51 protein-coding genes, 1 pseudogene and 1 CRISPR repeat array (1 of these 53 only partly in view) are annotated in these 56466 nt (G+C 64.4%); of the genes and pseudogenes, 19 read left to right on the top strand and 33 right to left on the bottom strand.

Annotated features, from left to right (window positions below):
- Nucleotides 1-251: the end of a DMT family transporter gene (locus CK498_RS08100; RefSeq protein WP_095620375.1), read on the top strand. It extends 625 nt beyond the left edge of the window; the window shows 251 of its 876 coding nt (coding positions 626-876); its start codon lies beyond the left edge, outside the window; its stop codon occupies nt 249-251.
- A gap of 61 nt (nt 252-312) precedes the next feature.
- On the opposite strand, the gene CK498_RS08095 is transcribed toward CK498_RS08100, so the two are convergent.
- From CK498_RS08095 to CK498_RS08050, 10 genes are all read right to left on the bottom strand, one after another.
- Nucleotides 313-2022, bottom strand: coding sequence for an ABC transporter permease (locus CK498_RS08095; RefSeq protein ID WP_217987730.1), 1710 nt, complete (start codon nt 2020-2022; stop codon nt 313-315).
- Nucleotides 2022-2987 (bottom strand): ABC transporter substrate-binding protein, encoded by a 966-nt coding sequence (locus CK498_RS08090; RefSeq protein ID WP_095620374.1) that lies wholly within the window; start codon nt 2985-2987, stop codon nt 2022-2024. Before CK498_RS08090 ends, CK498_RS08095 begins: the two co-directional genes overlap by 1 nt.
- Nucleotides 2988-3025: 38 nt before the next feature.
- A complete protein-coding gene (locus tag CK498_RS08085) occupies nt 3026-4126 on the bottom strand; it encodes an ABC transporter ATP-binding protein (protein WP_095620373.1) in 1101 nt (366 codons plus the stop codon).
- Between the two features lie 127 nt (nt 4127-4253).
- Nucleotides 4254-5720: an OprO/OprP family phosphate-selective porin gene (locus CK498_RS08080; protein WP_217987729.1), complete on the bottom strand. Its 1467-nt coding sequence runs from the start codon at nt 5718-5720 to the stop codon at nt 4254-4256.
- A 338-nt stretch (nt 5721-6058) separates the two neighbouring features.
- Complete coding sequence (gene phnE, locus CK498_RS08075) at nt 6059-6859, bottom strand: phosphonate ABC transporter, permease protein PhnE (RefSeq protein WP_095620372.1); 801 nt, start codon at nt 6857-6859, stop codon at nt 6059-6061.
- On the bottom strand, nt 6816-7619 hold the full coding sequence (gene phnC / locus CK498_RS08070) for a phosphonate ABC transporter ATP-binding protein (protein WP_095620371.1): 804 nt from the start codon (nt 7617-7619) through the stop codon (nt 6816-6818). Before phnC ends, phnE begins: the two co-directional genes overlap by 44 nt.
- Nucleotides 7620-7629: 10 nt before the next feature.
- Nucleotides 7630-8490 (bottom strand): phosphate/phosphite/phosphonate ABC transporter substrate-binding protein, encoded by an 861-nt coding sequence (gene phnD / locus CK498_RS08065; protein ID WP_095620370.1) that lies wholly within the window; start codon nt 8488-8490, stop codon nt 7630-7632.
- Between the two features lie 137 nt (nt 8491-8627).
- The gene (locus tag CK498_RS08060; protein ID WP_095620796.1) at nt 8628-9497 is read right to left on the bottom strand and encodes a metal ABC transporter permease; all 870 of its coding nucleotides are present in this window, start codon (nt 9495-9497) and stop codon (nt 8628-8630) included.
- 43 nt (nt 9498-9540) lie between these two features.
- On the bottom strand, nt 9541-10320 hold the full coding sequence (locus CK498_RS08055) for a metal ABC transporter ATP-binding protein (RefSeq protein ID WP_095620369.1): 780 nt from the start codon (nt 10318-10320) through the stop codon (nt 9541-9543).
- A complete protein-coding gene (locus CK498_RS08050; RefSeq protein WP_095620368.1) occupies nt 10313-11218 on the bottom strand; it encodes a metal ABC transporter solute-binding protein, Zn/Mn family in 906 nt (301 codons plus the stop codon). Before CK498_RS08050 ends, CK498_RS08055 begins: the two co-directional genes overlap by 8 nt.
- A 145-nt stretch (nt 11219-11363) precedes the next feature.
- Between CK498_RS08050 and mntR the strand changes: the two genes are divergently transcribed.
- The gene (gene mntR / locus CK498_RS08045) at nt 11364-11840 is read left to right on the top strand and encodes a manganese-binding transcriptional regulator MntR (protein ID WP_095620367.1); all 477 of its coding nucleotides are present in this window, start codon (nt 11364-11366) and stop codon (nt 11838-11840) included.
- Nucleotides 11841-11855: 15 nt separating this feature from the next.
- Here mntR and CK498_RS08040 read toward each other — a convergent pair whose 3' ends face one another.
- Together CK498_RS08040 and CK498_RS08035 are read right to left on the bottom strand one after the other, a co-directional pair.
- Nucleotides 11856-12284 (bottom strand): C40 family peptidase, encoded by a 429-nt coding sequence (locus CK498_RS08040; protein WP_229359032.1) that lies wholly within the window; start codon nt 12282-12284, stop codon nt 11856-11858.
- Nucleotides 12285-12364: 80 nt separating this feature from the next.
- Entirely contained in the window at nt 12365-12664 is a 300-nt protein-coding gene (locus CK498_RS08035) for a ribbon-helix-helix domain-containing protein (protein ID WP_095620365.1), read from the bottom strand.
- Between the two features lie 257 nt (nt 12665-12921).
- Between CK498_RS08035 and CK498_RS08030 the strand changes: the two genes are divergently transcribed.
- The 3 genes from CK498_RS08030 (at nt 12922) to gloA (ending at nt 15723) form a co-directional block, all read left to right on the top strand.
- Nucleotides 12922-13485 (top strand): tat (twin-arginine translocation) pathway signal sequence, encoded by a 564-nt coding sequence (locus CK498_RS08030; RefSeq protein ID WP_095620364.1) that lies wholly within the window; start codon nt 12922-12924, stop codon nt 13483-13485.
- A 36-nt stretch (nt 13486-13521) separates the two neighbouring features.
- Nucleotides 13522-15105 carry a GMC family oxidoreductase gene (locus CK498_RS08025; RefSeq protein WP_095620363.1) on the top strand — a complete coding sequence of 528 codons (1584 nt, stop codon included), beginning with the start codon at nt 13522-13524 and terminating at the stop codon, nt 15103-15105.
- A gap of 84 nt (nt 15106-15189) precedes the next feature.
- Nucleotides 15190-15723: a lactoylglutathione lyase gene (gene gloA / locus CK498_RS08020; RefSeq protein ID WP_095620362.1), complete on the top strand. Its 534-nt coding sequence runs from the start codon at nt 15190-15192 to the stop codon at nt 15721-15723.
- Nucleotides 15724-15731: 8 nt separating this feature from the next.
- Here the strand turns inward: gloA and CK498_RS26150 are convergent, their stop codons facing one another.
- Nucleotides 15732-15896 (bottom strand): hypothetical protein, encoded by a 165-nt coding sequence (locus CK498_RS26150; protein WP_176475749.1) that lies wholly within the window; start codon nt 15894-15896, stop codon nt 15732-15734.
- A 109-nt stretch (nt 15897-16005) separates the two neighbouring features.
- Here CK498_RS26150 and CK498_RS08015 point away from each other — a divergent pair, with 109 nt between their 5' ends.
- The 4 genes and pseudogenes from CK498_RS08015 to CK498_RS26965 all read left to right on the top strand — a co-directional run.
- The gene (locus CK498_RS08015; protein WP_217987728.1) at nt 16006-16962 is read left to right on the top strand and encodes a helix-turn-helix domain-containing protein; all 957 of its coding nucleotides are present in this window, start codon (nt 16006-16008) and stop codon (nt 16960-16962) included.
- A 386-nt stretch (nt 16963-17348) separates the two neighbouring features.
- Nucleotides 17349-17798: a cupin domain-containing protein gene (locus CK498_RS08010; RefSeq protein WP_095620360.1), complete on the top strand. Its 450-nt coding sequence runs from the start codon at nt 17349-17351 to the stop codon at nt 17796-17798.
- Nucleotides 17799-17906: 108 nt separating this feature from the next.
- On the top strand, nt 17907-18266 hold the full coding sequence (locus CK498_RS08005) for a nuclear transport factor 2 family protein (RefSeq protein ID WP_095620359.1): 360 nt from the start codon (nt 17907-17909) through the stop codon (nt 18264-18266).
- 118 nt (nt 18267-18384) lie between these two features.
- Nucleotides 18385-18540, top strand: a pseudogene (locus CK498_RS26965) (IS30 family transposase); the annotation flags it as partial.
- Here the strand turns inward: CK498_RS26965 and CK498_RS07995 are convergent.
- From CK498_RS07995 to CK498_RS07965, 7 genes are all read right to left on the bottom strand, one after another.
- Complete coding sequence (locus CK498_RS07995) at nt 18527-18871, bottom strand: hypothetical protein (RefSeq protein ID WP_095620358.1); 345 nt, start codon at nt 18869-18871, stop codon at nt 18527-18529. The pseudogene CK498_RS26965 and the gene CK498_RS07995 overlap by 14 nt on opposite strands.
- A 154-nt stretch (nt 18872-19025) precedes the next feature.
- A complete protein-coding gene (locus CK498_RS07990; protein ID WP_095620357.1) occupies nt 19026-20048 on the bottom strand; it encodes an asparaginase domain-containing protein in 1023 nt (340 codons plus the stop codon).
- Nucleotides 20033-21451, bottom strand: a complete 1419-nt coding sequence (locus CK498_RS07985) for an aspartate ammonia-lyase (protein ID WP_095620356.1) — start codon at nt 21449-21451, stop codon at nt 20033-20035. Before CK498_RS07985 ends, CK498_RS07990 begins: the two co-directional genes overlap by 16 nt.
- Before the next feature lie 66 nt (nt 21452-21517).
- Nucleotides 21518-22993, bottom strand: a complete 1476-nt coding sequence (locus tag CK498_RS07980) for an alanine/glycine:cation symporter family protein (RefSeq protein WP_095620355.1) — start codon at nt 22991-22993, stop codon at nt 21518-21520.
- Nucleotides 22994-23228: 235 nt separating this feature from the next.
- Entirely contained in the window at nt 23229-24200 is a 972-nt protein-coding gene (locus tag CK498_RS07975) for a Bug family tripartite tricarboxylate transporter substrate binding protein (protein WP_095620354.1), read from the bottom strand.
- An 89-nt stretch (nt 24201-24289) separates the two neighbouring features.
- The gene (locus tag CK498_RS07970) at nt 24290-25810 is read right to left on the bottom strand and encodes a tripartite tricarboxylate transporter permease (RefSeq protein WP_095620353.1); all 1521 of its coding nucleotides are present in this window, start codon (nt 25808-25810) and stop codon (nt 24290-24292) included.
- A 1-nt stretch (nt 25811) separates the two neighbouring features.
- Nucleotides 25812-26261: a hypothetical protein gene (locus tag CK498_RS07965; protein WP_095620352.1), complete on the bottom strand. Its 450-nt coding sequence runs from the start codon at nt 26259-26261 to the stop codon at nt 25812-25814.
- Between the two features lie 337 nt (nt 26262-26598).
- Here CK498_RS07965 and CK498_RS07960 point away from each other — a divergent pair, with 337 nt between their 5' ends.
- The gene (locus CK498_RS07960; protein WP_095620351.1) at nt 26599-27405 is read left to right on the top strand and encodes a helix-turn-helix domain-containing protein; all 807 of its coding nucleotides are present in this window, start codon (nt 26599-26601) and stop codon (nt 27403-27405) included.
- Between the two features lie 53 nt (nt 27406-27458).
- Here the strand turns inward: CK498_RS07960 and CK498_RS07955 are convergent, their stop codons facing one another.
- The 9 genes from CK498_RS07955 to CK498_RS07920 all read right to left on the bottom strand — a co-directional run bounded on the left by CK498_RS07955 (nt 27459) and on the right by CK498_RS07920 (nt 36721).
- Nucleotides 27459-28613 carry a lipocalin-like domain-containing protein gene (locus CK498_RS07955; protein ID WP_095620350.1) on the bottom strand — a complete coding sequence of 385 codons (1155 nt, stop codon included), beginning with the start codon at nt 28611-28613 and terminating at the stop codon, nt 27459-27461.
- Complete coding sequence (locus CK498_RS07950; RefSeq protein ID WP_095620349.1) at nt 28610-31090, bottom strand: ABC transporter permease; 2481 nt, start codon at nt 31088-31090, stop codon at nt 28610-28612. Before CK498_RS07950 ends, CK498_RS07955 begins: the two co-directional genes overlap by 4 nt.
- Complete coding sequence (locus CK498_RS07945; protein WP_095620348.1) at nt 31087-31761, bottom strand: ABC transporter ATP-binding protein; 675 nt, start codon at nt 31759-31761, stop codon at nt 31087-31089. The genes CK498_RS07950 and CK498_RS07945 overlap by 4 nt, the downstream gene beginning before the upstream one ends.
- 87 nt (nt 31762-31848) lie before the next feature.
- The gene (locus CK498_RS07940; protein WP_229359009.1) at nt 31849-32907 is read right to left on the bottom strand and encodes a metal ABC transporter solute-binding protein, Zn/Mn family; all 1059 of its coding nucleotides are present in this window, start codon (nt 32905-32907) and stop codon (nt 31849-31851) included.
- 35 nt (nt 32908-32942) lie between these two features.
- A complete protein-coding gene (locus CK498_RS07935; protein WP_095620346.1) occupies nt 32943-33833 on the bottom strand; it encodes a metal ABC transporter permease in 891 nt (296 codons plus the stop codon).
- Nucleotides 33830-34561 carry a metal ABC transporter ATP-binding protein gene (locus CK498_RS07930; RefSeq protein ID WP_095620345.1) on the bottom strand — a complete coding sequence of 244 codons (732 nt, stop codon included), beginning with the start codon at nt 34559-34561 and terminating at the stop codon, nt 33830-33832. Before CK498_RS07930 ends, CK498_RS07935 begins: the two co-directional genes overlap by 4 nt.
- The gene (locus CK498_RS26145; protein ID WP_176475748.1) at nt 34561-34707 is read right to left on the bottom strand and encodes a hypothetical protein; all 147 of its coding nucleotides are present in this window, start codon (nt 34705-34707) and stop codon (nt 34561-34563) included. Before CK498_RS26145 ends, CK498_RS07930 begins: the two co-directional genes overlap by 1 nt.
- 120 nt (nt 34708-34827) lie before the next feature.
- Nucleotides 34828-35496 (bottom strand): hypothetical protein, encoded by a 669-nt coding sequence (locus tag CK498_RS07925; protein WP_095620344.1) that lies wholly within the window; start codon nt 35494-35496, stop codon nt 34828-34830.
- 49 nt (nt 35497-35545) lie between these two features.
- Nucleotides 35546-36721: a UbiH/UbiF/VisC/COQ6 family ubiquinone biosynthesis hydroxylase gene (locus tag CK498_RS07920; RefSeq protein ID WP_095620343.1), complete on the bottom strand. Its 1176-nt coding sequence runs from the start codon at nt 36719-36721 to the stop codon at nt 35546-35548.
- 113 nt (nt 36722-36834) lie between these two features.
- On the opposite strand from CK498_RS07920, the gene CK498_RS07915 reads away from it, so the two are divergent.
- Nucleotides 36835-38037 carry a Na/Pi cotransporter family protein gene (locus tag CK498_RS07915; RefSeq protein ID WP_229359008.1) on the top strand — a complete coding sequence of 401 codons (1203 nt, stop codon included), beginning with the start codon at nt 36835-36837 and terminating at the stop codon, nt 38035-38037.
- Between the two features lie 25 nt (nt 38038-38062).
- On the top strand, nt 38063-38746 hold the full coding sequence (locus CK498_RS07910; RefSeq protein WP_095620342.1) for a phosphate signaling complex PhoU family protein: 684 nt from the start codon (nt 38063-38065) through the stop codon (nt 38744-38746).
- 65 nt (nt 38747-38811) lie between these two features.
- On the opposite strand, the gene CK498_RS07905 is transcribed toward CK498_RS07910, so the two are convergent.
- Nucleotides 38812-39762 (bottom strand): glycerophosphodiester phosphodiesterase, encoded by a 951-nt coding sequence (locus CK498_RS07905; RefSeq protein ID WP_095620341.1) that lies wholly within the window; start codon nt 39760-39762, stop codon nt 38812-38814.
- Between the two features lie 215 nt (nt 39763-39977).
- Between CK498_RS07905 and CK498_RS07900 the strand changes: the two genes are divergently transcribed.
- From CK498_RS07900 to cas2, 7 genes are all read left to right on the top strand, one after another.
- A complete protein-coding gene (locus tag CK498_RS07900) occupies nt 39978-42209 on the top strand; it encodes a CRISPR-associated endonuclease Cas3'' (protein ID WP_095620340.1) in 2232 nt (743 codons plus the stop codon).
- A gap of 349 nt (nt 42210-42558) precedes the next feature.
- Nucleotides 42559-43227, top strand: a complete 669-nt coding sequence (gene cas5c, locus CK498_RS07895) for a type I-C CRISPR-associated protein Cas5c (protein ID WP_095620339.1) — start codon at nt 42559-42561, stop codon at nt 43225-43227.
- Nucleotides 43224-45023, top strand: a complete 1800-nt coding sequence (gene cas8c, locus CK498_RS07890) for a type I-C CRISPR-associated protein Cas8c/Csd1 (protein ID WP_095620338.1) — start codon at nt 43224-43226, stop codon at nt 45021-45023. The genes cas5c and cas8c overlap by 4 nt, the downstream gene beginning before the upstream one ends.
- Nucleotides 45020-45889 carry a type I-C CRISPR-associated protein Cas7/Csd2 gene (cas7c, locus tag CK498_RS07885; RefSeq protein WP_095620337.1) on the top strand — a complete coding sequence of 290 codons (870 nt, stop codon included), beginning with the start codon at nt 45020-45022 and terminating at the stop codon, nt 45887-45889. Before cas8c ends, cas7c begins: the two co-directional genes overlap by 4 nt.
- 9 nt (nt 45890-45898) lie before the next feature.
- Complete coding sequence (cas4, locus tag CK498_RS07880) at nt 45899-46537, top strand: CRISPR-associated protein Cas4 (RefSeq protein WP_095620336.1); 639 nt, start codon at nt 45899-45901, stop codon at nt 46535-46537.
- A gap of 5 nt (nt 46538-46542) precedes the next feature.
- Nucleotides 46543-47583, top strand: a complete 1041-nt coding sequence (cas1c, locus tag CK498_RS07875) for a type I-C CRISPR-associated endonuclease Cas1c (protein ID WP_095620335.1) — start codon at nt 46543-46545, stop codon at nt 47581-47583.
- Between the two features lie 21 nt (nt 47584-47604).
- On the top strand, nt 47605-47895 hold the full coding sequence (cas2, locus tag CK498_RS07870; protein ID WP_095620334.1) for a CRISPR-associated endonuclease Cas2: 291 nt from the start codon (nt 47605-47607) through the stop codon (nt 47893-47895).
- A gap of 187 nt (nt 47896-48082) precedes the next feature.
- Nucleotides 48083-54862: direct repeats of the CRISPR family, unit length 33 nt; unit sequence GTCGCGTCCCGCACGGGGCGCGCGGATAGAAAC.
- Between the two features lie 150 nt (nt 54863-55012).
- Here the strand turns inward: cas2 and CK498_RS25710 are convergent.
- From CK498_RS25710 to CK498_RS07855, 3 genes are all read right to left on the bottom strand, one after another.
- Nucleotides 55013-55216, bottom strand: coding sequence for a hypothetical protein (locus CK498_RS25710; protein ID WP_141246929.1), 204 nt, complete (start codon nt 55214-55216; stop codon nt 55013-55015).
- Nucleotides 55217-55449: 233 nt separating this feature from the next.
- Entirely contained in the window at nt 55450-55881 is a 432-nt protein-coding gene (locus CK498_RS07860; protein ID WP_089660608.1) for a DUF29 domain-containing protein, read from the bottom strand.
- Between the two features lie 125 nt (nt 55882-56006).
- The gene (locus CK498_RS07855) at nt 56007-56330 is read right to left on the bottom strand and encodes an antibiotic biosynthesis monooxygenase family protein (RefSeq protein WP_095620332.1); all 324 of its coding nucleotides are present in this window, start codon (nt 56328-56330) and stop codon (nt 56007-56009) included.
- Between the last annotated feature and the right edge of the window lie 136 nt (nt 56331-56466).

The following is a 56466-nucleotide window of genomic DNA, read 5'->3' as shown; positions in this document are numbered from 1 at the left end:
TCATCGGTGCCGGGATCTTCGGCATCGGCGCCATGGCCTGCCTGACACTGGCCTTTCGCCACGCCCCGGCGGCGTTGGCCGCGCCCTTCGACTACACCGGGATGCTGTGGGCGGTGCTGCTGGGCTGGTGGTTCTGGGGCGAAATGCCCGACCTGTGGGTGTATGTGGGCACCGCGATCATCATCGGCAGCGGCCTGGCCATCGCCTATCACGAGCGCCGCACCACCATTAAGCGCCGCCCCACGGCGTAAGCTCTGTACGAAAACTGCCTGCGCTCGCCGACTTTTCGGACAAAGCTCAGGGCGCCTGATATTAGCCGGCGATGGGCAGCTTCTTGCGGCTGAATAGCGTCAGCGCCACCAGCAGCGCCGTGGTGGTGAGGATCGCCACGGCGCTCATGGCCATGCCGACCCCGGGGGAGCCCTGCTCGAACTGGCCGAAGACGAAGGTCGAGACCGTGCGCATGCCAGCCGGCGCCACCATCAGCGAGGCCACCAGCTCGCGCGAGGCGATGGCGAACACCAGCAGCATCGAGACGATCAGGCTCGGCGCCAGGGCCGGCAGCAGGATGCGCCGGAAGGCGGTGAAGAAACCGGCGCCGCAGACCCGGGCGGCGGCCTCCAGGCTCTCGCCCATCTGGCGGAAGGCCGCCGAGGCGTAGCGCACCGGGTAGGGCAGCAGCAGGCAGGCATAGGCGAGCAGCAGCATGGCGCCGGTGTTGTAGATCTGGATTGGCCACCAGCTCTGGTTCCAGGCCAGGATCAAGCCCACCGCGACGACGATGCCGGGCATGGTATTGGGCAGCAGCGACAGCAGGTCCAGCAGCCCCTTGCCGCGCAGCTGGGCACGCACCACCAGGTAACCCACCAGGGCACCCAGCACGCCGGTCAGCAGGGCCGTGCCGATGGCCAGCCCGAGGCTGGTGGAGAGCGCCTGCATCGCGCCGCCACGATTGGCGAACAGCGCCTCGAAGTGGCGCAGCGAGAGGTTGTCCCAGGCAATGCCGCCGGACAGCGTGCCGGTGAAGGCGGTGGCCAGCACGGCAAGGATAGGCACCGCCACGGCAATCATCGCCACCAAGCTGAACAGGCCCACGACCGGCCAGCGCCAGGGGCCCAGCTCGATGCGCTCCGGCGCCGTCGGCTTGCCGGTCTGGCTGACGAAGGAGCGCCGGGTCACCAGCCAGTGCTGCAGGTAGAAGGCCGCCATGGCCAGCATCACCAGCAGCAGCGATAGCACGGAGGCGCCGGGGATATCGATGGGCCAGTCGGCGAAGCGCTCGTGAATCCCGGTCACCAGTACCTTGTAGCCGGCCTGGGCGCCGAGGGTGGCCGGGGTGCCGAACTCCTCGATGGTCAGCGCAAACACCAGCAGTAGGCTGGCGGCAATGCCCGGCGTGGAGAGCGGCAGGGTGATGCGCCAAAAGGCGCGCCAGCCGCCGGCACCGCTGACCCGGGCGGCGGCGGCGTAGCGGCCGCCAACGCTCATCATGGTGCGCGATACTGCGAAATAGACCACCGGAAAGACGTTGAGCACCATCACGAAGACGATGCCCGAGAAGGAGAACAGGAAAGCGCTGGCCGAGAGCCCGCTCAGCTGTTCGGCGTAGCCCCGCGGCTGCAGGGTCAGCATCCACGACAGCGCCGCGATATAGGGCGGAATCATGAACGGGATCAGGAAGATCAGGTCCCAGGCGGCGCCGCCGGGCACCCGGGTCAGGGCGCGCAGCGCCCCCAGCGGGATGGCCAGCAGGGCACACACCACTACCACGGCGATGCCCAGGCGCAGCGTATTGCCCAGCAGTCCGAGCAGCGCCGGGTCGGAGAGCAGCGGCACGAACAGGCCGAAGGCGCCGCTCAGTTCGCCTCGCGACCAGCCGGGAAAGATCGCCTGCAGCAGCACGTAGAGCAGTGGCAGCCCGACCAGCAGCAGCAGGGCCGCCGCTGTCAGCAGCATGACCACACCCGCCCCGCTGATCCGGGGCAGGCGCAGGGAAAGGCCTAGGCTGAGACGCGCCGCCATCAGCTACCCGTGGCTTCGCGGAAGCGGTCGAGAATCGCCTCGCGCTGGGCGTTCATTGCGTCGCTGTCGACCTCGATCAGGGTCAGCTCCTCGATGGTCGGGCGCAGCGCCTCGATGTCGCTGCGTGACGGCATCAGGTAGCGCTCGGCGACCCGCGCCTGGCCCTGTTCGGAGAGCACGAAGTCGACGAACTGCTCGGCCTCGTCGGGCATGGCGGTGGAGGCCAGGATCATCATCGGCCGCGGCGCGATCACCGTGCCGCTCTCGGGAAAGATCACCTCGATGGCTTCGCCCTCGGCCTGCTGGCCCAGCGAGATATAGTCCACCGCGCCGAACACCACCGACTTGGCCCCCTGCAGCACCGGGTTCAGGGCCCGGGCGTTGGGCCCCGGCACCAGCATGCCGTTGTCGGCGAGGTCTGCCATCAGCTGCCAGGTGGCCTCCTCGCCCATGGCGGTGAGCAGGCCGCTGATCAGCTCGAAGGCGGCGCCGGACTGCGCCGGGTCGGGCATGGTCACCTGGTCGCGATAGGCCGCATCGGTCAGATCGCTCCAATCGTTGGGTTGGGGGACATCGCTGTTGCGGTTCCATACCAGGGCCAGGGCCGAGACCCCCTGGGCGGCGTAGTGGTCGGTCTTGAGGAAGTCGGGCACCGTCTCGGCGTTGGGTGAGCGGTACTCATGCAGCAGGCCCTCCTCGTGCAGCGACTCGGCGCTGTCCCAGGAGGCGGAGATCACCACGTCGGCCAGCGGATTGGCCTGCTCGGACTCCAGGCGGGCCATCACCTGGCCGGTGGTGCTCTGAAAGACATTGACCTCGATGCCGGTCTCCTCAGAGAAGTCGGCGGCGAGATGCTCGATCAGCGCGCCGGGGCCCGCCGAGTAGACGGTCAAGGCGCTGGCCGAGGCCAGGCCTGGCAGGGCCAAGAGGCAGGCGCTGAGGGCAAAGGGTTTCAAGGCGTGCATTGAAGGCTCCCGAGAAGGAAAAAGTGGGCCAGGCCGCATCAGGCGCTGGCGCTGGCGGCCACGTCGGCGCGTGGCATCAGGTCGATCAGGCGCGCCTCGGCATCCCAGGCGCGCAGGGCGCTGACGTCGATGTCGATCCCCACCTGGCAGCCGCGCTCCGGTGCATGGGGTGCATGCAGCTTGAGCGTGCGGCCATCGGCCAGGGTGAGCTGAAGCGACAGGTGCTCGCCCTGGAACAGGCGGCCGGTGATGCGCCCGCACAGCAGGCCCTCCTCGGGCGCACACAGCCGCAGGGCGCGGCGCGGCAGCAGCAGGCTTACCTCGCCGCGGTGACCGCAGGCGGCGCCGAGCGGCAGATAGACATCGGCAAGCGCCAGGCCCTCGGCGTCGAGCCGGCCGTCGAGCAGGGTGCCGGCGTCGACGAAGTCGGCGATCTCCGGCGTGGCCGGGGTATGGAAGAGCGCCTCCGGCGCGTCGACCTGCTGCAGCCGACCGTGCTGCAGCACGGCCACCCGGTCGGCCAGGGCGAAGGCTTCGTGCTGGTCGTGGGTGACGAACACCGCCGTCAGGTTGAGCTCTTCGATCAGGTTGCGAATCTCCAGGGCCAGGTTCTCGCGCAGGCCCTTGTCGAGGTTGGAGAGTGGCTCGTCCATCAGCAGCAGGCGCGGCTTGGCGACGATGGCCCGGGCCAGGGCGACCCGCTGCTGCTGGCCGCCGGAGAGCGCGCCGGGTGAGCGCTCGGCGAAATCGCCTAACCCGACCAGGGAGAGCGCCCACTCCACCTGGGGGCGTCTTGCGTTGGCCTTGACGCCCTGCATCTCCAGCGGGAAGGCGACGTTCTGGTAGACGCTCATGTGCGGCCACAGGGCGTAGTCCTGGAAGACCATGCCCAGATGACGATCATCGGGGCTCAGGTGGCGGCCCGGGGCGGCGACGCACTGGCCGTCGAGGTGTACCTCGCCGCCGTCGACCTCGGCCAGGCCGGCGATACAGCGCAGCAGGGTGGTCTTGCCACAGCCGGAAGGGCCCAGCAGTGCCAGCACCTGGCCCCGGCGCAGCGCGAGGTCGATACCGTCCAGGGCCACGGTGTCGCCGAAGCGCTTGTGCAGGCGCTTGATGTTGAGTGCATGAGTGGACATGTCGGGGTGCCTCTCTTGCATGGAAGTCCCAACCTAGAGGGGAAAGATGTCAGTGGTGTGACACGAGGATGACGTTTGTAACCGGGCACCTCCCTGTGCTCCAACCGTCGTGTATGCAGCTAAAGGGTTAGAATTCGTACTGCAGACGGGCGCCCAGCACCCAGCTATCCCACTCCTTGACGCCATCCTCCAGGCTCTCGTCGCCGGCCTCGGCATCGATATACATGACGTTGAACTTGGCAATAATCTCAGGCTGGAGATACCAGTTGAGGCCCAGCGTCCAGTGATCGACCTGCTGTTTGCCGCGCGGCGCGTGATGGTCGGTATGATCCGCGGTGGCATAGCGGCCGAGCAGTTCAAAGGCCCCCCAGTGTCCCTGTGACGGGTTGAAGGGACGGTGGGGTGTGACGCGTCCGAAATCGCCGCTGAACGCCCGGTAGTTCCGCGATTCGCCGGTCAGGAAGACGCCGGCCTGGGCGTACCAGCCGTCCATGGTCATGCTGTCGACTTCGCCCGTACTGAAGTTGGGGTCGTTGACGTCACGGCTCAGGTCCTGGCGAATATATTCCGCTTGAACGGAGAAGGGGCCATGGCCGGCGGCGAACTCCAGATTGGTGGTGGTGTAGTCGCTTACCGCTTCCATGTCGCGGCGGCCGATAATGCGGCCGTCGATGGCTCGAGTACCTAAACGACTACGCATGCGAACATCAGAATATTCTTCATCGTCCTCGTTGCGGGCATTCTTGCGGTAGTTACCGGAGACGCCGAGATGCACAAAGGCATTGTCTTCGTTGACGGGAGCGATGCTGGCGCGGCCGGAGAGGGCATAACCCTCGGAGACCTCACGGTCGCGTCCCACGCCGTCGCCGCCGAAGACACCGATGGCCCCGTACCAGTCTGGCTGCAATGTCTCGTACATCACACCGAGATTACGGCTGGGCCGATAAGCATCAATCGGCGTGGCACGTTCGAGGAAGGAAATACGCCGCGAACTGGTGGAGCTTTCGAGGCTGAAAGGCTCCTTGAAATGGCCGAAAGCCAAGCGGCCATTATCCATTAAATAGGCGATATAGGCGTTGGCGAAGCGCACCTCTTCGTCGCGGAAGTCCACCTCGAGCTGCCACTCCCAGTTGTCGTGGAACAGGCCAAGGGCGCCCAGCCTGGCTCGTCGAATGATGGTTCCTGTGTTGCCAAGGTTACCTTCGCCGACTCGATGATCGTCGGTAGTGTCGAGGTTATCATCGAGGTGAGCGGCATCTAGCATCAAGCGGCCACGAATCCGGAAACGGTCGCTGCCATCGGCCGTTTCTACCCCAAAGCGCCGCACTTGTACGTTGGCATCATCCTGCTGCAAACCCTCCTGGGGCTCGTACTGCAGGCCATCGCTGCGGGTCGGCTGCTGAGTAGCGGCCTGATCGGCTTGGGACTCGGCACGCAGTTCATCCACATCCTGCTGGGTGAGGACACCTCTTTCCATCAGGCGTTCGAGCAGGGCATCTTGGCTGGCCATGGCCATCTGGGAGGCGGAAGCGCCTGCCAGGATTGCCATCAGGGCCACGGTACGGGCCAGGGGCATTTTCTTGAACACATACATGAGTATTGCCTGTCATCATGGAGTTAGGTTCACCGGTCCGTGGCGAAGGAGTTAATCTCGGTGTCAAGTCGGCCGATTCGACGAATTTAAGGCTATAGTCTGAGTATGACGTGCATATTTCCCGTTTATTAAGTGTCGATATTTTGTCTGTTTGATAAAAATGGATGTCAGGCGTTTGAGGTTATTCACCTGTTTAATGGCAAGCCGTTCAGGAAAATTGCATGACGTGATAGGGCAGTCGAGGCCTGTTATTAATAAGGAGGTTTCATGGCGTGGTGCGTAGGGAAATGTAGAAGGCCGCCAGAAGGCGACCTTGAGCAGGGAAGGTGTCTAGCTGTTCAAATCACCCGCTTGCGAATCCAGGCGCTGACCTGCTCGACGCCGATTACCACCACCAGGATGGCCAGGATGACGGTGAGGGCCTGGTCGTAGCGAAACAGGTTCATGGCAGCGGAGAGTTCCACGCCGATGCCGCCGGCACCCACCAGGCCTAGCACCACAGCGCTACGTATGGCCTTCTCTACCGAGAACAGGCTGGTGGCCACGAAGGAGGGCGTGCATTCGGGGATGATCGCGCCGCACACCACGCCACTGCGCGAGGCGCCGGTGGCGGCCAGGGCCTGCCCCGGGCCGGGGTCGACCTCTTCGATGCGCTCCGAGAAGAAGCGGGCGCAGAAGCCGATGGTGTCCATGATGATGGCCAGGATCCCGGCCAGCGGGCCGAGGCCGACGGCGACCACGAAGATCAGCGCCCATACCAGGTCGGGCACGGTGCGCAGGGTGGCCACCAGGTTGCGGGCGACCACCCGGATCGCCGGATGGGGGCTGGTATTGCGGTCGCACAGCAGGGCCATGGGCAGGCTCAGGATCACCCCGAATACCACGCCGACGATGGCCATCTGAAAGGTCTCCAGCATGGCCACGGCGATCACGTCCCAGCGGGAAAAATTCGGCGGCAGCGCCTCGCCGAAGAAGGTGCCCAGGTTCACGACGCCGCTCAGCAGCCGGTCGAGATGGATATCGGCGCTGGAAAAACCGCTGATGAAGAAGGCAGCGAATGCCAGCAACAGGATAAAGGCGACGGGGGAGGGGCGTTCAAGCCTGGGCGGCGCGGTGTGGCGCGGTGATGACTCGCTCATCGGTGTCGGCCTCCTGGGGGGTGTCGGTCTGGTAGAGCGCCGTGATGTCGGCGTCACTGATGTCGGCGGTCGGGCGATCGAAGGCGAGGGTGCCGGCCTTGAGACCGATCAGCCGCTTGCCGAACTCGCGGGCCAGCTCGATCTGGTGCAGCACGCAGAGCACGGTCATGCCGCGCTCGCGTACCACCGACCAGAGCAGTTCCATTACCTCGCGTCCTGCCTTGGGGTCGAGGCTAGCCACCGGCTCGTCAGCAAGCACGATTTCGACGTCCTGCATCAACATGCGAGCAATGGCCACGCGCTGTTGTTGGCCGCCGGAAAGGGTGTCGGTACGGCGTGCCGCCAGGTGCGCCAGGCCGCCCCGCTCGAGTGCCTGCATGGCCGCCAGGCGTGATTCGCGGCTGGCGGTCAGCGCATGGCTGGCCAGGATGCCGTGGCGGCCCATCAGGCCGAACAGCACGTTCTGCAGCACCGAGAGGTTGCCGACCATGTTGAATTTCTGGAAGACGCAGCCAATGCGCTGGCGCAGCGGCCTCAGTTCACGGCGGCTGGCACTGGCCAGGTTGATGCCATCCAGCACGAGGCGCCCCGACGTGGGGCGCTCGAGACCGCTCAGGCACTTCATCAACGTCGATTTGCCGCAGCCGTTGTGGCCGAGGATGACCACGCCTTCTCCAGGGCTGACGTCGATCGACAGCCCGCTCAAGGCGCGGGTGCCGTCCGGGTAGACCTTGGTCAGATCGCTTACGGTCACTTGCATGGGGCACCGCTCAGTCGTTGAGGCCCAGCAGGGCGTAGGAGTCGCGGACCACGTCATACTCGGCATCGACCACGCGCACCATCTCGGCGCCGATGTACTTGTCGCGCTCGCCCGGGGCGAGAATCGCCTGCAGCAGGCCGTCAGGATCGGCCATGAAGGCCTCCTGAATCTCGGCCACGCAGTCGGCAGCGATGTGTGGGCCGGCCACCATGGGGTCGCCCGGCATGTCCTGGCCGCGGGCGATGATGCGGTAGTTCTCCTCGCCGTGCTGTTCTGCGAAGGGGGCGAAATCGCGTACGCCGGTGCCCACCGCGTCGACTTCGCCCGAGGCCAGCGCCTGCATGCGGGCACCATCGAGCAGCGTGATCTGCAGGTCACGGTCGATGTCCAGACCGGCCTGGTGCAGCATATAGCTGGGCATGATGTGGCCGGTGGTAGAGCCATGGTCCTTCATGGCGACGTGCTTGCCGCGCAGGTCTTCCAGCGTCTCGATGTCGCTGTCGGTGGGGGCGATGAACACCGAGTAGTACTCGGGGCGCACGATGGCGGTGATCGGCTTGATGTCCTCGACACGCTCAGCCATCAGCACGTATTCGGAGGGACCGGCCAGCACGATGTCGACCTGCTCGAAGCGCAGGGCGTTGATGGCGGTGGTGCGGTTGCCTACCGGGAAGAACTCCACCTCGACGCCGAGGCGCGATTCAACTTCGTCGACGAACTCCTGGAAGGCGCGCTGCAGCTCTTCAGTGCCTTCGATGCCGGTATCGGCGAAGCGCAGGGTGGTGGGGCAGGAGTCGGCCGCCTGGGCCTGCGTCTGTCCGGCGGCGGCCAGGGCGATGGCGGCGACAAGGGAGAGTAGTGACGTTTTCACGGAATCACCTCGGGATGGATCGGAATGATGCGTCCATACCCTGTCAGTGCCAGGTGACAGCCGTGTGTCTCTCAGGTGTCGTTGGGGTTACAGCGCGGTGAGCGAATACCCTCGTCTCAGCGGCCTCTCCGTCATGGTCATCTGCTCAGCCGGGCGCGCTGCCAGAGACGCACCACCAGGCCGTGCCTGGGGGCGGCAAACAGCGTAAGGCAGAACAGCGCGGTGGCGACCAGCACGATGGCGCCGCCGGAGGCGACGTCGAAATGGAACGACAGCAGCAGCCCGGCCACCGCCGAGGCGATGCCGACTAGCACCGAGATCGCCAGCATCGGCTTGAAGCGGTCGGTGAGCAGGTGGGCGGTGGCGCCGGGGGTGATCAGCATCGCCACCACCAGGATGATGCCGACGGTTTCCAGGCTGGCGACGATGGTCAGGGTCAGCAGCATGATCAGCCCGTAGTGGATCAGCCCGACGTTGAAGCCCAGCGCCTGGGCCTGCTGCGGGTCGAAGGTGTAGAGCAGCAGCGGCCGATAGGCCAGCCACACCGCCAGCAGCGTGACCAGGCCGGCCATCAGGGTGAGCAGCAGCGCCGAGGTCTGCACGCCCAGCACGTTGCCGAACAGGATGTGCATCAGGTGGGTGCTCGAGGCGATCTTGCTGATGATCACGATGCCCAGCGCGAACGCCGCGGTGAACATCAGGCCCATGGCGGCGTCCGGCTTGATGCGGGTGTGGCGCTCGATGGCGCCGATGCCCAGCGAGGTCAGTGCGCCGGTGATGAAGGCGCCGATGAAGAACGGCCAGCCGAGCAGGTAGGCGATGGCGACGCCGGGCAGCACGGCGTGGGAGATGGCGTCGCCCAGCAGCGACCAGCGCTTGAGCACCACGAAGCTGGAGAGCAAGCCGCAGATGGCGCCGACCAGCACCGCGGTCAGCAGTGCGCGCTGCATGAAACGATACTCGAACGCGGCCGAGAAGCTCTCGGGCAGCAGGTTGACGCCGAGCATCAGCAGCGCGATCAAGGCCTCGATCAGGCCGTTGCCCAGGCCCTCAAGCAGCGACACACAGACCTCCCTTGGGCGAGCCACCTACGGCCAGCTGCGCCAGCATGGCGTCGCTGAGCATCTCGTCGGGCGCGCCGATGCCGACCAGCACGTGATTGATCAGCGCCACCTGGTCGGCATGCTGGCGGGCACTGGGCAAATCGTGGGTGACCATGACGATGCTACGGCCGGCCCGGCGCTCGCGCTCGAGCATGCGCAGGATCAGCCGCTCGCTGGGTGGGTCGACACCGGCCAGCGGTTCGTCGAGCAGCAGGATCTCGGCCTGCTGGGCGAGTGCCCGGGCCAGCATCACGCGCTTCTTCTGGCCCCCGGAAAGCTCGCCGATGGGGCGCGCGGCGTGCTCGCGCATGTCGACGGCGTCCAGCGCCTCATCGACAGCGTCGCGGTGCAGCGAATTGGCCCAGCGCTGGGGCACCACGCGCTGCCACCAGGGGTCGCGGCGCATCAGCCCGTAGCGGCCGGTCATCACCGTCTCGCGCACCGAGACTGGAAAATCCCACTCCACCTGCTCGTGCTGGGGCATGTAGGCGATCTTGCCCGCGCGGCGCTGCTGGCTGGCGCTGGCGCCGAGGACTCTCAGCTCGCCGCGCAGCGGCCGCAGGGTGCCGAGCACCACCTTCAGCAGACTCGACTTGCCGGCTCCGTTGGGGCCGACGATGGCGGTCCACTGGCCGGCGGCAAGCGTCAGGCTGATGTCGCTGAGCACCGGCTCACGGTGGTAGGCGGCGAATAGCCGGCGCGCCTCGAGGGCCGGCGCATCAGTCACGCTGGGCCCCCAGCGCTTCGCTCAGCAGGGCGGCGTTGTGGCGCAGCATGGCGGCGTAGTCCGGTGCCTCGCCCTGGGCGTCGCTAGTCGAGTCGACGTACAGCGGCCCGGCGATGGCGATCTCGGTCTCTTCGGCGACGCTGCGCACGTGGCGGTCGGAGATGGTGCTCTCCCAGAAGATCGCCGCCGGCTGGCGCGCCTCGATGAGATCGACGATGCGCATCAGCTGGCGCGGGGTGCCCTCCTCCTCGGCGTTGGTGCCCCAGATGCCGTCATGCTCGAAGCCGAAGGCGTCGGCGAAGTAGAGGAAGGCCGCCTCGCTGGTGATCAGCAGGCGCTGCTGCGCGGGGATCTCGGCCAGCGCCGCCTCGATCTCGGCGTGCAGCGCCTCGAGCGACTCGGCGAGTGCCGTGCCGCGGGCCTGGAAACCCTCGGTGGCCTCGGGCCTGGCCTCGCTCAGGGCGTCGGCGATCACCCGGGCGTATTCGGCGCTGGCGCGTGGGTCCATCCACAGGTGCGGGTCCGGCTCGCCGGCAAGCTCACCGGTGACGATCGGCCGGGTGGGATAGCCGGAGGCTTCGGCCACCGCCACCACGGCAACATTGTCGCCGACGCTCGACTCGACCTGGGGCAGCCACTGCTCGAGCCCGTAGCCGTTGTAGAACACCAGGTCGGCGTCCTCGAGGTCGACGAAGTTGCTGGGGATCAGCTCCCACTCATGCACCTCGGCCCCCACCGGGGTCAGGGTGCTGACCGCGGCATCCTCGCCGGCGACCCGCTCGACCAGGTCACCGAGTACCGAAAAGGTCACCGCCACGTTGAGTGGCTGCGCCTGAGCGGTGCTCGCCAGCCCCATGGCCAGGGCGCTGAGCAAGGCGCCGCGCATATGTGCTTGCATGCTGATCTCCGCTGGTAAGGGCCAAAGAGCGGCCACTTGGCTTTCTTGAGTATAGTCAAAATAACTTAGCAAAGGCTAACTGTATTGCGCAAGACTGCAATGAAGAGAGGTTGCTGCATCAGGGGAGGTTGGCTATATTCGTCGCATGATCGAGCCCCCAGATGAAAGCCCCTCCCCGTGTCTCTGCGAAGCGGATGCGCTGCCGCCGAGCGACCAGCACGCTCAGCAGTACGCTGCCGTGCGTAACGCCCATGAAACCGAGTTGCTGGAAGACTATGTCGAGCTGATTGGCGATCTGATCGAGCACCAGGGAGAAGCCCGCTCGGCGGACATTGCACAGCGCATGGGGGTCAGCCAGGCGACGGTGTCGAAGATGGTGGCGCGGCTCAAGGGGCTCGGCCTGGTGGCCAGCAAGCCCTATCGCTCGCTGTTCCTGACCGAACGTGGGGAAGAGATGGCCGCCATGTCACGCCAGCGGCACGCCATCGTGCTGCGGTTTCTGCGTGCCCTGGGCATCAGCGACGACACCGCGCGCATCGACGCCGAGGGCATGGAGCATCACGTCAGCGAGGAGACCCTGGCGGCGATGCAGCGCTTCAGCCAGCAGCGCGAGTCGTCCTGACGCGCTGTCCGGCGCTCATGGGGCCGGCCCGGCGGCTCCCAGGAAGCGATTCTGCCAGTAGTCGATATCCAGCGGCACGCTGACCACCTCGCGGCCGCGCCCCGGGGCATGAATCATCTGGCGGTCGCCCTGATAGATCCCCACGTGGGTTGCCTTGCGCCCGCTGCCGAAGAACAGCAGGTCGCCGGGGCGTGCCTCGTCCACCTGCGGCAGCTGGCGGAACTGGTCATGGGCAGTGCGCGGCACGCGGATCCCGGCGGCACGATAGGCCATCTCCACCAGCCCCGAGCAGTCGAGTCCATCCGCAGAGTTGCCCCCGAAGCGATACGGCGTGCCCAGCGCCTGCTGGGCGTTGGCCAGTATCATGGCGCGCTCGATGGAGAGCCCGTCAGCGTCGATCGGCGCATCGCGGGTGGCGATGTCGCGGCTGGCGCAGCCGCTCATTAGCAGAGCGAGTAGCAGTGGCCATACGTGCCAAAGGCGTGTTTTTGAAAAGACCTGAAGCTGTGCACAAGCGGCTCGCATCATGCCAGTTGGCGTCCTTGATCGGTGGCGGCGGTGGCATTGCGGATATGTAGATGCACGGCGCAGGCGACACGTAGCATCGAGGCTAGATTGGGCACATCGCCCTTGTCGGCAATCACTTCACCATAAAGCTTGCTGATGAACTGGCCGGCCGACATGCCTTGACCGGCGGCCAGGCCGTCGAGGATTTCCCAGAACTCGTTTTCCAGGCGTACGCTCGTCACGCAGCCTTGCAGGCGCACCGAGCGTGTGGTGCTGTCATAGCGCTGCGGATCGGTTGAAGCATAGACGTGGCACATGCCGAGGCCCTCTTTCGTCGCCGTTACCTATCTTACATTAGCGCCATCCTTGCGGCGCGGCCATCCCCCTTGAACACGAGACGTTGCCTTGGCCCGTTTGCCCAGACCTTGGTCTACGTAGTAGCCCATTGTTACCCCTTGCAGGAGCGCTCGGCCTAGCCTGCAATGAGATGCCAATGGATGCGTCTACCCGATAATCACAACAATCGCGGGAGACGATGGAAATCGCCCCCGCCTGCTCCCTTGGGAGGCTCGCCATGTTGACCACGTCGCTTACCCGTCGTGTTTTCCTCAAGTCCAGCGGTGGGGTGCTGGCAGGCACCCTGGCTCTGGCCAGCGGCCCCATCGCCCTGCTGGCACCGTCGCGCAGCTGGGCGATGTCGCTCGACCACTTAAGCTCCCATGAAGGCGAGGTGCTACTCGCCATGACGCGGCAGATATTTCCCCATTCTGAATTGGAAGATGCCGTCTATGCGTTGACGGTCAAGGACCAGGATCGGCGTGCCGCCGATAGCGAGACGCTCGACCTTCTGCAACAGGGGGTGGCCGAGCTAGATGCAGCAGCCGGGGGCGACTGGCTGTCTCTAGCGGAGACCGAGCGCCTGGTGCAGCTCGAGGCCATGGCTGGCTCGGCGTTTTTTGAGCAAGTTCGCGGGCCCGCCATCGTGACGCTCTATGACAATCCGCTGGCTTACGCCCACTTCGGCTATCAAGGCAGCGAAGGCAATGCCGGCTATCTACAGCGTGGCTTCAACGACCTGACCTGGCTACCCGACCCCCCTAAGCCGGCGGGCGGCTATCTGCCCAATGAAAGCGTCTGAGTCGCTCCAACAACAACGATATGAGGAGTCGCCATCATGGCCATGACCGATAAACAGCATACCTATTCCCACGATGACGACAGCGTCGTGGTGATCATCGGCTCGGGGGCCGGCGGCGGTACCCTGGCGAATGAACTCGCCCAGCAGGGCATTGATGTCGTGGTGCTCGAAGCCGGGAAGCTGCACACTCGCAGTGACTTTCTCGCCGATGAGTGGGCGTCCTTCGCTCAGTTGGCCTGGCTGGACAAGCGTACGACCTCGGGGAGCTTTCGCCTCGCCCAGGACTTCCCCAACTTGCCGGCGTGGATCGTCAAGTCGGTGGGCGGCACCACGGTCCACTGGGCCGGCGCCAGCCTGCGCTTTCAGCCCCACGAGTTCCAGGCGTTGACGGCCTACGGCGCGGTGGCGGATGCCAATCTGCTCGATTGGCCGCTGAGCTACGCTGACCTGGCGCCCTATTACGACAACGCCGAGCGGCGCATGGGGGTGACCCGCACTCACGACAACAAGGGGCTACCCGGCAATAACAACTTCAAGGTCATGCATGCCGGTGCCGAAAAGCTCGGTTACTCCTGCAATACCGGACACATGGCCATCAACAGTGAGAACCGCAACGGTCGGGCCGCTTGCCAGCAGCGCGGTTTTTGCTTTCAGGGCTGCAAGGTGGGGGCCAAGTGGTCGACGCTGTATACCGAGCTGCCTGAAGCAATCGCCACTGGGCACATGGAACTGCGCGCGGAGTCCCATGTGGCGCGCATCGAGCATGACGATACCGGCCGAGTCACGGCGGTGGTCTATTTCGATGCCGAGGGCAACGAGCAGCGTCAGAAGGCGCGCCTGGTCGCCGTCGCGGGCAACTCTATCGAAACGCCGAGGCTGCTGCTCAACTCGGCATCGTCTCGTTTTCCCGATGGCCTGGCCAATGGCTCGGGGCAGGTCGGGCGAAATTACATGCGCCACATGACAGGCTCCGTGTACGCCACGTTCGACGAGCCGGTGCATATGTACCGCGGCACCACCATGGCCGGGATCATCTCTGACGAGTCGCGACATGACCCGTCGCGGGGCTTCGTCGGCGGCTACGAAATGGAAACCCTGGCGCTAGGCTTGCCGTTCATGGCGGCGTTTCTCGACCCGGGGGCGTGGGGCAGCCGTTTCACCGGCGCTCTCGACCAGTATGACCATATGGCAGGCATGTGGTTGGTGGGCGAGGATATGCCGCGGGACACCAATCGCATCACACTCAGCGATGCGGCCAAGGATCAATACGGTTTGCCGGTGGCCAATGTGCACTACGACGACCATCCCAATGATGTGGCAATGCGCGAGCACGGCTATCGACAGGGCAGTGAGCTCTATCGTGCGGTGGGGGCACGCGATATCTACGAGGTGCCGCCCTATCCATCGACCCATAACCTGGGCACCTGTCGAATGAGCGAGCGCGCCGAGGATGGCGTCTGCAATGCCTATGGACAGAGCCATGAGATCGCCAACCTGTTCATCTCCGACGGTAGTCAGTTCACCACTTCGGCAGCAGAAAACCCGACCCTGACCATCGTTTCATTGGCGATCCGCCAGGCGGAGCACATCGGCCAGCTGATGCGCGAGGGTGCCGTATGATACTGGTAGCGAGGGGGGCTGGTAACTCGGCCCCATCGCCCCCATAGCGACTAGACACTGCCATATATGACAAGGAGAGGACCAATGAGCTTCAACGGTGAGCAGTACCCCGGCGTAGTGGCCCCCAGCGCCGAATCCCAGGGTTTCCGTCTCAACCACACCATGCTGCGTATCAAGGATCCCGAGAAGGCGCTGGCCTTCTATACCCGGGTGTTCGGCATGCAGGTGGTGCGGCGGCTCGACTTCGAGGAGATGCAGTTCAGCCTCTATTTCCTGGCCAAGCTCGAGGCTGGCGACGAGGTGCCGGAAGATGACGGGCAGCGCACGGTGTGGACCTTCAGCCAGAAGGGCTTGCTCGAGCTGACTCACAATTGGGGCACCGAGAGCCAGGACGACTTCGCCTACCACGACGGCAATGCCGAGCCCCAGGGCTTCGGGCATATCTGCTTCAGCGTGCCGGACCTCGACGCCGCGGTGGCCTGGTTCGATGCCAACGACGTCGAGTACGTCAAGCGCCCCGATCAGGGCAAGATGAAGGACGTGGCCTTCGTCAAGGACGTCGACGGCTACTGGATCGAGATCGTCGAGGCGGCCCGGCTCGCTGCCCTGGGCGATTGAGCCGGGCCTCACTCTCCCGGTAGGCAGGCGGGCAGGCTGTCGTTCAGGTAGCTCAGCACCTCGGGTCCGCCCGGCGAGCGTCGAGGGAAGGCGTCGTCGGGGTCGAACAGCACGCTGGGCCGGAGGATCACCGCTTTGGGCAGGGCTAGGCCCCAGCAGATCGGTGAGGCCACTGAGCACGCCGCTTAGGGCAAAGCTTTGGAGAATCGAGAGATCGCTGTCTATAGTTGATAGTGGGGAAGAATACAAGAATGAGAGGTCATATTGAGGATGTCTATACCGATGCCGGAGGGGATCACCCATGAACTGGGTGCTTCCATGCCATACGAACAGTGGAACGATGAATTGAGCAGGGTATATGGCACTTGGGTTCCCAGCGCTTCTGCATCGGTCTGTTTTCGTGCCCAGCTAGCTTCTCGCACAATTGGTAATTTCAAGCTGGTTGAATGTATTTGCGATCCATGTAGTGCTTCCCGAGGAGGGCGGCAAATCGCAGCGGATGATCTTGAAATGCTGGCAATTCAACTTATCATTTCAGGGGGGGAAGTCTTCACTATAGATTCCAGGTCGTACAGGTTGGGTCCGGGTGACCTACTGATTTGGAATACAACCCGGCCAATGAAGTTTGAAGTGACGCAGCGGCTTCAGAAGATATCCATTATTATGCCACTTGCGCGATTGAGAAGTTGGTTGCCTGGCACTTGGCATTCTATCCGCAATATGCATGCCCATGGCTCCACAGCGTCAGCCTTGATTTATCCTCTCGTAAAGTCCATTGTGCCGGAGCTGTTTTCTGGAAGTATTCGCAATGGCGAAGCCTTGACGGAGGGTATGCTTGGTACGTTAGTGAGCTCGTTAGGTGCGGATGGAAAAGTTTCAATATGCCAGAAGAGTCAGCGTTTGGGGTTGGTTAAAAAATTCATTGAGGAGCATCTTGATGACGCCATGCTAACACCGAGTGAAATTGCAGTTTCTAACAACATGTCGTTGAGATATTTGTACTCACTATTCGAGGAGGAAGGGCAAACGGTTCAGAAGTTTATTATTCATCAACGCCTGCTCCGCTGTCAGCGGGAGCTCTCTAATCCTAGTATGGATCAGAGAGCAATATCGGAAGTTGCATATTCATGGGGCTTTCATAACGCGGCGCATTTCAGCAGAAGGTTTAAAGATGCTTTTGGTGTTTCCCCGCGTGACTATCGAAAGGCAATAATTGTTAAAAATGGCAGCATTCATTAATGCGGAAAGTCTCAGTGGGTTTATAGTGTTGTAATATTTTCTATTGCTTTTTTTACGTCACTGGGCGTTACCATCTCGATGGTGTCACGATGTTCCAGGCACTGTCTGTACTCCCCGACTTCTAATTTAGTCAATATGCTTCGGTTAGACTGCCTGTTTGACACTAGGACGCCTGTCCGTGGCCAATCAGGGCACATAGCCGCGCGTATTTCCTCAGCTCAACCGATCAAGCTGTGCACTTAGAGAGCAGTCCTCCTGCGCTCACAGGCAAGCCGCGTGCTCACAAGCCGCTATATTGAACGTGCGCATCATGCAGGAGTTAAAGGAGATTGCTGCTGTATTGGTGTGATTGAAGTCAAAATATAATACATTAGAGGTAAAGAGTCATGAAGCCGAAAGCCGTAGAAGAATATGTACAGATGGATGACTACCCTTGGGCCCCTTTCCCTGAGGCTTTCTCTGCTGGTGGCATTACTTGGCGCTTGCTCCACGTTTCCCCTGAAATGGGCTCTTGGACTGCGGCCTTTGAATGCCCGGCCGGTTCATCTTTCAACTCCCATATCCATACTGGTCCAGGCGAATATTTTCTTTATAAGGGGCGTATGGATGTTCGTGGTGGCAGCGACCAAGGGGGTGAAACGGCTACCGCCCCAGGCTATGGGTTTGAATCCTCAGGTGCTTGTCACGATAAAACATACTTTCCTGTGCCCAGTGCGTTTTATATGACCTTTCTTGGTCCTCTGGCATTTATTAACCCGGACGGAAGTGTGATTGCCAATATTGGATGGTCCGAAGCCCAGGGCGCGTGGGAGGCATATATTGAGGAGGCCAGATAACAGAGACTCAATGCCAAGCCGAGGCATCGGCTTGGCAGAGTGTTATTCGTGATGTCCGATACATGTGAATAGAGAGTAACCCTTGGGATTGAAATCGAGGAAGATGTCATGACCCTGACTCAAGAGCCTGATTTTCAAGATGCCACCGGAGATGTGTTCAATCATCACCTAGCTTCCTTCGCAGAAGGCATTGACTCTATTATGGATGACTATGCGGATTCATCAGTCGTCCTCACCGATACAGAACGCTACGCTGGCCTCAATCAAATTCGGGCTTTCTTCGAAGGCTTCCTTGAAACAGCTAGTCCTGAATTCTGGGCAGCCTTCAAGGTTGTTAAGAAGGAAGTGTCTGGTGATGTTGCATACTTGGTTTGGAGCGCCGCGCCATTTGTGCTAAAGGCAACGGATACGATGATTGTGAAAAATGGAAAGATCGCAGTCCAGACCTTTACCATCCTTCAAAGATGATGATCTCTAGTACCTGGATTCATAGAATAACCGCAGCACTTCGGACCACGCAGTAGAAGCAAGAGGGCCGGCCAGCGCCGGTACCCTCCCTGCTTTACCGATCAAAGTGAAGCAGAGCATGGGATACCGACAGCTGACCCAGACCCAACGATACCTGATTCATGCCCGCCATGGCTTGGGTATGAGCCAGAGGCAGATCGCCCGCGAGCTGCGCCGAAACGCTACCGCCAGTGGCTACGATCCCGAGCAGGCTCAGTCTCTCAGCGAAACGAGATCCGCGTGCCGTAGGCGAGCATCTCATCGGGGGTAATGGCATGTCCCGGAACGCCGATCATCTCGTCGCCGCACTGGTCGGCCCAGGTCAGCACGCCGTGGGTCAGGCCGGTTTCACCGAGCAGGTCGCGGATCTCGCCGGTGCCCAGGAAGGTGCGGGTCTTGCCGTGCTCGTCGGACAGCTCGGCCACGCCATTCGCGTAGTGCAGCCGCACGATGTAGATGCCGTCCTGGGACTCGACCTCGACGATTGGGGTATGGCCATCGGCGATGCCGCGGCTCAACTGCTTCAGGGTGATATTGCCCGAGACCGGGTGGATACTCTCGGCCATATCGAATGCCTCAAGAGTGGATGTACAAGTAATGTAGGAGAGATTGGCGCCGGGGGCGAATTCTTTGCCCACCCAGGGCGAGGGAACCATGATGCAAGCATGGCTACCTTTTCTCGCGTGTAAAAGTTGGACGAAATTTGTACATCGGTGAAGCCTAGCTCGTCGGTGCACGCATCTCGCCGCGCAACGGCAGGCCCAGGGCGTCGCGTAGCGCCTGGCCGGACTGCCCGCGAGCGAGCAGCACCTGCAGCTTGGTGATCGCTGCTTCGGGGGTGATGTCCTGCCCTGAGATCACCCCGGCATCGTGGAGGCGTTTGCCGGTGGCGTAGGTTGCCTGCTGCACCGCGCCCTGACCGCACTGCGTCACGTTGAAGATGACCAGCCCCCTGTCGGCGGCCTGCTGTAGGCAGTCGAGCAATTGACCGTCGAGACCGGGCGGGTTGCCGACCCCGTAGGTCATCAGTACCAGGCCCTGAAGCTGGTGATCGTCGAGCTGCAGGGCGACCTGTCGCGGCGACAGTCCGGGGTGGCAGTGCAGCACGCCGACGCGGCCAGCGTCGAAATCAGGCACCGCCAGCTCGGGGGCGCCGCTCGGCAGCGGGTCGTGAGCTGAGACGTGCAGCTCGATGCCCGCCTCGCCGAGCCAGGGGGCGTTGGGCGAGTCGAAAGCATCCAGGCCTTGAGTCCGGCACTTGCGAGCACGGTTGCCGCGCAGTAGGCGGTCGTGGAAGGCGAGGCACACCTCGCGGGGGGCAGCCGGGTGTGTGGCCGCCTGCATGGCCAGGATGATGTTATTGAGGGCATCGCTGCGCGGTTCGCCTAGCGGAACCTGAGACCCGGTCAATATCACCGGCTTGTCGAGCGCGCCGAGCAGAAAGGAGAGCGCCGAGGCCGTGTAGGCCATGGTGTCGGTGCCATGCAGGATCACGAAACCGTCGTAGCGCTCCCAGGCCGCGGCCAGCACGCTGACCATGCGGTTCCAGCACCCCAGGCTAAGGTCGGCGCTGTCGATCAGTGGCTGCAGGCGGTGCAGGGTGTAGTCCGGTAGCGTCCCGGCCGGATAGGCCGCCAGGGCCGTGTTCAGGCGCTCGTCGAAGTCGGCCGAGGGCACGTAGCCCGCCGGTGACGCCTGCATGCCCAGGGTGCCACCGGTATAGAGAATCAGCAGTCGCGGCATGGTTGATCCTCTTGCATCGGGGCCAGCATGGCGTTGGGGCGCAGCAGTACATCGAGCCGCTGTGGATCCAGCAGCCCTTCGGCGATCACCAGTTCGCGGACCGTGGCACCGCTATGCAGGGCCTGGCGGGCGATACGCGTGGCGTTGGCGTAGCCGATGTGCGGTACCAGCGAGGTCACTACGCCGATGCTGCGCTCGACGTGCTGGGCGCAGGCCTCGCGGTTGGCTTCGATGCCGACGATGCAGCGGGTGCGCAACATATGGCAGGCCTCGCCCAGCATGCGCATGGCATTGAGCAGGTTGTAGATGATCATCGGCTCCATGGCGTTGAGCTGCAACTGACCCGCCTCAGCGGCCATGGTGACGGCGAGATCGCTGGCGATCACCTGGTAGACGGTCTGGTTGACCGCCTCGGGAATCACCGGATTGATCTTGCCGGGCATGATCGAGGAGCCGGGCTGCACCGGGGGCAGGGTGATTTCTCCCAGTCCGGTGCGCGGCCCGCTGGAGAGCAGGCGTAGATCGTTGCACAGCTTGCCGAGCTTGATGGCGAAGCGCTTGAGCATCCCCGACAGGAACACGAAGGCACCCATGTCCGAGGTAGCCTCGATGAGGTGCGACGCCGGCACCAGCGGGCGCGCCGACAACTGTGCCAGGTGCTCGACGGCCAGCGCCTGGTAGCGTGCCGGTGCGTTGAGGCCGGTGCCGATGGCGGTGCCGCCGAGGTTGATCTCGCACAGCAGTCTCTGGGCTTCCCGCAGGCGCTCGATGTCCTCGCCGAGGTTTACCGCGAAGGCCTCGAACTCCTGCCCCAGGGTCATGGGGACGGCGTCCTGCAGTTGGGTGCGTCCCATCTTGACCACGTCGGCGAAGGCCACGGCCTTCTCCTGGAGGGCATCACCCAGGTCGCTGATGGCGGTGATCAGTGGTTCCGCGGCGAACTGCATGCTCAGGCAGGCGGCGGTGGGGTAGGCGTCGTTGGTCGACTGGGAGCGGTTGACGTCGTCGTTGGGATGTAGGTGCTGATAGGCCCCCTTGGGGTGACCAAGCTTGGCCAGCGCCAGGTTGGCGATCACTTCGTTGGCGTTCATGTTGGTGGAGGTGCCGGCGCCCCCCTGGATCAGGTCGACGACGAACTGGTCGTGTAACGCGCCGTCGATGATCTCCTGGCAGGCGTCCTGTATCGCTGCGGCCTTGTGGGGTTCGAGGGCGCCCACCGCCTGGTTGGCGCTGGCGGCGGCCGACTTGACCATGGCCAGTGCCTGCACCAGCTCGGGGAAGTGGCTGATCGGAATCCCGGTGATGCGGAAGTTCTCCAGCGCGCGCTGGGTCTGGATGCCGTACCAGGCATCCGCCGGCAGGGCGCGCTCGCCCAGCAGATCATGTTCGATACGAGTAGTCATGGCGTAGACGCTCTAGCGTTGGAAGAGTACGCCGACCCTGGCTAAGCGAGGGCCGGCGCGTGGCGTTTACTCCGCGACGGGACGGTGTGGCGCCTTGGCGGTGCTGCCTCGTAAATGCTCCTGGTCCTCAGGCTCGAGGTCCCAGGCGTGTGGATAGAGGTTCAGGTCTGGATGCTGGCTTGCGTCGAAGACCGGCTGGCTGACGCCCTGGCGGCGCTGGTCGTCGTAGTCCTTGAGGATGCGCAGTCCCGTCTTGAACAGCAGGATCAGGGCCACCAGGTTGGTGACCGCCAGCAGGCCCATAGTGACGTCGGCAAAGCCGAATACCGTGCCCAGGTCGGAGGTGGCGCCCCAGCACACCAGCAGCACGATGGCCACGCGGAAGGCATTGAACAGGTTCTGGTTGTCGCGGCTGAAGAAGTTCAGGCTGTTCTCGCCCAGGTAGTAGTTGTAGAGGATGGTGCTGAAGGCGAACAGCAGCAGTGCCACGCTGACGAAAGAGCGCCCCCACTCGCCGACGTGGTCGGCCAGCGCCGCCTGGGTCAGGGCGATGCCCTCGATGCTGCCACCGGCGCCCGGGTCATAGGCGCCGCTGAGCAGGATCAGGAAAGCGGTGGAAGAGCAGATGATCAGGGTATCGATGAACACCGAGAAGGCCTGCACGATGCCCTGGTTGGCAGGATGCGGCACATAGGCTACGGCAGCCACGTTGGGAGCGCTGCCCAGGCCCGCCTCGTTGGAGAACAGGCCGCGCTTGAGGCCCATCATGATGGCCGCGCCGATGCCGCCGCCGATGGCTGGCTCGAGGCCGAAGGCGCTGTTGACGATCAGGGTCATGACCTCGGGGATGCGCTCGAGATTCAGGCCGACCACGATCAGCGCGATCAGCAGATAGCCGACGGCCATGAAGGGCACCAATACCTCGGAGATGCGGGCGATCCGCTTGATGCCACCGAAGATGATCAGGCCGACCAGCATGGCCAGGGCAATGCCACTGTAGAGCACCGGCACGCCGAAGGCGTCGTTGAACGAAGTCGACACGGCGTAGGATTGCAGGGCGGTGAAGGCGAAGCCGAAGGTCAGCAGCAGTAGCACCGAATAGAAGCCGGCCAGCCAGCGCCAGTTGCGGCCGAGGCCCTTGACGATGTAGTAGGCTGGCCCACCGCGATAGGTGCCGTCGGCCTGAGGCTGCTTGTAGGTCTGGGCCAAGGTGCATTCCAGGAAGCTCGTGGCCATGCCCATCAGGCCGACCAGCCACATCCAGAAAATGGCCCCCGGGCCGCCCAGCGTAATCGCCACGGCGACGCCGGCGATATTGCCGCCGCCGACGCGGCCTGCGACGGACAGCACCAGCGCCTGGAAGCTGCTGAGGTGGCCGTGCTTGTCATGGCGGAAGGCCTGGCGAGATCCCAGGATCTGGAACATGCGGCCGAAGTAGCGAAACTGGACGAAGCGTGAGGCAACGGTGAAACCGATGCCCACGCCGACCAGCAGGACGAGAAGGATTTTGCCCCAGAGGAGCTCGTTGAGCAGGTCAAGCATGATGGGTCTCCGCTGTTGTCTTATTGGTAGCGCTCCCCGATTAAACCAGTTGATTTGATGGAAAAAATTGGGCGCAACGATGCACTGCGTTGCATTCTTGGCACCACCGAGTGCAGCACACTGCACCAGATGTCTGATGCATTAGGTGCTATCGCCAAAAAAACGCCCGGGGCCGCTCTTCGCGGGCCCCGGGCGCAGTAGAGACTGTCCGCCTATGCTGGGCGGTGTGCCTCGGTCACTCCTCGTCTTGCGGCAGGCCGCCCAGCTCCTCGAGCAGGGCCTTGTAGCCCGCCACCTGATCGTCGAGGGTCTGGGTGACCTCGTCCTCGGGCATCCAGGTCACCGGCATCAGGATGCGCTCCTCGGTGATCTCGATGAAACGCTCGTCCTGAGTGGCGACCTCGAGGGCCTCGGCGAGGCGCTCGACATGGGCGTCCGGGGTGTCCTTGGGCACCATGGCCATGCGGATCTCGGCGGCATTGATGTCGTAGCCGGCCTCCTGCAGGGTCGGTGCGTCGGGGTAGGCCGCCAGGCGGTCCTCGGCCAGGCCCAGCAGCACCGGCATCTCGCCAGAGTCGGCGTAGCCGGAGTGGGTGCCGCCGCTATAGGCGAAATCGACGTCGCCGGAGAGGATCAGTGGTGCCATGCCGGCGCCACCGGAGGTCGGCACGATGCGCAGGTCGAGGCCTTCCTGCTGGGCGATGTACTCGATGATCATGCGGTCCAGCGCGGTCTGGGTCGCGTAGCTGGTACCCGGGTTCTCCTTGGCGTACTCGATCAGGCCATCCCAGGTGTCGCCGAACGGGCGGTCCTCGCCGGTGACGATGGCCGACTGGCCGAGGGTCACGCCGGCCACGTAGCGGAAGTCGTCGAGCTGGTAGTTGGTTTCGGTGGAGAGCGGACCGAAGGTGATGGTCATCGAGGTGCCGAAGACGAAGGTATAGCCCTCGTCGTCGCTGACCGCCAGGCGCGATAGCGCCACGCCGCCGCCGGCCCCGGGCTGGTTGACCACGTTGACCGGCTGGCCGAGCTGCTCCTCGAGCACATTGGCCAGCACGCGGGCCTGGATGTCGGTGCTGCCACCGGCGCCCCAGCCGACCACCAGGGTCAGCGGCTTGCTCGGAAAGTCGTCGGCCTGGACCTGTCCGGCCACGCCAACGGCCATGGCGGCGGAAAGGAGAGCAGTACCCAGCAGTTGCATTTTCATGATCGGAACCTCTTGGTTGCATTGTTGTGTTGGTTGGGCTCATTGGCCCTGGGGACGTGATAGGGGCCGGCCCTAGCGCCGGCCGGACATCACACTTGCGGTACCTGGCGTCTTACCTGCATCCAGCGCCGATAGCTGCTCCAGCCGAGGTGCAGCACCATCAGCACGGTGATGACCACGAAGACCAGCGCGATGGGGCGATCGAGCAGTATCGATATCTCACCACCGGAGAGGATGATCGACTGGCGCAGGTTCATCTCCAGCATCGGCGTGACGATGAAGGCGACCAGGAAGGTGACGAAGGAGTAGTCGAGCTTCTTCAGGAAGTAGCCGAAGATCGCGAAGCCGAACACCACGATCAGCCCGAAGGTGCCATAACCCTGGACCTGGATGCCGGCCAGACACAGGAAGATCACCACCGAGATCACGATATGCGGCGGCACGCTGGTGACCTTGGCGAAGATGCGTAGCCCGTACCAGCCCACCGCCAGCATTAGCAGGCTGGCGACGATCATCCCGGAGAAGATGGTGAACAGCATCTCCGGATGGTCGCGCAGCATCAGCGGGCCGACCTGGATGCCGTGGATCATGAAGGCGCCGACCAGCAGCGCCGCCGACACACTGCCCGGGATCCCCAGGCCGAACAGCGGAATATAGCTGGCCGGGATCACGGCGTTATCGGCGGCCTCGGCGGCGGCGATGCCGTTGGGGTTGCCCTTGCCGAAGCTGTCCGGGTCCTTGGCCGAGCGCTTGGCGACGCCGTAGGCCATGAAGGCGCCCACCGAGGGGCCAAGGCCCGGCAGCGCACCGACGAAGGCGCCGATACCGGTGCTCTTCAAGATGGTCGGCAGGGTGCCCTTGAACTCGCCATAGGAGAGGTCGTCATCGGCGCTGTTGCCTAGCTTGATGACGGCGGCATCCTTGTTGCGGCGGTACTCGTCGAGCTGCACGAACATCTCGGAGAGCGCCAGGGTGCCGATTACCAGTGGCAGGATCGGCACGCCCTCCATCAGCTCGGCATAGCCGAAGGTCAGGCGCATGGCGCCGGTCTCCGGGTCGAGCCCCACGGTACCCAGGATCACCCCCATGCCCCCGGCGGCCAGCCCCTTGAGGAAGGAACCGCCGGCCATGCCGGCGATGAACACCAGGGCGAAGATCAGGATCGCCGCCAGCTCGTAGGGGCCGAACTTGAGCGCCACGGCAGCGAACGGGATGGCCACGACGATCAGCAGCAGGGTCGCCAGCAGATCGCCGATCACCGAGGCCAGCAGGCCCACCTTGAGTGCCTTGCGCGGCTTGCCGGCGCTGGCCATGGGGTAGCCGTCGAGACAGGTGGCCGCCGAGGAGGGCTCGCCGGGGGTATTCAGCAGGATCGCCGAGACGGCGCTGCCCGCGGCGGTACCCTTGGAGAGGCCAATCAAGAAGGCGATGGCGGCATAGGCCGACATGTAGAAGGTCAGCGGGATGGCGATGGCGATGGCCACCGAGCGGTTGAGCCCGGGAATCACCCCGACGATATAGCCGAGCAGCACCCCGCCGAGAATGACGGTGATGGACTGGTAGTGAAAGGCCGCGGAAAAGGAGGTGAAGATGGCATCGAATCCGATCATGTCACACCACTCCAATGCGCATCAGGTGGGCGGTCAGGACGTAAAGTCCCAGCGCCGGGACCACGGCCACCGGCAGCAGCAGGTACCAGCGGCGCTCGCCAAGGATCAGCAGCAGGCCGCCGATCAGCAGGGGGGCGACCCAGGTCAATGGAAAGCGGTCGACCAACACGATAAAGCCGAGCACGTAGAGGAACGGCCACAGCATGTGCCAGAGCTGGCCGACATTCGGCATGACGATGAAGGGGGCGCTGCGGCGCAGGAGTGCGACGGCGCTGATCAGGGCGAGGGTGATGGAGCAGCCGAGGATCAGCCAGGCACCAAGGGTGGCGAGGCGTTGGGGCTGCATCCCGATCGCAAAGCCGCCGCCGCCGTAGGTCGGTATGAGCCAGGCCAGCAGCACCACCGCGAGGAGGGCAGTCCCGAGTCCTGACCAGAAATTCGTGCGTATCATGATGTTGCCTTCGGTCGTTGTTCTTGAGGGTGCCGATGGTGCATATTGCCGCGAGCCCGCTGGCTTCGTGACATGATTGAAACAGCAATCGAAGGCGCTGGGACTTGGCGCTGCGTTGCACTCCAGTGCACTATCCGCCAACGTGAGTGCATCAGACTGCACCATCTATCTTGGGGAATCGCTGAACAAATCGCCGAGCGAGATGAAGCGCAAGGCGCACGGAGCACAGGAACCGGAGCATATGGGGTATATGTGAGGATTCTGAGCACCGCGCAACGCAGCGATTCGCTCGTGTAGGCATTTGTGCAGTGTTTCCTAGGCGCCGGAGGCCGGTGATATGAACGACGACTTTGTTGCCAACCTACGCCTGCTGTGCAGCTACTACCCTTCCATCGCCGAGGTGTGCCGGAGGCTCGAGATCAATCGCGCCCAGTTCAACCGCTACCTCAAAGGGCGTTACCGCCCCCGGCATGCCGCCATGCAGCGCCTTTGCGCCTTCTTCGGGGTGGAAGAACACGAGCTCTACCTGCCCCACGACGACTTCTGCACCCTGGTGCAGGCGGGGCGGCTGCCCACGGCGTCGAGCTCGGTGGCGGGAGGAGGCTGGCCGGATGACCTGCTGTATCGCGGCCGGGAGGGCATGGCGCGTTACCTGGGGCGCTACTTCGAGTACTACCACTCGATGTCACGCCCCGGGTACCTGATCCGCACCTTGGTGTGTCTGGAGGAGAGGGAGCGGGGCATCGTCTACCAGCGCACCGAGCGCATGCAGACGCCAGGCAATCCCCGGCCTTGCCACAACCGCTACCAGGGCGTGGCCGTCAGACTGGCCGACCGCATTTTCCTGGTGGATCATGAGACGCTCAACGGCCACGAGCTTACCCAGACCATCCTCTTTCCCAGCTTTCAAAGCCAGGTAACCCGACTCACGGGGCTCAAGCTCGGCGTGGCAGACAACAGCGAGCGCATGCCCTGCTGCGTACGCGTGCTCTACGAACGATTCGACGAGCAGGTCGGCCTGCGCGAGGCCCTGTCGCAGTGTGGGCTGCTCTCCCTCGATGACCCCTCCCTGGATGCCGAGCTGCTGGCCGCGGTGCACAACGACGTGGCGCCGGGGGAGCAGCACTTCCGGGCACGCCACTGAGCGTATGCCGGCAAGGGGCCGTTAGGGTGGAGGCATCGACGCCTGCCCACCCGTCAATAGCCGGTCATCTCCAGGTAGCCTTCGCCGAGGCGCTCGTCGCTGTCGCGGTCGACGGCCACGACCTCGCCCTCCCAGTAGGCGAAGGCGGTGTCCATCCAGCGCTGGGGGTGGCGTGCCGCGACCTCGAGGTCGAGCCCCTGCCCAGGCAGCGCTAGATGCCAGCGGGTCGGCACCTCGCGCCCGGCTACGCTGCTGGTGTGCTGGGGTGTCAGCACCAGGTCGTCACCGCTGAGCGGCGTCAGGCTGCCGTCGGGGGCGATCCAGCTGCCTGACAGGTAGTCGCCGCCATCGTGCCCGCCGCCGCGTAGGCGAAAGGCCATCAGCCGGTGGCCGTCGTCGAGGTGCAGCGAGAACCAGTCCCAGCCCTGCTGGGTGGGGCCGAGCAGCTGGCTGCTCCACTCGCGGTCGAGCCAACCGCGACCTGAGACGCGATGCGTCTTGCCGTCCAACTCGACCTCGCCCTCCACGCGCCAGAACGGCTGACTGTAGTAGTAGGAGCCCTGGCCGTCGGCGGACTTCTGGCTGAAGCCCGCCTCGCCGTGCAGCACCAATGGCCCCTCGGCGGTCAGCGTCAGGCGGTAGCCGAACGGCTGGCCGGCGTCCTCGCCGCTGGCACTGACCTCGAGTTGCTCGAAGGTATCCCCCGCCGGGTCGACCACCCGGCTGCTTAGCCGCCAGTCATCGAGCCAGGCGGCGAACGGCTCGGCCACGGCACCGGCCTGGGCGCGGCGCGTCTCGGCATCGGGCAGCGTGAGGCCGCGCGCGAAGCGCTCCTCGACCAGGTGGCGCTCGCCCCACGATAGCGCGGCATGCGCCATCCACAGTTGGCGGCTGTGCCAGGGCCGCGGCGGCTCGGCCGCTGGCGACGGCGGCGCCAGCGCCTGGCGAAACAGCGTCCACTGAATGCCCAGCGGCTGGCCCTGCTCATCCTCCAGGTTGGCCGTCAGGTACCACCACTCGATGCGGTAGTCGGGGTGGGGCCCATGGTCGTCGGGAAAGCGCAGCGGCTGGCCCGGGCCGGCCTCGGCGTAGCCCTCGGCCGCGGCGCCCAGGCCGGCGAAGCCCTGTGGCGACTCGACGGTGGGCATCGGGCGCAGCAGCAGCAGGGCAACAAGCGCGGCCGCGGCGAGCAGCAGGCGACGGGTCATGCGGCAGAAAACTCCATTAGCAGCTCACGGGGGCGGCTGCGCCACAGCCGCCACAGCGGGATCAGGGCGGCCAGCCAGGCCACCGCCAGTGCCAGGCCCAGGGCCAGCAATAGCTGGCTGGGGAAGACATGCAGTGGCAGCCGCCAGCCGAAGGCGGCGACGTTGATCACCGCCACCAGCCCCCAGGTCAGGGCGATGCCCAGCGGAATCGCCAGTAGCGCGGTGGCTAGCGCCGCGAGGCTCAATTGCACCAGCGACACCCCGGCAAGCCGCCCCCGTGTGACCCCCAGCGCCCACAGCGGCGCCAGCTGGGCGCGCCGCTCGCCGCCCTGGGCCAGCAGGCTGGTGAACAGCGCCAGCCCCGCCACGGCCAGGGTCAGCATGGTGAGCGCCCGGGTGATGGCGAAGGTGCGCTCGAAGATCGCCTGGGCCTGCTGCTTCATGGCCCGCTGGTCGATCAGGCTGGCGCCGGCCAGGTCGATGGCGCGGTCGAGGGCCTGGCCCAGCGCGGCGACATCGCTGCCCTCGGCCAACACGATGCCCAGGCTCCCCGGTGGCGCGGCGAAGCGCTCGGCGAGTGCCGTGGTGGTCAGCGTCACCTCGCCGCGGGGGTTGCCGTAGTCGGGGTAGACGGCGGCAATCGCGGTCTCGAGCGGTCCCTCGGCGCTGCTCAGGGTCAGGCGATCGCCGGGCTCCAGGCCGGTGGCGATGGCCAACTGCTCGTTGATCAACGCCGCCCCCTCGGCGAAGGCCTGCCAGGCCTCGGACACGCCCTGCTCGGTGTGCAGCAGCGGCCAGCGCTGGGTGAGCCGTGGCGCCGGGGTGATGCCGTAGACGCCCACCGGCTGGGCAGCGACGCCAGCGGCGCGCAGGGTGGCGTCGGCACGCCGGGTCGGCAGCAGCGCGACGACCTCGTCACGGGCCTCGAGCCAGGCCACGCTGGCCGCGAACTGCTCGGCGGGCGGGCGCACATAGGCCTCTGCGACCAGCCGCTGGTCGAGCCAGTCGAGGAAGGTGAGACGGAAGCCCCCGACCATGCTGCCGACGCCGAGGTTGGTGGCCAGTGCCAGCAGCAGTGCCATCATCGCCAGCTGCAGGCGTGGCAGCTGCAGCTGCAGGTCGGCCAGCGCCCACTGCGCCAGCGGGCGCTGGCGCAGCCCCCGCACCGCCCAGCCAAGCAGCAGCCCGAGTAGCGGCGGCAGCCACAGGGTCGCCGCCAGCAGGCCGATGGCGACCAGCGCGAACCCGGCCAGCAGCCGCTCGCCGGGGGGCTGGCCGCTTAACCACAGCCACAGCGCCAGGGCCAGCAGCCACAGCGCGGCGCCGAGCACGGCCATGATCGCCAGCTGGCGCTGCAGCCCGCCGCGCCAGCGTTGGCGCTGGCCAAGTCCCAGCACGTCGAGGCGCGCCGCCCGCCACAGAGTAGTGGCGCCGGCGCTGAACAGGCCGCCGAGGGTGATGGCCAGGCCCCCCAGCCAGTAGTGCCAGGGCAGTGCCAGCTCGCTGCCGACGCGCTCGCCATAGAGCGTGGCCAGGCTGGCGGCCACGTCCGGCAGCAGCTGGCCGGCCAGCCACACCCCGCTGACGATACCCAGCAGCGCGCCGACCACGCCCAGCACTAGCAGCTCGGCGGCGAGCAGGACGACCAGGGTGGTGCCGGGCACGCCCAGGGCGCGCAGCGTGCGCAGCATGCCCAGGCGCTGTTCCAGGGTCAGGCTCAGCGCGGCATGCACGATGAACAGCCCCACCACCAGCGCCAGCAGGCCCAGGGCTGTGAGGTTGAGATGGAAGCTGTCGCTGAGCTGGCCGGGGTCGGCGAGCCGCTCGGCGCGCAGTCGCACCAGCGCTGCGGGCAGTTCGGCGGGGTCACCGGGGGCGATCAGCAGGCGGCTGATGGCGTCGTCTGGCATGCCCAGCAGCGCTCCCGCCACGCCGATATCGGTGACCAGCGTGCCCGGCGGTACGCTGGGGTCGAGGGCCAGTGGCGGCAGCGGCTGGCGGTCGCGGTCGAGCAGGCGCTCGCCGTCCCGGGCGGTGTCGAGGGCGGCCAGGGTATCGGCGGCCAGCCGGATTCGCCAGGGTGGCTGCAGGAAGTCGCCGAGGGCGTCCGGCCCGCCGCTGGCCTGGATGCCGCTGGCGGCGGGCAGCGTCAGTGGCTCGATGCCGAGCAGCGTGACCCGCTCGCCGCCGGCCAGTGCCAGTTCGCCCTCGATCAGCGGCGACACCGCAATGCCGGCCCGGCGCAGCGCCAGGTAGGTATCGAGGGTCAGGGGTTCGCCGTCGCGGCGCTCGATGCGATCCAGCCCGGCGTCGAACAGCGCCGCGCTGCGGTCGTAGCTGTCGCGGGCCGAGGCGTTGATCGCCTGCACGCCGCTCCACAGCGCGCTGGCCACCCACAGGCCGAGTAGCAGCATCACCAGCTGCCCGGGATGACGCCGATAGTGCGAGAGCAGGGTGGCAGCCGCTGCGGCGATCATGGTGTGCCGCTCGTGGCGCCCTGCAGGCGGCCGTGGGCCAGGGTCAGGCAGCGGTTCAGCGGTGCCGCTACCCGCGGGCTGTGGGTCACCATCAGCAGCGCACAGCCGCTGTCGTGGACCAGCTCGAGCAGCAGCGCCAGCACCTCGTCGGCGGTGGACTCATCGAGGTTGCCGGTGGGCTCGTCGGCGAGCAGCAGGGCCGGGCGCACCGCCAGGGCGCGGCCGATGGCCAGGCGCTGCTGCTGGCCGCCGGAGAGCTGCTCGGGGTAGCGCCGGGCCATGCTGGCAAGCCCCAGTCGCGCCAGCAGGGTGTCGCACCAGGTGCGGTCGTGGCGCCCGGCGAGGCGCGCCTGCAGGGTCATGTTGTCGGCCACGCTGAGGCTCGGCACCAGGTGGAACTGCTGAAACACCAGCCCTAGCCGCGCCCGCCGCAGCGCCGCGCGTTGGCCCTCATGCATATCGGCCAGTGGTCGGCCGTCGACGTGGATGCTGCCGGCATCGGGCAGGTCGAGGCCAGCGGCCAGGTGCAGCAGGGTCGACTTGCCGCTGCCCGACTCGCCCATCAGCGCCAGGCTCTCGCCGGCGGCGAGGGAGAGATCCACGCCGTCGAGCACCCTGAGTGGCCCTTGGGGCGTGGCGTATGACTTGCTGACCTGGCGCAGCTCGAGCATAGGGGGCTCACCTGGGGAACGCGCCATGAGTGTTGCATAAAAAAGGCGCCACCCGAAGGTGGCGCCCAAGCCGTCTTGCGTTAGCTATCAGTGGCTATGGCCATGATCATCGTGGTCGTGGTCGTGGTCGTGGTCGTGCCCATGGTCGTCATGCCCGTGGTCATGTTCGTCATGATCCGGGTCGGCCAGCGCCTCGTGCAGGGTCATGGCGTTGTGGCGCATCATGCCCAGGTAGGTGCTGGCCTTGCCTTCGGCGGCCAGGGCATCGGCGTAAAGGGTGCCGGCGATCTCCAGGCCGGCCTCTTCGGCGAGCTGGTTGATGATCGCCGGGCTGGTCATGTTCTCGTGGAACAGCGCCTGGACGTTCTGCTCGCGGATCACGTCGATCAGTTCGGCCATGTTGGCGGCGCTGGGCTCGGCCTCGGTGGAGAGGCCCACCGGCGACAGGAAGCGCAGCCCGTAGGCGTTCGAGAAGTAACCGAAGGAGTCGTGGCCGGTGATGATGGTACTGGACGGCGGAATCTCGGTGAGCAGCTCGCGGATCTCGGCGTCGGTGGCGTCGATCTCGTTGATATAGCGCTCGGCGTTATCGCGGTACGCCGCTTCGTTGTCCGGGTCGGCCTCGATCAGGCCATCGCGGATATTGACGACATAGGTCTGGGCCAGCGCCAGGTCCTGCCAGGCATGGGGGTCGTACTCGCCATGGTCGTGGTCGTCGTGGTCGTCGTGGCCGTGGTCATGGTCGTCGTGACCGTGATCGTCATGCCCGTGAGCGTGTTCTTGATCGTGGCCGTGGTAGGCCACGCGTTCGATACCATCGGTGGCGGTGACCAGCGGGCCGCTGTAGTCGCTGGAGTCGATCAGCCGCTCCATCCAGCCCTCGAACTGCAGGCCGTTGAACACGACCAGGTCGGCTTCGGCGATGGCGCGTGCCTCGGTGGGGCTGGGCGAAAACACGTGGGCGTCACTGTCGGCGCTGACCAGCGGGGTGACATTGACGTGCTCGCCGCCCACGTTGTGAACCATATCGGCCAGGATGCTGAAACTGGCCACCACCTCGATGCGCTCGTCGGCCTGCAGCGGAGACAGGGTGACCAGGCCGGCGCTGCCGAGCAGCAGGCTAAGGGCGAAGGGCTTGGTTCTCATGGCGTACCTCATGGCGTTACGTGATGGAAAATGCGCTATCCGGTCTCGCTGGCCTCCAGCGGCGTGGCGCGGCGTCGCAGCTTGGCCATCAGGCTGTGGTGGCGGCCGAACAGCGCCGAAGCGATATAGCCGATGCCGGCGAGCATGATGATGCTCGGCCCGGACGGCATCGACAGGTGATACGACAGCAGCAGACCGCCGGTGCTGGCGAGCATTGCCCACACCACGGCGATCGCCATCAGCCCCTCGAGGCGCTTGCTCCAGAAGCGTGCCGCGGTGGCCGGCAGCATCATCAGGCCCACGGCCATCAGCGTACCCAGGGTCTGGAAGCCGGCGGTCAGGTTGAGCACCACCAGCGCCAGGAACAGGCCGTGGATCAAGCCGTTGCGGTTGCCCTGGCCGCGCAGGAACAGCGGGTCGAGACACTCCACCACCATGGCGCGGAACATCCACGCCAGGCACACCACGATCAGGCTGCTAATGGCGGCGATCAGCACCAGGGCGCTGGAGTTGACCGCCAGGATCGAGCCGAACAGCACATGGGTCAGGTCGACGCTGCTGCCGCCCAGCGACACCAGCATCACCCCGGCGGCCAGCGAGATCAGAAAGAAGCTGGCCATGGCAGCGTCCTCGCGCTGGCCGCTCATCTGCGACACGCTGCCGGCAAGCCCGGCCACCAAGAGCCCGGAGAGAATCCCGCCGAGGCTCATCGCCGGCAGCGAAAAGCCGGCCAGCAGGAAGCCCAGCGCCACGCCGGGCAGGATGGCGTGGGCCATGGCATCGCCGATCAGGCTCATGCCGCGCAGCACCAGGAACACGCCCAGCGGCGGCGCGGCCAGCGACAAGGCGATGCCGGCGACGAAGGCGCGGCGCATGAAACCGTAGTCGAAGGGGGCAATGAACCACTCGTTCAGCAGCGCGATCATGGCGATAGCCCCGGCAGGTCGAGGGGCAGGATCGGCGCGTGGTGATGGCGCTGGGTACCGCCGTGGTGGCGCTCGAGGATCGCGTCCGGGGTGCTCCAGCGGGCATGGCCGCCGGCCAGGGCCAGCACGCAGTCGGCCAGCCGCGAGAGCTGCTCGAGGTCGTGCAGCACCACGATGATGGTGGTGCCCTGGGCGGCCATGTCGCGCAGCACGTCCATCAGCACCTCGACGGTGTCGAGGTCGACGTTGGCGAACGGCTCGTCGAGCAGCAGCAGCTCGGCCTCCTGCATCAGGGTGCGGCCGAGCAGCGCGCGCTGGCGCTGGCCGCCGGACAGCTCGCCCAGCGGGCGGTGAGCGAGCTGTGAAATGCCCAGCCTTGCCATCACCTTGCGGGCCTGGCGGTAGTGCGGGCCACAGTAGCCCTTGAGCGCGCCGTGGCTGGGCCAGGTGCCGGTCATGATCAGCTCTTCCACGCTCATCGGGAAGGTCAGGTCGAGCGCCAACTGCTGGGGCAGCCAGGCGCGGCGCTCCTTGGGCACGTCGCACTCGACGCGACCCTTGATCGGCGCCAGCTCACCCATGATTGCCTGGATCAGGGTGCTCTTGCCGGCGCCATTGGCGCCGATCAGCGCGGTGATGGCGCCGTCCTCGAAGCTGCCGTTGACGTGCTCGAGCACGGTACGGCCGCCCTGGGCGAGCTGCAGGTCATTGAGGCGCAGGCGCGACATCAGGACCACCAGCCCGCGGCCCAGGAGACCGCCAGCCACAGCCCTGCCAGCGGCACCGCGACCAGCAGCAGGCGCCGGCCGGCGGCCAACGACATCAATGAAAAGTGGCACGGCCCCTCGGGCCGATGGTGGTGACGGTGTGCCATGGAGCATCCCTCGTGAATGACAAGAAGGTTATAACATAACAAGTTGATTGAAAAGCCACGCCGCGCTCGGCATGAAAAATGGCCGCCTATGATAGCGGCCATGGGGTGGTGCTCCAACCGTCAGTAGCGGATTGCTACCCCCAACTGGTCAGGGCCGGCCAGCAGCGCGTATTCGTAGTCGAAGCGCAGCTCGCCGAGCGAGGCCTGGGCGGGCTGGAAGCGGTTGAGGGCGCGGCCGGCTTGGCGCGGCTGGGTCTGCAGCTGCAGCTCGCTGATCAGCATGCCGGTGGCGAAGTTGATGGCACCATCGCGGCCGCGGCCGTCGCCGACGCCGATCAGCAGCCCGGCGGCGGTATTCACCGCCAGCGAACCCAGGCGCGCCTCGACGGAGCGGCGCTGGCGTTCGTTGGCGGCGGTCTCGCGGATCAGCGCCCGGGCGCGGTCGAGGTCGTCGCCCCGGTCGAGGGCGCGGAAGTCGCGGTGGGCCGCCGGGTGGGGCTGGCGGTCGAGGAACATGCCGCCCAGCGCCAGTGCCGACTTGACCACCCCGACCCGGGCATCGTAGCGGTCGTCGCGGTCGCTCGCCTCGCTGGCCTGATAGGCGTTGATCGCCAGGCTGGCGCCATAGATGCCGGTCCACCCCGCCTGCCACAGGTTGGCGTGGCGCTCGCCGCGGGCCAAGGCGTCGGCATAGCCCTGCCACTCCTGCGCCGAGGATTGGCCCAGAGCGGTGGCGGGCAGGCTTAGCAGCAGCGCAAGGTTGACGATCACGGCGGTGGCAAAACGCATGACAAGCTCCGGGGGCGAGGTGAGCGTCTACTATAGCGGCAAACGGGAGTTACAGCCCAATCGCCTGGCGCATCATCAGCCGCTTGGCCAGCGGCAGGCGCTGGGTGACGGCGAGCCCCAGGCTGCCCAACTGGCGCAGCGGTGGGGCGCCGGTGAACACCCGATGCAGCAGCTCGGTGGCGGCAATCATGGCCAGCGTCTGCGGGCGCCGCTGGCGGGCATAGGCGTCGAGCAGTGGCGCGCTGCCCAGGTCCTGGCCGCGGCGGTGCGCGGCGACCAGCCGCTCGCTGAGGGCGATCACATCCTGCAGGCCGAGATTCAGACCCTGGCCCGCCAGTGGGCTGATCACATGGGCGGCATCGCCGATCAACACGCAGCGCGCGCTGGTATAGCGCCGCGCGTGCTGGCGGCGGATGGGAAAACTGGCGCGGCCCAGCACTGCCTCGACGCCGCCCAGGCGCGCCGGAAAGTCGCGTTCCAGCGTCTGGCGCAGCGCCTCCGGGTCGAGCTGCTCGAGGGCAGTGATGGTATCCGGCTTGGCGTACCACACCAGCGAGGCATGATGGCCGGGCAGCGGCAGCATCGCCTGGGGGCCGTGGGGCGTGAAGCACTGCCAGCTGACATCCTGCTGGGGCAGCTTGGTGGTGACGTTGATCACCAGGGCGCGCTGGTCGTAGTCGCCGCTCTCGACCTGAATGCCGGCCAGCTCGCGCAGCGCCGAGCGTGCGCCGTCGGCGCCGACCACCAGCGAGCCGCCCAGCCGGGTGCCGTCATCGAGCTCCAGCTCCACCTGGTTGGCCGCCTGACGCAGCACCATCGGCCGCACCCCGCAGTAGCAGGTGACCGTTGGCAGCTCGGCCAGGCGCGCCCACAGCGCGGCGCGGATCCAGCGGTTCTCGACGAAGCTGCCGAAGGCGTCGTGGCCGAGGCTGGTGGCATCGAAACGGGCCTCGCCGTGACCCTGCTGGCTCCAGCCGTGGATGCGCCGAAATGGGCAGCGGCGGTCCTGGGGGATTCTCTCCCAGGCGCCGACCTCGGCCAGCAGCCGTTCGGCGGCCAGATTGAGCGACGACACCCGCAGATCGAAGCCGTCGTCCTGTGGTAGCGTGGGGGCCGCGCCGCCCTCGACCAGCGCCACGCCAAGGCCCGCCTGGCCCAGCGAGGTGGCCAGCGCAGCACCCACCATGCCACCGCCAACGATGATCACCTGTGCAGAATTCGCCATGCGTGTCCTTTATGTCATCAAACTGTCATCTATGCTCGTTAGGGTGCGCGCTGACATCAAAGCGTCATTAAACCGTCATACCACCCGCGGACCCACACGGTAGCTACTCACTTATGACGAATCGCACCACACCGCCCTCCGACTCGCGTGCCTTCGAGCGTCAGGCGCGTCGTGAAACGCCGGCCTGGATGCGTGGCCTCTACGCCGGGCTGTGCCTCTACCTGTTCCTGGCCGCCCTCAACGTACTCGGCTCGGGCCTCGGCACCTTCGGCGGCGAGAGCGACTTCCTGACCCGCGCCTTCGCCTACGGCGAAAACCCCTTCATCGCCCTGCTGGCCGGCGTGCTGGTGACCATGGTCGTGCAGAGCTCGTCGTTCACCTCGGCGCTGATCGTGACCCTGGTGGCCAGCGGCGAGATGACCCTTGGCACCGCGGTGTTCGCGATCATGGGTGCCAATATCGGCACCGCAGTCACCGGGGTCATCGTGGCCCTGGCCAACATGCGCATCAAGCGCAATTTCCGGCGCTCGTTCACCGCGGCGCTGATGCACGACTTCTTCAATATCCTCACCGTGGCGGTGGTGTTCCCCATCGAGTGGCTCAGCGGCATGTTCCACGAGGCCGGCCGCGGGATATTCACGCGCCTGGCCGGCTGGCTCGCCGAGCTGATCGGCCTCGAGGAGGTGGCGCGGCCCAACAGCCCGATCAAGGTGATCACCGCGCCGGTGGTCGACGCCTTCAATGCCATCGGCGGCTTTTTGCTGCCAACCTCGCCGGCCCAGGGGCTGCTGGTGGCCGGCTTCGGGATGCTGCTGATGTTCGCCGCGCTGATCTTCATGGTCCAGAACCTGCGCGGCGCGCTGCTGCGTCACATGGATGGCCTGTTCCGCACCTACTTCTTCCGCACCGACCTGCGCGCCTACGGCGTCGGCGTGGTCTCCACCGTGCTGGTGCAGTCGAGCACCATCACCAGCAGCCTGATGGTGCCGCTGGCCGGGGCCGGGGTGGTGCGCATGCGCCGGGTGCTGCCGTTCATGATGGGCGCCAACCTCGGCACCACCGTGACCAGCCTGCTGGCCGCCACCGCCAATCCTATCGCAGCGGCGATGACCGTGGCCTTGTTCCACGTCATCTTCAACCTTACCGGCACCGCCATCTGGTGGCCGCTGCGGGTGATCCCGCTGCGCGTGGCCAACTGGTACGGCAAGCTGGCAGCCAAGCAGACCCGCTACGCCTTCCTGTTCCTGATCGGCGTGTTCTTCATCGTGCCGCTGGCCGGCATTGCCGCCACCGAACTGTTCATGAGCCTGCGCTGAGCGCGGCCCACCGGGAGACCGTCACATGTTTCGACAGCTCTATACCGCCCTGACCTCGGAGAACACCCTCGACCAGGCCTTCGGGGACCTCACCAGCATGCTCGAGCACGGCGAGTGGATGTTCGCCCGTGCCAACGACGTGCTCTACAGCACCGCCTCCGCCGACGAGGTGCGCCAGCCGCTCTACGACCGCGACCAGGCGATCAACGAGCTGGAGCGCTCGATTCGGCGCAAGGTGCTGCGCCACCTCACCGTCAATCCCGGCCACGACGTGGCCATCTGCCTGGCGCTGATGAGCGTGGCCAAGGACGCCGAGCGCATCGGCGACTACTGCAAGAACGTCTTCGAGGTGGGCAGCTTCTATAGCGAGGGCTTCCACGTGCCGCGCTACCAGGGGCCGCTGGACGGCATGGCTGAGCAGATGGGCCGCATGTTCGGCATGATGGTCAGCGCCACCCGCGACTCCGACGAGGCCAAGGCGCGCCAGGTGCTCTCCATGGCGCGTGGCATTCGCGCCCAGGGCGACCACCTGATCGAGGAGCTGTTCAAGGACGACCAGCAGGTCGCCTTCCACGAGGCGGTGGCCTACTCGCTGCTGGCGCGCCACTACAAGCGCGTGGCCTCGCACCTGGCCAATATCGCCACCGCGGTGGTCGGCCAGCTCGAGGATCTCGACTTCTATCACGACGAGGGCGACGAGGCGGAGTGACGCCCCGCCCGACATACGAGCGCCGCCCCTGGAGGCGGCGCTTTGCATCGTGAGTAAGCGTTCGCTTACTCGACCAGCGCGTTGAGCCGGTCGGGAAAGTCGGTGAAGATACCGTCGACGCCCCAGTCGAGCAGCAGCTGCATGTCGTCCTCCTCATTGATGGTGTAGACGTGCACCAGCAGGTCGTTGGCCTGGGCCTGCTCGACGAAGCCGGCATCGATCACCTGCAGCTCGTCTTCATAGGTCAGGTTGGTGCCGATGCCGACGGCATAGTCGCGGATCGCCGCGAAGTCGGCATCCTCGATCTCGCTCGGCCCTTGCGTCACCCCGGTCCACTCCACCAGGCGCTCCTCGCCGTCCTCCTCCGGGTAGTACCACACCAGCTGTACCAGCGGCACCTCGTCATTCAGCGCCTGTACCTCGAGCAGGCTCGGCTGGCTGAACGACTGGATCACCGCCGCGCCGGCCTCGATCAGGCCGTGGGCCTCCAGCTCCTCGACCAGCGCCTCCTCAATACCCGGATAGAGTTCCGGCGACTTGGTCTCGAGGTAGTAGCGGGCACTGGTGCCGAAGCGCTCGATGACCTCGCCCAGGGTCAGGATCCGCTCCCCGGCGAAGGCGTCGTCGGCATACTCCGGCGACGCCTGGTTGAACCAGCTACCGGCATCCAGCGCCTTGAGCTCCTCCAGGGTGAAATCCTTGAGCTCGCCTTCGCCGTCGGTGGCGCGGTCGAGGCTCTCGTCGTGGAAGGCCACCAGCTCGCCGTCGGCGGTCATCTGGATATCCAGCTCCAGGTAGTCGACCCCCATCTCATGGGCCAGCTCCAGCGCCGGCAGGGTCTGCTCCGGCGCGTGCCCGCTGGCACCGCGGTGGGCGATCACCTGAAAGTCCTGCAGATCATCCAGCTGCTGCTGCAGGGCATCCGCCTGCACGGAGAGCGGCAGTAGCAAGGCACCGCCGCCGAGCAAAGCGAAGGGCAGGCTGACGCGCGAAAAGCGGCTCTGGGTGAAACGCATGGCGACTCCTTTGTTGAATGTTCAATCAATAACCGTACTGAGGTGGAGTGGGGGGATGCAAGGTGGGGGAAAGGATGGCGATTCAGCCTAGCAGGGCGGGCGAAGGTGGGGAGGGTCAGGGTGGCTGTGGATAAGTAGCAGGGTTGAAAGAACGAGTGGCAACGTTGGATTAAGAGTGCTTAGCTACAAGACATATAAAAAAAGCGCAGGGTTATATGTTTTACGCACACTCTCTTCCAGATGAGGGTAAATCTCGCTGGCAGACACTCGAGAGCCACTTGAGCACTGTGGCGAAGCTTGCCGCGGAACGCGCGGATCGCTTCGATGCAGGCCCATGGGGCGAGGCAGCGGGCCTACTCCACGACCTTGGTAAGTACACCGCACCCTTCCAGCGCCGCCTGGAAGGCTCTCCAGAGCGAGTCGATCACTCTACGGCTGGCGCCCATATCGCCATTGAGAAATACTCCCAGCTTGGCCACCTGCTCGCCTACTTAATTGCTGGCCACCATGCAGGGCTGGCCAATGGACGAGATATTGGTGAGCGCACGCCACTGCAGAGCCGCCTGGAAGCTGACTTGCCCCCGCTCGATACGGTGTGGCAACAAGAGATAACGCTTCCCCGAAATCTGTTGCCCCCGGCACACTTTCAGCAGCACCGCGACAGGGCGTTCTTTCAGTATGCCTTTCTGGCGAGGATGCTGTTTTCCTGCCTGGTCGATGCCGACTTTGTCGATACCGAGGCCTTCTATGCAGTGCACGAAAAAGGCGTGCCCCATGCACGTGGTGGCGGGCCGCCGCTGGAAGTGTTGCGTGATGCCCTCGATAAGCGCTTGGCCACCTTCAAGGCAGATAGCGACGTCAATCGCCTGCGTGGTGAGATCCTCTCCCATGTTCGCGCTCAAGCCGAGCTGCCGCCTGGCAGGTTTTCACTGACAGTGCCGACCGGTGGGGGCAAGACGCTGGCCTCGCTGGCTTTCGCTCTCGATCATGCCATTGCTCACGGCATGGATCGGGTGATCTACGTGATTCCGTTCACCAGTATCGTCGAGCAGAACGCTGCGGTGTTTCGCGATGCCTTGGGGGAGCATGGCGAGGCAGCGGTGCTGGAGCATCACAGTGCCTTCGATGGCGGCAATCAGCGTGACCGCCATAGCATCGACAAGCTTCGCCGCGACAGCGAGAACTGGGATGCACCGATCATCGTCACCACGGCGGTGCAGTTCTTCGAGAGCCTGTTTGCCGCCAAGACCTCGCGCTGCCGCAAGCTGCACAATATCGCGGGCAGCGTGGTGATCCTAGACGAGGCACAGACCATGCCCTTGCCGCTGCTGCGTCCCAGCGTGGCGGCACTGGACGAACTGGCGCTGAACTATCGCGCCAGTGTCGTTCTGTGCACGGCGACCCAGCCAGCGCTGGCCGAAACCGACGATCCCGAGCGCAGCTTCCAGGGTGGCTTTCGGGGCATGCGCGAACTTGCGAAATGCCCCAACAAGCTTTATCGCGACCTCAAGCGCGTTTCCGTGCGCCATATCGGCACGCTTGGCGATGAGACGCTGCGCGACGAGCTGCTCGCCACCGAGCAGGTACTGTGTATCGTCAATAACCGTCGTCATGCTCGGGCGCTGTTCGAGTCGATAGCAGATCAGCCTGGCGCCTATCACCTCACCACCTCGATGTATGCCGTGCATCGGCGCCGGGTATTGGCCGAGATACGTCAGGTCCTAGAAGCTGGCCAGCCCTGTCGGGTCATTTCGACATCGCTGATAGAGGCTGGCGTCGATGTTGACTTCCCGCGCGTATTACGCGCCGAGGCAGGACTGGACTCCATCGCACAGGCGGCAGGGCGATGCAATCGAGAAGGGCGCCGAAACGCCTCAGATAGTGAGGTCGCCATTTTCGCCACCGGCAACGATGACTGGGAACCTCCACCCGAGCTCAAGAAGTTTGCACAGGTGACTCGGGAAGCGCTCAGGCACCACGGTGACGATCCACTGTCGTTGGCGGCGATAGAGGCCTATTTCAGATTGCTGTACTGGCAGCAAGGACCCCAAGAGCTGGATAAGCATGGCTTGCTGAAGCTGGTTGAAGATGGCCGTATCGAAGGGTTGCCATTCGATACCCTCGAACAGAAATTCCGCATGATCGAGAACAACCAGCGTGCCGTGATCATTCCCATTGATAAAGACGGTATTGCCCGCGCTGCTCTGAAAGAGCTGGCGTATGCCGAGGGGGTAGGGGGGATCGCCCGCAAGCTGCAGCCCTATACGGTGCAAGTGCCGCAGCAGGGCTTCACCGTACTGGAGCGGGTCGGCGCCATCGCAGCTGTCGAGCCCGACAAATTTGGTGAGCAATTCATGATGTTGGTCAACGAAGATCTTTATGACGAGTGGCTAGGGCTGAACTGGAGTGAGCCTACCTTCATGAAGGCTGAGAATCTTACGTGGTAACTACAACCGATAGGAATTGGAAAAATCTGTGGAGTGGAGCTAGCCTTGTCTTTAGCCATATTGAGCTGAGAGCAGGCCATGTCCCCCGACCATCAGCGAGACCCACGAGAATTCACTCTCCAGTGCAGGATTCGTCGGGGACAAATTTTCCTGGCTATGGAGTGGGGAGCAGCGGCCATCAGGATCGAAGCGCCCACAAGAGGGATTTGGCTGTTGGTCTCCCTGGCTGCGGTAGCGCTACCTATTTGGTTGGGCTGGCTTATGCGAGGGAGTGGATAGAAACCTATCGGTTGTACTTACTGTTGTCGCCCCGACCTGTCGGGGCGCGGATCTGCCAAAGGATGCAACAATGACATTTGGAGTTCGTTTGCATATCTGGGGGGAGCGGGCCTGTTTTACGCGGCCTGAGATGAAAGTAGAACGGGTTTCCTACGACGTGATTACGCCGTCGGCGGCACGAGGCATTTTGGAGGCGATACACTGGAAGCCGGCAATTCGCTGGTGTGTGGATCGCATCCATGTTCTTAAACCGATCCGCTTCGAATCGCTACGGCGTAATGAAGTGGCGGGAAAGCTGCCCGCTTCGACCGTTACCAAGGCGATGAAGGCAGGCCGTGTCGACGATGTGGCCTATTACGTCGACCAGAACCGTCAGCAGCGTGCTGCCACGATCCTGCGTGATGTCGGCTATGTGATCGAGGCGCATTTCGAGTTCACCTCGCGTGCCGACGAGAGCGATACACCCGGCAAACATCTGGATATATTCAACCGCCGTGCCCGACAGGGGCAATGCTTCCACATGCCATGCCTGGGCACACGGGAGTTTCCCGCCAGCTTTGTCCTGATCGAAGCCGATGCTGCTATGCCAGCCATTGATGACCGCTTGAGCGGTGAACGGGATCTTGGCTACATGCTGCACGATATCGACTTCGCCAATGGCAAGACGCCGCGTTTCTTTCGCGCCCAAATGCAGGGTGGCGTGATCGAGGTGCCGCCTTTCGAGGAGGCCTTGGCATGATCCTCTCCGCCCTCAACGACTACTACCAGCGACTGGCGGATGAAGAGAAGGTGCCCCTGCCAGGCTTCAGCAGCGAGAAAGTCAGCTTCTGCCTGGTGTTTTCCCAGGAAGGGAAGCCGTTACAGATCGACGATCTGCGCGACACCACTGGTAAGAAGCCACGGCCAAGCTCTTGCCAGGTGCCTGTGGACAAGCGGCGTACCTCGGGCATCCACGCCTATCCGCTGTGGGACAAGACCGCCTATGCCCTTGGGGCTTCTGCCGGAGAAGGCAAGCGCCTGGCTGATGAGCATGCGGCGTTCAAGGCACGTCAGCTCGCGTTGTTCGGTGAGAGTGACGATCCCGATCTGATAGCCTTTCTGAGACTGCTCAATAAGTGGAAGCCGGAGCAACTCGTCGAACTTCCTGGTTACAGCGAAGAGGCATTGGACACCAATGTCGTATTCCGACTCGATGGTCAGCGACAGTACCTGCATGAGAATCAGGAAGCACGCCGGCTATGGGGTACCGCGCTTGAAAGTGGCGAAGGAGAGTTGGGGCAGTGCCTTATCACTGGCGAGATCGCTCCGTTGGGTACCGACCACCCTGCAATTCGGGGCGTCAGGGATGCACAGTCGTCTGGTGCATCGCTCGTTTCATTCAATAGTGATGCCTATGAGTCTTACGGCTACAGCAAGAATCAAAACGCTTCGATCTCTAAGGCGGCCATCTTTGGCTATTCGACCGCGCTGAACCACTTGCTGCGAGGAGAGACCGAAAATCGTCAGCGACTCCAGATTGGCGACGCCACGGTGGTGTTCTGGGCCAAGGCCAGGGACACGGCACATGCCGAAGCAGCCGAGGGCTTCTTTGCAATGCTCAATGAGCCCCCTAGCGATGAGCAGGAGGCTGCTAAGTTAGGCACCCTGTTGAAGCAGATCTCCGAGGGGCGCCCACTGGCGGAGCTTAATCCGATGTTGGAGCCAGGTACCCAGTTTTTCGTTTTAGGGCTGGCGCCTAACGCGGCACGCCTGTCTGTGCGCTTCTGGCACGTCGATAGCCTGGTGCACCTGGCTCATCACTATGCCCAGCATTACTTCGATTTGCGGATTGAGCCTGTTCCCTGGAAGGGTGTCGTTCCTGCTATGTGGCGGCTGCTCTACGCGACCGCTCCGAGCCGTGATGGTAAGGCTAAAGCTGAGGACGTTCCCCCGCAGCTTGCCGGGGAATTGACTCGCGCCATCCTGACTGGGAGCCGCTACCCGCACTCTTTGCTCACCAACGTCATCATGCGCATGCGTAACGATGGCGATATCAGTGGCATCCGTGTCGCTCTCTGCAAGGCTGTATTGGCGCGACAGGGACGTCTTTCAGCGCATTCGAACACAACCACTCAGGAGGTGCCCGTGAGTCTCGATCCTTATTCCACCCACCCCGGCTATTTGCTGGGCAGGCTATTCGCTGAGTTGGAAAGCGCTCAGCGCGGCGCGCTCGGTAACGAGGTGAATGCCACCATTCGTGATCGCTATTACGGCGCCGCCTCGGCAACGCCGGCCAGCGTCTTCCCCATGCTGTTGCGTAATGTGCAGCATCATTTGTCGAACATGCGCAAGAAGGACAAGGGAGGGCTGGCGCACAAGATCGAGGGTGAGATAGGCACCATCATCGACGGCTTGGGCGACAGGTTCCCCAAGAACTTGCCCATTGAAGAGCAGGGGCGCTTCGCAATTGGTTATTACCACCAGTCACAAGCCCGCTTTGCCAAGAAAGACAGCGCCGAAAAAAATGTAGAAGATGAGCAGGGAGAGTCAGAATGAGTGCTATCGCCAATCGTTACGAATTCGTGCTGCTGTTCGACGTCACCAATGGCAATCCCAATGGTGATCCGGATGCCGGCAATCTGCCACGACTCGATCCGGAGACCAACCAGGGCCTGGTGACCGATGTCTGTCTCAAGCGCAAGATCCGTAACTACGTTGCCCTGGAGAAGGACGTTGACGCCGGCTACGCCATCTATATGCAAGAAAAGTCGGTGCTCAACAACCAGCACAAGAAGGCCTACGATGCGCTCGATATCAAGCCCGAGCCGAAGAAGTTGCCCAAGGAGGTGGAAAAGGCTCGTGCACTGACCGAGTGGATGTGTCGGAACTTCTTCGACGTACGCACCTTCGGTGCGGTGATGACCACCGAGGTCAACTCCGGCCAGGTGCGTGGTCCGGTACAGATGGCCTTTGCCAGCTCCATTGACCCGGTAGTGCCGATGGAGGTTTCGATAACCCGCATGGCGGTCACCAATGAGCGCGATCTCGAGAAGGAGCGTACCATGGGCCGTAAGCACATCATCCCCTATGGCCTCTATCGCGCCCATGGCTACATATCGGCCAAGCTCGCCGAACGTACTGGTTTCTCCGAAGACGATCTTGAGCTGTTGTGGCGTGCGCTGATCAATATGTTCGAGCATGACCGCTCCGCCGCCCGCGGCGAGATGTCGACACGCAAGCTGATTGTCTTCAAGCATGATCACCCGATGGGCAATGCGCCAGCGCATGTCCTGTTCGATAGCGTGAAAGTCGAGCGTGTTGAAGGCGAGGAGGATACCCCGGCTCGTCACTACAGCGACTATCGCGTCTCTGTCGATGCCGAGGCCTTACCGGCCGGTGTCAGCGTCGATGAGAAGCTGTAGGCGAATGGGATGGAGGATGACGTTCGCCTGATCCCGCTCTCGGCACTGCAGCACATGCTGTTCTGTCCGCGCCAGTGCGCGCTGATCCACCTCGAACAGCAGTGGGCGGAAAACCGCTATACGGCGGAAGGGCGCATCCTCCATGAGCGTGCCGACCACCTGGGTCATGAGCGTCGACGGGGCATCCATACCGCCATGGCACTTCCGCTGGCCAGTGAGGCGCTGGAATTGACCGGGGTTGCCGATGTTGTCGAGTTCGATGAGTCCCAGCAACCCACAGTGGTCCGGCCCATCGAGTACAAGCGTGGTCGGCCCAAGGCCCATCGCGCCGATGAGGTGCAGTTGTGCGCTCAGGCTCTGTGTCTGGAAGAGATGCTGGGTGTCTTGATCGAGCAGGGTGCGCTCTACTATGGCAAGACGCGGCGGCGCAAGGCCGTCGCGTTCGACGACGAGCTGCGGGGACTGACCCTGCGAGTCATCGCCGAGACGCGTGATCTCTTCGATAGCAACCATACACCAGTCGCTACCTATGAGCCCAAGCGCTGCGACCACTGCTCGCTGATCGATGCCTGCCAACCGCAAGTAATGGGCAAGCAGCGCTCGGCAGGCCGCTGGCTGGCGCGTCAAATTCAATCTCTGGATGAGTGAATAGCATGCGCCGTCAGCTCAATACGCTCTACATCACCACCGAAGGAGCCTGGCTCAGAAAAGATGGGGCCAACGTGGTCATGAACGTCGAGGGGAAGGAGCGAGCACGACTGCCCATCCATATGCTCGAGTCGCTGGTGTGTTTCGGCAGGGTGCTGGTATCGCCACCGCTGATGGGGTTCTGTGCTGAGCAGGGGGTTACCATCACTCACTTGTCGTCCAATGGTAAGTTCCTCGCACGTATTGAAGGGCCGGTATCCGGCAACGTGCTGTTGAGGCGCACCCAGTACCGCACCAGTGATGACGAAGTCGGGTGTGCTGCCATCGTCCGTGGCGTGTTGATCGGCAAGGTGCACAATCAACGAGCGGTAATCTCTAGGGGGCTGCGTGACTATGGCAGCAAGCTGGCCCCGGCTGAGCGCGAAGGATTGGATAGGGCGTGTACTCGCCTGAGCAGAATCGCACGCGACCTGCTGCGAGAACCTCTGACCAATGGATTGCGAGGCCTTGAAGGTGAGGCTGCGCAGGTCTATTTCAGCGTCTTCGATAGCCTTGTTCGTAATGACGGTGAAGCTTTCCGCTTCACTGGCCGCAATCGCCGCCCTCCGCGTGATCGCATCAATGCTCTGCTGTCCTTTCTTTATACGCTGCTGACCCACGACTGCCGTTCGGCGCTGGAAAGCGTTGGACTGGACCCTGCGGTAGGGTTCCTGCACCGCGACCGGCCTGGGCGACCCAGCTTGGCACTCGACCTGGCTGAGGAGTTCAGGCCGCTGCTGGGGGACCGACTGGCGCTGTCTCTAGTCAATCGTCGCCAGCTTCGGGAGAAGGATTTCACGGTTGCTGAAAGTGGCGGCGTGGTACTGACTGACGATGCGCGCAAGACCGTACTGACTGCCTATCAGGAGCGGAAGCGTGAAGAGCTCAACCATGCCTTTATTGGCGAGAAGGCGCCAATAGGCATGCTGCCGATTCTGCAGGCGCAATTGCTGGCGCGCCATCTGCGCGGCGATCTGGATGCCTACCCACCCTTCCTGTGGAAGTGATCCGATAAGGAGAGTGCCGCGATGATGGTTCTGGTCAGCTACGATGTCAGCACTTCTTCCGATGGCGGCGAGGGGCGACTGCGCCGTGTTGCCAAGGCTTGCCGAGATGTCGGGCAACGAGTGCAATTCTCGGTATTCGAGATCGAGGTCGATCCCGACCAATGGGTGCGCTTGCGACAGCGGTTGATCGACCTGATCGATGATGAAGTCGACAGCCTGCGTTTCTATTTCCTGGGCAGGAACTGGAAGAATCGAATCGAGCATATCGGCGCCAAGCCTGCCTTGGATATGAACGGCCCGCTCGTTTTCTGATTTCCTTAGTCTTGCGAACCCATAGTGTCTGGCACTTTCCCGGTGGGTTCGCGGCTCTTTAATAATATGATTTTGAAAGATTTTTAGATTTATCAGCCGGCTGATGGGTGCTTTCCCTGCGTTACTTTGGCAGTTTCGCAAGATGCTGCCCATTTTGATCGGTATTTCAATGCGTTATAAAGGAGCAGTCGCGTCCCGCACGGGGCGCGCGGATAGAAACAGTCGGACACGGTGAGATTGCTCACTACAGAAGAGTCGCGTCCCGCACGGGGCGCGCGGATAGAAACCGCGCCATCTACCGCAAGGGTCGCGCCAGCCATGTCGCGTCCCGCACGGGGCGCGCGGATAGAAACTTAGCCAGGCGGTGGAGGATGGGCTTAATCCTCGTCGCGTCCCGCACGGGGCGCGCGGATAGAAACGCATACTCAGGCGAGGCCCCAACTATCGGACGTGTCGCGTCCCGCACGGGGCGCGCGGATAGAAACAACCCCTAGCACGCCTTACGCGCCTCATGCTATTGTCGCGTCCCGCACGGGGCGCGCGGATAGAAACGGCAACAGGAACCATCCCGCCCAGCCCTTCATGCGGTCGCGTCCCGCACGGGGCGCGCGGATAGAAACAACCCTGGCGACAACCCGGCTGATCAGATCGACGGTCGCGTCCCGCACGGGGCGCGCGGATAGAAACGTCCACATAATCAGGCACTGCCCCGAACCACTGTGTCGCGTCCCGCACGGGGCGCGCGGATAGAAACAATTAGGACCGCCATTATTTCACCTTAGCCCGGTGTCGCGTCCCGCACGGGGCGCGCGGATAGAAACAAGCCATCCTCCACCGCCTGGCTAAGAACTCGGCCGTCGCGTCCCGCACGGGGCGCGCGGATAGAAACTTACACGCCCCGCCGTCGGGGCACAGTGTAAGCTGTCGCGTCCCGCACGGGGCGCGCGGATAGAAACAGGGCATATCGTGACGATTAGACGCCATGACGTAGGTGTCGCGTCCCGCACGGGGCGCGCGGATAGAAACCTGACTATTAGGATTGTGCGGGCAATAAAAAACCCCGTCGCGTCCCGCACGGGGCGCGCGGATAGAAACAATGTGGTGTTTGACCCAATCCTGAGCGTATCGTGTCGCGTCCCGCACGGGGCGCGCGGATAGAAACTCGTTGAATTGGGAATCCCCGTCCTTTAGGGCGGTCGCGTCCCGCACGGGGCGCGCGGATAGAAACACCAAGTCGTCTACGTAGCTCATTAACAATCAGCGTCGCGTCCCGCACGGGGCGCGCGGATAGAAACGCTTTAGCCACTTGGCCCAGAACGTAGAGCGCTCGTCGCGTCCCGCACGGGGCGCGCGGATAGAAACCACCACTCCTGCAGCGACAAGAGTGCCAGCGAGGGTCGCGTCCCGCACGGGGCGCGCGGATAGAAACTGATCGGTCTGCGCCTCGCCAGTGTCGGCCCACGTGTCGCGTCCCGCACGGGGCGCGCGGATAGAAACCCGCATTGGTGGCGTTGAGCACTTGGGCGATGGGTCGCGTCCCGCACGGGGCGCGCGGATAGAAACTGGCTGCCGTTAACGCAGCGGGCGGCATCGCTGGCGTCGCGTCCCGCACGGGGCGCGCGGATAGAAACCGCCATCACTGGTGACGTCGATAGATTCAGAACCGTCGCGTCCCGCACGGGGCGCGCGGATAGAAACCTTATGGCGGCGATGATTGCCTAATATGGCCCTAGTCGCGTCCCGCACGGGGCGCGCGGATAGAAACATTCCAGCACGGGACTCCTGCTTGAGCGCGAAGAGGTCGCGTCCCGCACGGGGCGCGCGGATAGAAACGATGCGCTAGTCTTGATGCGCCACAACCTCACGGCGTCGCGTCCCGCACGGGGCGCGCGGATAGAAACCTCAAGGTCATGGCGGTGGGTCGCTAGCTCAGCCTCGTCGCGTCCCGCACGGGGCGCGCGGATAGAAACCATCAGGAATTGGTGGAATGTCGCCGCCATCTTGGTCGCGTCCCGCACGGGGCGCGCGGATAGAAACCTCCAGATGTCGCGCAACAACCCCATCTTCGATGTCGTCGCGTCCCGCACGGGGCGCGCGGATAGAAACGTATCGGCGCTCGTTGATCTCGTAGCGCCCGACGCGTCGCGTCCCGCACGGGGCGCGCGGATAGAAACTCCTCTCACTCGATTAACATACTCCATCACCGCGTCGCGTCCCGCACGGGGCGCGCGGATAGAAACAGAAGTGTCTTTGGTAGTATCGCACTTATTGCAGTGTCGCGTCCCGCACGGGGCGCGCGGATAGAAACATTAACCCTACAGACGCATATCGACAACTTATAACGTCGCGTCCCGCACGGGGCGCGCGGATAGAAACCTCGGCGCCCCCCTTCCCTCGATACGGCACAAGGGTCGCGTCCCGCACGGGGCGCGCGGATAGAAACTAACGTGGGGCGAAGAGACAGGCCAGGACTGGGAGTCGCGTCCCGCACGGGGCGCGCGGATAGAAACCACATGCGGGCGCTTACTCCGCGCAGAGCACGTCGAGTCGCGTCCCGCACGGGGCGCGCGGATAGAAACTTTTCCATATCGCTGAGACGCTCAAGGTGCTGAAGGTCGCGTCCCGCACGGGGCGCGCGGATAGAAACATCCTGTCCTCGGCGAGAACCTCGCTCAAGCCCGTCGCGTCCCGCACGGGGCGCGCGGATAGAAACTACAGCGAGGCCGCCAACGCGATTGCGTGCCGCTGGTCGCGTCCCGCACGGGGCGCGCGGATAGAAACAAACCACCATCAATAGCGTAGTTCTCGCGCACGGTCGCGTCCCGCACGGGGCGCGCGGATAGAAACCCGTCTCGCTGCCCTTGATCGTAGCGTCTGCCACGTCGCGTCCCGCACGGGGCGCGCGGATAGAAACGCTATCTGTTGAACATACGCTAACTACAGCGCAGGTCGCGTCCCGCACGGGGCGCGCGGATAGAAACTCGCACATTCGCATGCAGGTAGAGGCGGCCTGCTGCGTCGCGTCCCGCACGGGGCGCGCGGATAGAAACTCGCCCGGGGGATCTTCGTGTGCGCTGATAACTCGAGTCGCGTCCCGCACGGGGCGCGCGGATAGAAACACCAAGTCGTCTACGTAGCTCATTAACAATCAGCGTCGCGTCCCGCACGGGGCGCGCGGATAGAAACGCTTTAGCCACTTGGCCCAGAACGTAGAGCGCTCGTCGCGTCCCGCACGGGGCGCGCGGATAGAAACCACCACTCCTGCAGCGACAAGAGTGCCAGCGAGGGTCGCGTCCCGCACGGGGCGCGCGGATAGAAACTGAAATGAAACTCATCCACATAATCAAGGCCAGCGAGTCGCGTCCCGCACGGGGCGCGCGGATAGAAACGCCAGCGCTTCAGGATCCCGCGCATACGGCCTAGCAGTCGCGTCCCGCACGGGGCGCGCGGATAGAAACCCGGTGTTGTTACAGGCGCACGCATGATCTATTCGGGTCGCGTCCCGCACGGGGCGCGCGGATAGAAACTCGCGCACGTATTGCATGATCTCCCGCGTGCGCTCGTCGCGTCCCGCACGGGGCGCGCGGATAGAAACCCGGAGACAGACAACACAAAAGATGGATACACAAGTCGCGTCCCGCACGGGGCGCGCGGATAGAAACGAGTCCCCGTGCTCGCTCCAATCTAGTCCGCCAGGGTCGCGTCCCGCACGGGGCGCGCGGATAGAAACAATTGCGATTAGTGCATCATACAACCCCTGCGCGAGTCGCGTCCCGCACGGGGCGCGCGGATAGAAACGAGAACGTGCCGCGTGACCGCGTTGAGTTGTGCATGTCGCGTCCCGCACGGGGCGCGCGGATAGAAACCGTGATGATCCAGCCAGCTACGCACTGCTCATCGTCGCGTCCCGCACGGGGCGCGCGGATAGAAACGGGATGGTGACCTGCTCGGGCTGAGTCACTTCGCTGGTCGCGTCCCGCACGGGGCGCGCGGATAGAAACTTGAGCAGAGTCTGCAGAAGCCGGCTGCTCGCTCGTCGCGTCCCGCACGGGGCGCGCGGATAGAAACCTACAACCGTGCGCTGACCCGCACTGCCGCCACGTCGCGTCCCGCACGGGGCGCGCGGATAGAAACTCAACCAAGTAAGAGGATCTGCATTATGACAGCCATGTCGCGTCCCGCACGGGGCGCGCGGATAGAAACGTTGGCGGCGTCGAGGATGGGCTCTTGTGCGGTGTCGCGTCCCGCACGGGGCGCGCGGATAGAAACGTCGCGCTCCTCAGCGGCCCACTCACGCAGCGCGGGTCGCGTCCCGCACGGGGCGCGCGGATAGAAACTAGATATGGGCCTGGCCAGCCCGTGGGCGATGGCGTCGCGTCCCGCACGGGGCGCGCGGATAGAAACTTTTGAGGGTTGCTTCCTGCAAAGCTGCTGACCTGGTCGCGTCCCGCACGGGGCGCGCGGATAGAAACATCGTCGGTTTGCTTGTCCTCTAACGCCTGGTGGCGTCGCGTCCCGCACGGGGCGCGCGGATAGAAACCAGTTCGAACGGCAGACCGCCGCCCACGCCATATGTCGCGTCCCGCACGGGGCGCGCGGATAGAAACCCCGTTACTGGATCGATCCGCGCCTCCCCTCCCTCGTCGCGTCCCGCACGGGGCGCGCGGATAGAAACACCTTCCCCAGTCCGTAGCATCCGCCGCATGGCGTCGCGTCCCGCACGGGGCGCGCGGATAGAAACCATGCCGACGATGGACATGTCGGTCGGATTGGCGGTGTCGCGTCCCGCACGGGGCGCGCGGATAGAAACTTGGCTACACCGAGCGTCAGCCGGCAAGCGTCCAGTCGCGTCCCGCACGGGGCGCGCGGATAGAAACGTCGCTCGCAGCGACAAGCCCAAGGCCTTGCCCTGTCGCGTCCCGCACGGGGCGCGCGGATAGAAACAGCTCGATGGCTGGCCGGCAACGGCTGTGGCCGCGTCGCGTCCCGCACGGGGCGCGCGGATAGAAACATAGGTGGCGGTCCTCCTCAACGATGACCCCCAGCGTCGCGTCCCGCACGGGGCGCGCGGATAGAAACAGATCGCCGGCAGTCTGGTGCTGCAGCAGGCCCAGTCGCGTCCCGCACGGGGCGCGCGGATAGAAACCTCGAACATGGTGATGCCGGACTCGACCGCCTCGAGGTCGCGTCCCGCACGGGGCGCGCGGATAGAAACACCTCCTTGTTACGGGCGTGGTGGTGCTGACGTAGAGTCGCGTCCCGCACGGGGCGCGCGGATAGAAACCCAACACCGATCTCAAGGTGCTCAACCAGGTGCGTCGCGTCCCGCACGGGGCGCGCGGATAGAAACACTGCCGTGCACCTGCCGACCATCGCCACCATCGTCGCGTCCCGCACGGGGCGCGCGGATAGAAACGACCCCAACACCGGGCAGGTCGTCTACTCCCGCGTCGCGTCCCGCACGGGGCGCGCGGATAGAAACCCCACCATGCTGCGCAAGATGTGGTCGGGTGGCGTCGCGTCCCGCACGGGGCGCGCGGATAGAAACTCCCTGCAACGGAAGAGGCCACCGCATGGGTGGCCGTCGCGTCCCGCACGGGGCGCGCGGATAGAAACACGCCGAGCTCGACGCCCGCGGCATAGAGAAATTGTCGCGTCCCGCACGGGGCGCGCGGATAGAAACACGCCCGGTATCTTGCCGTCTCGGATGGCGGCGTAGAGTCGCGTCCCGCACGGGGCGCGCGGATAGAAACTTCCTCGGCGTAGCAGCGCAGGATCTCGGTCGCGTCGCGTCCCGCACGGGGCGCGCGGATAGAAACTCGTTGAGCTCCTCGCGCACCTCCTGGGGCAAGGTCGCGTCCCGCACGGGGCGCGCGGATAGAAACGTCGCGGCGACCTCTACGCCCAAGCCTGGGTCGATAGTCGCGTCCCGCACGGGGCGCGCGGATAGAAACAGGCCCAGTGCCGTAGCCAGGTCCGTTTGCCATGTCGCGTCCCGCACGGGGCGCGCGGATAGAAACTCTGGCGTCTTGCCGTCATCCTTGACGCCACCGGTCGCGTCCCGCACGGGGCGCGCGGATAGAAACCTGGGGGCTCTGTATGGTGGCTGGATTGAGATCTAGTCGCGTCCCGCACGGGGCGCGCGGATAGAAACGCCGGCATGGCCCCGGCATCCTCGAGGTCAAGAGTCGCGTCCCGCACGGGGCGCGCGGATAGAAACGGCAGCGATGACGTCATCGTCGCCGCCGATCGCGAGTCGCGTCCCGCACGGGGCGCGCGGATAGAAACTCGCCCAGGGCCAGCTCGGTGGTCAGCCGCTCGCGTCGCGTCCCGCACGGGGCGCGCGGATAGAAACATCACGAGCTCGCACCAGACTTCTTGTTCTTCTGTGGTCGCGTCCCGCACGGGGCGCGCGGATAGAAACATTGCCCTCGTTATTTCCATCGTCGCCGCCGGAAGTCGCGTCCCGCACGGGGCGCGCGGATAGAAACATCATGTGCGTCAGGTCCTGCAGCGCGCCGCCAGTCGCGTCCCGCACGGGGCGCGCGGATAGAAACCTCGGCGTTGAATGGTTCCGCGAGCGAGCTGACGGTCGCGTCCCGCACGGGGCGCGCGGATAGAAACGCGCCCATCCGGCCCGGTGCGGGTCTCCCGCTCGCGTCGCGTCCCGCACGGGGCGCGCGGATAGAAACCTGCGCTGGCGTCCCAGCCATCGGCGTTGGCCACCCGTCGCGTCCCGCACGGGGCGCGCGGATAGAAACGGTGACACTCTCCCCGTCAGCGTGCTTAGTAACACGTCGCGTCCCGCACGGGGCGCGCGGATAGAAACATGCTCGACGACGAGAAGAAGGCCGAGCGCGCCGAGTCGCGTCCCGCACGGGGCGCGCGGATAGAAACGAGGCCCAGAACGGCCGCAGCAAGGCCGCTGCAAAAAGTCGCGTCCCGCACGGGGCGCGCGGATAGAAACAACCCGGCCGATCTTGCCGGTGCCGATGGTCGCGAGTCGCACCCTCACCTGGGGTGTGTGGATAGATGCTTGTGCAAGCGGCGGCCCAGTAGCTAGTTCACGATGCTAATCGGGCAGGATGTGGTTTTTGAACCGCACCGAAAATTGACGTTAAGCCAGCGGCTGGGGAGGTATTTCCCCTTCAGCTTGCATATCGGCCATTGCGTCGGCCACTAACGTCACGACACCGTCGAGGGCCTCTCTCTGGCTGTTGGCCAGCCAAGAGAGGCTCGGCAGCTCGGCGCATTGACCGACGAACTGGTCGTCTTCGGCCGACCAATAGATACGATAGGAGTAATACGTATAGTTGACCATGGCGATATTCCCTTGCTGCTGTGGCCACTTCAGCTTAGAGAGGGTTGGTAGTATCACGACCCTCTCTGGCTTTTCGAATTCGACGATCCGGCAGATCTCGCAGCAGAGCGCCGTGCGAAGGATAATCTCCTTAAACATCCTTAGAAAGTGTGCTGCCGCCCAGCTGAATTACCGACGACCCGATCCCCGCAGGCGCGGGGCCTGCCGGTGAATATCAGTTCATACGGCACGGCTTAATGAGCATCGGGTTTGAACGCCATGGCTTCATCGAAGCTGTACAGGCAGGTATCAGGAAAGGCATCCGGTTCCATGTCGGTCTCGATTGCTGCGGCTCGCCGCGCATCGTCATAAGCACTGGCCATCAGATCGGGCAGCGCTGCCCTGAGGCTCGGGTTGTCGGCAAGTAGTCGAGCGGCTTTGACCTGAGCATCCTGAATGGTCAGGCGCCAGCTGCGCGAGCGGCGGTCAGGCTGATATTCCCATTTCAGCAGATGCATCAGGAGCCGGGCCAACTGACTGATAAGGGCGCGTCGTTCGCTCTTGCCCATGCTCTCGATCTCCTCGGCAAGATGTTCGACATCGAGCTGATCCATCTTTCCAGAACGCAGCAGCGCTGCCTGCTCCAGCGCCCAAGCATAGGTGTCCTGATCGTAATGCGTCGGCATCGCTTGGCTCCAAGGCTCTTGCCACGTTGGTTATTAACATCATATGCGTGGTCGCGTTGCAGGACCAGCCGCCGCCAAGTCGGCCCCTGCGCCATGAGACGCTCTCCCTTGCCGCGGTAGCCACTTCAGTTTGGCGAGGCCCCTGTCGGCATCACCACCCATTCAGGCTCCTCGAATTCGCCGATCAGGCGGATCTCGCAGCAGGGCGCCGCGGAGCGGATGATCTCCTTTATCTCTTGGTTAGGCTGGGCCTCCATGGCATCGCGGCTGGCCTTGCTGTCCCAGTGGGCGATGGCGATCAGGGTGTTGGGGTCGTCGATCTTGCGGTGCAGCTCGGTGCCGCGCGCCCCCGGCGCCTGCTGGATGAGCTCGCTGGCACGGACCCAGGCGTCGGCGTAGTCCTCGGCCTGGTAGCCGTCGCGGATATGCACTTCGAAGATATATTTCATGGCACTGCTCCTTGCTGCTCTTTGCCGCTGCGGCTAAGGCATTCGATGTGGGCTCAGTGTATCCCGCCCGTCGTCCTTATCCAGCCGCTACGCTGATAGGCTATAGGAAACGGCGGCACTGAACCGCCACCGACGA

Origin of the sequence: Halomonas salipaludis (assembly GCF_002286975.1) — a bacterium.
Classification (GTDB): Bacteria; Pseudomonadota; Gammaproteobacteria; order Pseudomonadales; family Halomonadaceae; genus Franzmannia; species Franzmannia salipaludis.
The sequence above is the reverse complement of the archived record's forward strand: the minus strand, read 5'-3'. Positions and strand labels throughout refer to the sequence as shown.

Bases quoted from the DNA above. Each gene is read 5' to 3' on its own strand.
- mntR (WP_095620367.1), top strand. From the start codon at position 11,364: ATGATCGAGCCCCCAGATGAAAGCCCCTCCCCGTGTCTCTGCGAAGCG.
- CK498_RS08080 (WP_217987729.1), bottom strand. From the start codon at position 5,720: ATGTATGTGTTCAAGAAAATGCCCCTGGCCCGTACCGTGGCCCTGATG.
- phnE (WP_095620372.1), bottom strand. From the start codon at position 6,859: ATGAGCGAGTCATCACCGCGCCACACCGCGCCGCCCAGGCTTGAACGC.
- CK498_RS07905 (WP_095620341.1), bottom strand. From the start codon at position 39,762: ATGCGTTTCACCCAGAGCCGCTTTTCGCGCGTCAGCCTGCCCTTCGCT.
- CK498_RS07920 (WP_095620343.1), bottom strand. From the start codon at position 36,721: ATGGCGAATTCTGCACAGGTGATCATCGTTGGCGGTGGCATGGTGGGT.
- CK498_RS08010 (WP_095620360.1), top strand. From the start codon at position 17,349: ATGAAGCCGAAAGCCGTAGAAGAATATGTACAGATGGATGACTACCCT.
- CK498_RS07945 (WP_095620348.1), bottom strand. From the start codon at position 31,761: ATGCTCGAGCTGCGCCAGGTCAGCAAGTCATACGCCACGCCCCAAGGG.
- CK498_RS07910 (WP_095620342.1), top strand. From the start codon at position 38,063: ATGTTTCGACAGCTCTATACCGCCCTGACCTCGGAGAACACCCTCGAC.
- CK498_RS07955 (WP_095620350.1), bottom strand. From the start codon at position 28,613: ATGACCCGTCGCCTGCTGCTCGCCGCGGCCGCGCTTGTTGCCCTGCTG.
- CK498_RS08085 (WP_095620373.1), bottom strand. From the start codon at position 4,126: ATGTCCACTCATGCACTCAACATCAAGCGCCTGCACAAGCGCTTCGGC.
- CK498_RS07930 (WP_095620345.1), bottom strand. From the start codon at position 34,561: ATGTCGCGCCTGCGCCTCAATGACCTGCAGCTCGCCCAGGGCGGCCGT.
- CK498_RS07965 (WP_095620352.1), bottom strand. From the start codon at position 26,261: ATGATACGCACGAATTTCTGGTCAGGACTCGGGACTGCCCTCCTCGCG.
- CK498_RS08030 (WP_095620364.1), top strand. From the start codon at position 12,922: ATGTTGACCACGTCGCTTACCCGTCGTGTTTTCCTCAAGTCCAGCGGT.
- CK498_RS07925 (WP_095620344.1), bottom strand. From the start codon at position 35,496: ATGCGTTTTGCCACCGCCGTGATCGTCAACCTTGCGCTGCTGCTAAGC.
- CK498_RS07995 (WP_095620358.1), bottom strand. From the start codon at position 18,871: ATGGCCGAGAGTATCCACCCGGTCTCGGGCAATATCACCCTGAAGCAG.
- cas2 (WP_095620334.1), top strand. From the start codon at position 47,605: ATGATGGTTCTGGTCAGCTACGATGTCAGCACTTCTTCCGATGGCGGC.
- CK498_RS07855 (WP_095620332.1), bottom strand. From the start codon at position 56,330: ATGAAATATATCTTCGAAGTGCATATCCGCGACGGCTACCAGGCCGAG.
- CK498_RS08015 (WP_217987728.1), top strand. From the start codon at position 16,006: ATGCCGGAGGGGATCACCCATGAACTGGGTGCTTCCATGCCATACGAA.
- CK498_RS07975 (WP_095620354.1), bottom strand. From the start codon at position 24,200: ATGAAAATGCAACTGCTGGGTACTGCTCTCCTTTCCGCCGCCATGGCC.
- cas7c (WP_095620337.1), top strand. From the start codon at position 45,020: ATGAGTGCTATCGCCAATCGTTACGAATTCGTGCTGCTGTTCGACGTC.
- CK498_RS08040 (WP_229359032.1), bottom strand. From the start codon at position 12,284: ATGAGCGGCTGCGCCAGCCGCGACATCGCCACCCGCGATGCGCCGATC.
- CK498_RS07985 (WP_095620356.1), bottom strand. From the start codon at position 21,451: ATGACTACTCGTATCGAACATGATCTGCTGGGCGAGCGCGCCCTGCCG.
- CK498_RS08025 (WP_095620363.1), top strand. From the start codon at position 13,522: ATGGCCATGACCGATAAACAGCATACCTATTCCCACGATGACGACAGC.
- CK498_RS07935 (WP_095620346.1), bottom strand. From the start codon at position 33,833: ATGATCGCGCTGCTGAACGAGTGGTTCATTGCCCCCTTCGACTACGGT.
- CK498_RS07970 (WP_095620353.1), bottom strand. From the start codon at position 25,810: ATGATCGGATTCGATGCCATCTTCACCTCCTTTTCCGCGGCCTTTCAC.
- CK498_RS07990 (WP_095620357.1), bottom strand. From the start codon at position 20,048: ATGCCGCGACTGCTGATTCTCTATACCGGTGGCACCCTGGGCATGCAG.
- CK498_RS08050 (WP_095620368.1), bottom strand. From the start codon at position 11,218: ATGCAAGCACATATGCGCGGCGCCTTGCTCAGCGCCCTGGCCATGGGG.
- cas1c (WP_095620335.1), top strand. From the start codon at position 46,543: ATGCGCCGTCAGCTCAATACGCTCTACATCACCACCGAAGGAGCCTGG.
- cas5c (WP_095620339.1), top strand. From the start codon at position 42,559: ATGACATTTGGAGTTCGTTTGCATATCTGGGGGGAGCGGGCCTGTTTT.
- CK498_RS08095 (WP_217987730.1), bottom strand. From the start codon at position 2,022: ATGGCGGCGCGTCTCAGCCTAGGCCTTTCCCTGCGCCTGCCCCGGATC.
- cas8c (WP_095620338.1), top strand. From the start codon at position 43,224: ATGATCCTCTCCGCCCTCAACGACTACTACCAGCGACTGGCGGATGAA.
- CK498_RS26145 (WP_176475748.1), bottom strand. From the start codon at position 34,707: ATGGCACACCGTCACCACCATCGGCCCGAGGGGCCGTGCCACTTTTCA.
- CK498_RS07940 (WP_229359009.1), bottom strand. From the start codon at position 32,907: ATGAGAACCAAGCCCTTCGCCCTTAGCCTGCTGCTCGGCAGCGCCGGC.
- CK498_RS07860 (WP_089660608.1), bottom strand. From the start codon at position 55,881: ATGCCGACGCATTACGATCAGGACACCTATGCTTGGGCGCTGGAGCAG.
- CK498_RS07980 (WP_095620355.1), bottom strand. From the start codon at position 22,993: ATGCTTGACCTGCTCAACGAGCTCCTCTGGGGCAAAATCCTTCTCGTC.
- CK498_RS07900 (WP_095620340.1), top strand. From the start codon at position 39,978: ATGTTTTACGCACACTCTCTTCCAGATGAGGGTAAATCTCGCTGGCAG.
- CK498_RS08060 (WP_095620796.1), bottom strand. From the start codon at position 9,497: ATGCTCGGCGTCAACCTGCTGCCCGAGAGCTTCTCGGCCGCGTTCGAG.
- CK498_RS08090 (WP_095620374.1), bottom strand. From the start codon at position 2,987: ATGCACGCCTTGAAACCCTTTGCCCTCAGCGCCTGCCTCTTGGCCCTG.
- gloA (WP_095620362.1), top strand. From the start codon at position 15,190: ATGAGCTTCAACGGTGAGCAGTACCCCGGCGTAGTGGCCCCCAGCGCC.
- CK498_RS07960 (WP_095620351.1), top strand. From the start codon at position 26,599: ATGAACGACGACTTTGTTGCCAACCTACGCCTGCTGTGCAGCTACTAC.
- CK498_RS07915 (WP_229359008.1), top strand. From the start codon at position 36,835: ATGACGAATCGCACCACACCGCCCTCCGACTCGCGTGCCTTCGAGCGT.
- CK498_RS25710 (WP_141246929.1), bottom strand. From the start codon at position 55,216: ATGGTCAACTATACGTATTACTCCTATCGTATCTATTGGTCGGCCGAA.
- CK498_RS08005 (WP_095620359.1), top strand. From the start codon at position 17,907: ATGACCCTGACTCAAGAGCCTGATTTTCAAGATGCCACCGGAGATGTG.
- cas4 (WP_095620336.1), top strand. From the start codon at position 45,899: ATGGAGGATGACGTTCGCCTGATCCCGCTCTCGGCACTGCAGCACATG.
- CK498_RS07950 (WP_095620349.1), bottom strand. From the start codon at position 31,090: ATGATCGCCGCAGCGGCTGCCACCCTGCTCTCGCACTATCGGCGTCAT.
- phnC (WP_095620371.1), bottom strand. From the start codon at position 7,619: ATGCAAGTGACCGTAAGCGATCTGACCAAGGTCTACCCGGACGGCACC.
- CK498_RS08035 (WP_095620365.1), bottom strand. From the start codon at position 12,664: ATGTGCCACGTCTATGCTTCAACCGATCCGCAGCGCTATGACAGCACC.